The organism is Pseudonocardia sp. (assembly GCF_025965585.1).
Classification (GTDB): domain Bacteria; phylum Actinomycetota; class Actinomycetes; order Mycobacteriales; family Pseudonocardiaceae; genus Pseudonocardia.
Window position 1 is genome coordinate 1 of record NZ_JAOPWR010000408.1, and the last position, 54,987, is coordinate 54,987.

The window sequence follows — 54,987 nt, forward strand, 5'->3', positions numbered from 1 at the left end:
CGGCCTCGGCGGCGCGCCTGCGGCGGCGCTGCTCGTCGACGTGGGCGTCGGGGTGCGTGCGCGGGCCGGGCGCCCACGCCGCGTCGTCCCGGAGTCCCCGCGGTCCCTCCTCGGGCAGCATTCCCGACGGCCCTCGTGGCGCCATGCGCCGGACGTTCATCGACTCAGCGACCATCGCGCGCTCCCCCGTTCGTGCAGACCCTCGTCGGCCGTTCCCTCCACACCCAACGAGCGACCTGCGGTCCAGGCGCGGGTACGGGAACGACAAGCACCAAAAGTGTGATGTCGCTCACCGGCCATCTGCCGGTCTGTGTCGGCGTGTCGGCGACAGAGGACCGAGCGTCACGTACTGTGCCGCCACTCGGAGCAACGCCTCCTTGGGCGCGGTGCCGCGTCCGAGACCCAGGTCGACGGCCGCGTCGAACACCTGCTGGTGCCGTGCCGCCGCCGCGACGGCCGCATCGAGGAACCGGCTGTGCGGCACCAGCCGCGCCAGCACACCGAGGTGGTCCTGGTGCCGCCCGAACGTCCGCCGCATCGCGGCGCGGTGGCCGGCCCCGGCCGCCTCCCCGAGGAGCGCGGCCCGCCCGGCCAGCACTCCGGAGGCCACCGCGTCGAAGATGCCCTCACCGGTCAGCGGGTTGACCATCGACGCGGCGTCGCCCGCGAGCAGCACGCGGCCGTCGGGATGCAGGCGTGGCGCGGTGGACAGCGGCAGGTGGTGGCCCCGCACGGTCGCAGGGTCGGGCTCCTCCCCCGGGAGCAGCGCCCGGAGCGCACCGAGGAGCTCCTGGCGGGTGCCGCCGCCCCGGCGGTCGAACACCCCGTAGCCGACGTTGGACCCGCCGCCGAGCAGCGGGAACGACCACGCGTACGCCGGGTACCGCCCGCGCGCGAACTCGATCATGAGGGCGTCCGGCTCGAGCGACGTCGGGGCGTAGCCGCGGACGGCCACCGCCGTGCCCGACGGCGGGGTGCGTGGCGCACCGAGCTGCCTGCGGACCGTGGAGTTGGCACCGTCGGCCCCGATGACCGCACGGGCGGCGATCGCACCGTCCAGCACGACGTGACCGGGGCGCACGGCGATCCGCCGGACGCGATGGCGCACCAACCGCGCCCCGCGTGCCACTGCGGCGGCCACGAGCTGCGCGTCGAACACCTTGCGCGGGATCACGCGGTTGGGCCGCGCACACGTGCGGGCCACCACCTGCCCGCCAGGGCTGCGCAACCGCAGCCGGGGCACCTCCGGGCCGAGGTGCGACAGGTCGGGGACGCCCAGCGCGGCGAGCAGGTCGAGCACGTGGGCGGCGATCCCGTCGCCACACGTCTTGTCGCGGGGGAAGTCGGCCGCGTCGAGCAGCAGCACCGAGGCGTCGGGGCGCAGCTGCAGCGCGCGCAGCGCGGCTGCGCTGCCGGCAGGCCCCGCTCCGACGACGGCGATGTCGACCAGGTCCTCCGGCACGTCGTTCACCCCATGGGTCTACCCCACGCGCTGCGGGCCGGCCGCGACCGGGGGGCCGTCACACGATCACCCCCGTCCGCAGCGCCAGCACGAGCAGCGCGTCGCGGTCGGGCTCGCCGAGCTTGCGCGCGATGCGCCGGATCGTGGTGCGCACCGTCAGCTCGGGCACGTCGAGCTGCGCGGCGATCTCCGCGTCGGTGCAGCCCTCGGCGGCCATCTGCAGGAACTCGCGCTCCCGCGGCGTCACCGCGCACGAGGTGCCCTGCGCGCCGTAGAGGCTGCGGCGGCCGCGGGTGCTGCGCTCACCCCAGCGGTCGGCGTGCTGCCGCCGGGCGAGCTCCGCGAGGGTGCGCAGGGAGCACGGCCACGGGGTGCTGCGGGCTCCCGTGCCGGCGCTGGTGCAGGTGCGGCAGCGCAGCTCCGCGTCGGGGGCGTGGTCGGCGAGGATGCGGAACCAGACGTCGACCATCGGGGCGAGGGCCGCGGCGGCACCGGGCGGGTCGTCGGCGGTCCGGGGGCGGGGGATGCCGGGGGTCGGGAGCGGGCGGTCGGCACGGGGCAGCGTGGCGGGCACGCGGGTCTCCTGGGGTGTGACGGGGAGCGGGGAGGGAGTGGCTCAGCCGATGGTGATGCGGACCGAGTCGACGGCCGGCGTCTGGTTGGCGCGCCGCATCATCGGGATCCGGTGCGAGCCATCACCGGCCCAGACGGTGCACTGCGCCTCGCCCTTCGGCAGGCCGGTCACGTTCACCGTGACGGTGTCGGGCTTCCTGCCACCGCCGCCGTCCTGCGTGGCCACGAAGAACGCCGGCACGGGCGCGGACTCGGGAGCCTCGTCGAGGCTCGGGAGCATGCGGCACGCGGTGTGGAAGTGACCGCGCTGCAGGCCGTTCGGGTCGAGGAACGAGCTCTCCAGGTAGTAGCCGCCCGCCGCAGCACCGAGGAACCGGTCGCGCACGAGGTTGCGGGTGCTCACCGAGATCGCGAACGGGGCGTCGGCCGCCACCTCCTTCGGGAACCTGGTGATGAGCAGCTCCGGGTCCTTGTCCTCCGCCGCGACCTCGCCGAACGCCGTCGAGACGCACGCGGGCGCGATCTGGAAGCCGGTGTGCGGCTGGAGCTTGCTGGTGCTGCAGTCGCGGCCCAGGACGTCGAGGCCGTTGTTCGCGGGCGGGTTCGCCGCCGCGGTCGCACCCGACGTCGGCGCCGCGCTCGCGTCGACGGTGGGGTCCGCGGTGGGGTCGGCCGTGGCGTCGGCGCTCTCGGTGGGATCGGCCCCGTTCGTCGGGTCCTCGGGGGGGTCGGGGGTCTCGGTGGAGTCGCCCGTCGTGTCGTCGGCCGGGACGACCGCGGACGACGTCGTCCCCGTGCTGTGGCCGGAGTGGCTGCCGGGCCGGCCTCCGTGCTGACCGGAGTGACCGGCGGCCGCGCCCGCACTGCTGGTCGGCCGCACCACCGTGCTGGCGGCGGCGTAGTCGCAGGCGGCGGGCGCGACACACGCGACGAACGCGAAGGCGGCGATCGCGATGCGCCTGCCCACGGCCGGATCGCGAAGCGGCAGCTCCGGCGTCAGCGGATCGGCGGAAGATGTCGGGGCGGGTTCCGAGGTCGGCATGGTCGAGCTCCGTTCGGGGGATCGACGGGCCCTGGGGAGGCCCGTCGGCGGTGTCCGGCTGGGATAGCGCGGAGCTGTTGCCGGACCTGGACGCGAGCTGGCTAACGGCGGACGGAGTGGCGCGGACCCGTCGTGTCGACCGGGGTGCCGCGGGGCGTGACGGGGGTGCGGTGCGAGCCGGTGTTCTCCCCGGGGGCGGGTTCGACCCGGCGGAACAGGGGGCCGGTGCTCTCGCCGGGGGCCGGCACGGTGCGCCGGGTCGAGCGGCCGGTGGGAGCGTCGACGAGGTGGGAGTCGACCCGGTGGGAGTCGACGCGGTGGGAGTCGACCCGGTGGGAACCGGTGGTCTCGCCGTTGGGGAGCAGCCGGTGCGGGCCGGTGAATTCGCCGGGAGCCAGCCGCCGCCGCGGGGCGTCCGCCGCCGGGGGCGCGAACCCGTGCGGCCCGGAGACCTCCTCCGGCGACGCGCGCGGAGCGGGGATCGCCAGCGCTGGCACGGCGGCGGGCTCCACCGGGGGTGTCGGCCGTGCCATGGGCACCGCCTGCCGGGCCACCGTCACGCGGCGCGGCCGGGACGCCGTGCGGCGCCGCAAGGCGAGCACCAGCCCGACCGCGGCCAGCAGGGCCGCGATGAACACCAGCAGGGGCACGATCAGGTCGGTCCAGCTCGTTGCGCCCGACAGCAGCCCGGGCGACGGTGGCGCGGGCAGCGCCGAGTAGTCCACGAGCCCGGTGCTCTCGAGATAGGCCAGGTGCCTGCTGACGAACTCGTTCGCGGTGGTGGCGAAGTCGCGGATGAGCGAGTTGCGGGTGCCGGCGCGGACCTGTGCGACGAGGGCCAGCACGGTCCCGTGCGCCTGCCGCAGCCGCTGGACGAACGTGCGGTCGTAGTCCGAGCCGGTCTGCGCGGAGATCTCCTGCATCCAGGCCTGCTGCTGGGCGCTGGGGCTGGTGGGGAGCAGCACGCCGAGCTTGTCCGCGACGGAGCGGACGTCGGCGTCGAGGGTGGCGTGCTCGGAGGCGATGTGCTGGCCGACCTCGCGCACCGCGGGCGACGTTGCCTGCTGCGCGGCCTGCTGGCCCGTGGGCACCTCCCAGAGGTCGGCCATGCGCACCTTCGCGAGCAGGTCGCGGTCGGCCGGGCCGAGCGGGCCCCACTGGGTCTGTGTCCAGCCGCCGGTGCCCGGGGTGTCCGAGGACCACGACTGGAACACCGACACGGCCGCGGCCAGCACCACCGCGACGAGCACGGAGACGCGCAGGAACCGGGGTATCCGGCGGAGCATGGGGAGCCTTTCTGGCAGTGCAGGTACGACAGTGCGGGTACGCGGGTGGGTCAGACGAAGTCGAAGAGCTCGGTGCGGATCCGCGACGCCGGCACGTCCATGACGTCGAGGACGTCCAGCGCGTCGTCCACGAGGCCGGGCGGTCCGCAGAGGAAGTAGTCGAGGGCCTCGGGACGCTCGACGGTGCCGAGCACCATCGCGAACAGGCCCACGCCGAGGTCGCCGGTGTGTCCCTCCCACCCGTCGGGCGGGCGGCGCAGCACCTCGGTGACCTCGAGGTCGAGGCTGTGACACAGGAAGCCGAGCTCCTCGCGGAACAGCAGGTCCTCGGGCGACCCCGCGACCACGACGAGCCGGTACGGGCGGGGGTCGCCGCGGTCGGCGGCGGTGCGCAGCATGCTCATCATCGGCGTGATCCCGACCCCGCCAGCGATGAGCACGAAGCCGTCGCAGACGCCGATGTCGGAGGTGAACGCGCCGTGCGGGCCGTCGACCCACACCGGGCTGCCCGGTCGCAGTGTGCGCAGCGCGCGGGTGAAGTCCCCCGTGTGCCGGACGGTGAACTCGGTGTGGTCGAGGTGCGCGCTCGACGCGATCGTGAACGGGTGCTCCTCGGCCGCGGGAGAGCGCCTCAGCCGGATCCAGGCGAACTGGCCCGGCGCGAACGCCCAGTCGGCGGCGGCGGACGCGTGGCTGTGCCTGCGCCTTCGGCGCGGCCCGAGCACGACGGTGCTGACCGTCGGGCTCTCGGCGCGGACCTCCATCACCATGAACTCGGTGGACGGGTCGAGCAGCCCGCGCCAGACCCACCGGTAGGCCGCGACCGCCAGCAGGACGAGCACCAGCACCGTCAGCGTCACGAGCATCGCGGCCTGCTGCACCACGTGGTCGAGCCACCAGACGTGCAGGGCGGAGAAGAGCACCGCCGCCGAGCCGAGCCCGATGTGCGTCCAGCGCCAGAACTCGTAGGACAGCCGCAGGTGCCGGCGCATCAGCGCGCTGACGACGAGCGCGCCGAGGGCCGTGGTCGCCGCCACCGCGGCCTGGGCCCGGTGGGGAGCGGTGGGCACGTCGAGCAGCGCCACGGCGGACGGGTCGGCCGCGACGACGCATGCGAGGTGCAGCATCACCAGCACCGCGGCGCCGACGCCGAGGAACCGGTGCACCTCGATGACGCCCTCGATGCCGAACGCGCGGTTGACCGACCGCAGCCTGCTGGGCAGCACGGCCGCGCAGACCATCGCCGACAGCGCGAACAGGCCCGTGAGCACCGACAGCCGCGACCACGTCGGCTCATCCGGCGCCGTCGCCAGCCACAGCAGCGCCGGCACCACCATGATGGCGCCGAGGGCCGCGAGCCACGCGGTGCGGAAGTTCCTGTCGGTCATGGCGGCAGACCGTATGCAGGGGTCACGGGCGCGGGTTGCGAAGCTGAGAGCGTCGTGGGCCGGGAGTGAGGTCAGCCGCGACGAGCGGCGACAGGTTGCTCCGGACGCTGCACGGGTTGCGCCGATCGCCGAGCAACCACTTTCAGGGAGTAACGGAACGGCAACGGTCGGCCGGAGGATCGGGCCGCTCGGCGTTCCGCGGACCCGCCGCGACCGGTCGTCGCGGACCGGCCGCCGCCACCGTGCCGGACCGGAGGGTGAACGGTCAAGCGGGTCCCCCGAGCCGTCACCGGCCGACCCGTCCGGCAGCGGCTACTGACCGGGCTGGGGGTTGCGCGCCCGGCTCGGTTGCACCCGCATCGGCTCCCCCGCCATCTTCGGGTACTCCGGCGGGTAGGGCATCTCCCCGCGCGGGTCGGCGGCGTACCACTCCAGCGCCGTCTCGATGCCGCCCGCGTGGGCGTCCATCTCGGCGTGCGGGTCGCCGCGCTCCGCGTAGATGCCGGGCACGGTGCGCACGTCGAAGTCCTCGGGCTCGACGTCGGGCAGGTCGTCCCAGGTCACCGGCATCGACACGGTGGCCCGCGGGCGCCCGCGCACCGACCACGCCGACGCGATCGTCCGGTCGCGGGCGGCCTGGTTGTAGTCGAGGAAGATCCGCTCGCCGCGCTCCTCCTTCCACCAGTCGACGGTGGCGGCGTCCGGCAGGCGCTCGCACACCCTGCGGGCGAGGGCGATGACGGCGTGCCGCACGTCCACGAAGTCCCACTCGGGCCGGATCCGGCAGAACACGTGGATACCCCGCCCGCCCGAGGTCTTGGGCCAGCCCACGAGCCCGGCCTCGTCGAGCACCTCGCGCAGCACCGCGGCCACGGCCCTGGCGTCGGCGAAGTCGGTGCCGGGCTGCGGATCGAGGTCGATGCGCAGCTCGTCGGGACGGTCGGTGTCGGCGCGGCGCACCGGCCAGGGATGGAAGTCGAAGGTGCCCATGTTGGCCGCCCACAACAGCACCGCGGGCTCGGTGGGGCACAACGAGTCGGCCGTGCGCCCGCTCGGGAACGTGACCCGGGCCGTCTCGGTGTAGGCGGGCGCGCCCTTGGGCAGGCGCTTGGAGTAGAACGGCTCGCCCTCGACGCCGTCCGGGTAACGCTTGAGGTTGGTGGGGCGCTCGCGCAGCACGCGCAGCAGCGGGTCGACCACCGCGAGGTAGTACTCCACCACCTCGCGCTTGGTGATGCCCGGCTCCGGGAAGTAGATCTTGTCCGGGCTGGTCAGGCGCACCTCGCGGTCGCCGTCCGGGCCCGGGACGGTGAGCAGCACCGCCGCCGCCTTGGTCGCCACGGGGGCGCACGCTACCGGCTACGCTGGGTTCCGTGCCCGAACCGGACAGATCTCGTCAGTTCGACGACGAGCTGCTCGGCCTCGATCCCGACGATCCCGAGGCGCGGGCCTTCGCCGCCCACCTCGACCGCATGCAGCGCGAGCGCCCCGCGTTCACCGTCGAGGGATACCTGGCCGGGGTCAGCGAGTTCGCCGACTCCGCCAACCGCGCCGAGGGCGAACGGCGCTGGGGCGCCGTGCTGATCGTGCTGCTCCTGCTCGCCGTCTCCGCCTACCTGGTGTGGGACGTCCTCCACTTCGTGGCGACCACGTGGCTGTAAGAGCGTGTCGTTCGTAAGAAATGGGATGGACCGCATCACGAGCGCGCCGGCGGGGCGCGGACATAGTGTGGAACGCATGGACAAGACCACCCAACCGGCCGCGAAGGTCGTCAAGACCGACGCCGAGTGGCACGAGCAGCTCACCCCCGCCGAGTACCAGGTGCTGCGCCAGGCGGGCACCGAGCGCCCGTTCGTCGGCGAGTACACCGACACGAAGACCACGGGCGTCTACGAGTGCCGCGCGTGCGGCGCCGAACTCTTCCGCAGCGACACCAAGTTCGAGTCGCACTGCGGGTGGCCATCGTTCTTCACCCCTCTCGCGGGCGACACCGTCATCGAGCGCACCGACTACTCGATGGGTGTGAAGCGCGTCGAGGTTGTCTGCGCCACGTGCCACAGCCACCTCGGCCACGTGTTCGCGGGCGAGGGCTACGGCACCCCGACCGACCTCCGCTACTGCATCAACAGCATCTCGCTGAAGCTCGTGCCGGACGCCTGAGCATGATCGCGCCGAGATGGGCGGATCCGCGGATCGACCAGCGGAAACGCCCACCTCGCGGTGATCAGGGCAAGGTGATCAGGGCAGGGTGGCCACCAGGTCGCCGGGCTGCACGCGCGGGCCGGTGAAGAACGGCACCTCCTCGCGCACGTGGCGGCGGGCCTCGGTTGCGCGCAGATCGCGCATGAGGTCGACGATGCGGTCGAGCTTGTCGGCCTCGAACGCGAGGATCCACTCGTAGTCGCCCAGCGCGAACGCGGGCACGGTGTTGGCGCGCACGTCGGCGTAGCCGCGAGCGGCCTTGCCGTGGTCGGCCAGCATCGTGCGGCGCTCCTCGTCGGGGAGCAGGTACCAGTCCAGCGACCGGACGAACGGGTACACGCACACGTAGTTCTTGGGCGCCTCGCCCGCGAGGAACGCCGGCACGTGGCTCTTGTTGAACTCCGCGGGGCGGTGCAGCGCCACCTGGCTCCACACCGGCACGCTGGCACGGCCGACCGCGGTGGAGCGGCGCAGCGAGGCGTAGGCGGCCTGCAGCGCCTCGAGGTTGTCGGCGTGCCACCAGACCATGAAGTCGGCGTCGGCGCGGACGCCCGCGAGGTCGTACACACCGCGCACGACCACGCCCTTGCCTTCCAGCGCGTCGAGGAACTCGGTGAACTGCGTGGCGGCCTCGGTGCGGTCGTCACCCAGCTTCCCCGGCTCGACGCGGAACACCGACCACATCGTGTAGCGGATGGTGCTGTTGAGCTCGGCGTAGTCGAGGCGTGCCATGCGATCCATCGTGCCACTCCCCCCGCCGCCCCGCGCACGCGCGTCAGGCCGGCCCCACCCGCGAGCCGGCCCTGGGGAGCGCGCGATTCGGACGGGAATGCGCGCGAGCCGCGATCAGCGCGCCGCGGGCACCAGACCGGCTGCCACGCGCTCGGCCGCGGCCCGGGCGGTGGCCACACACGCCGGCACCCCGACCCCGTGCAGCGCCGACCCGGCCACCGCGAGCCCCGCGGGCAGGCCCACCTCGATCGTCCGGACGCGGTCGAGGTGCCCCACCCCGTACTGCGGCAGCCCCCCGCCCCACCGCTGCACGTGTACGGCGACGGGCGCTGCCCTCAGCCCGGCCACCTCGGCGAGATCCGCGCGGGTGCGGGCGACGAGCTCGGCGTCGTCCACCTGCAGCGACGCGGCCTCCCCGAACCGTCCGATGGACGTACGCAGGCGCACCAGCCCGTCGGGCGCGAGGTGGGACCACTTGTTCGTCGAGTGCGTGACGCCCTTGACCGCGAGGGGCTCCCCCGCCGCCACCAGCATCCCGGATGTCGGGGGCAGGGCCGCGGCGTCCTCGGGCCGGTACGCCAGCGCCACCACCGCCGACGACGCGAGCTCGATCCCCGATGCGGCCGTCGCCGCTCCCGTTGCGGCGTCGGCCAGCAGGCGGGCCGCGGCCGGCGCGGGGACGGCCAGCACCACGGCGTCGACGTCGAGCGCCTCGGGGGCGGTGGTGGGGCCGAGCGTGAGCCGCCAGCCCGCCTCCGTGCGCTCCAGGACCCGGACCGTCGTCCCCAGCCGGACGTCCGCCCCCGCGGCGGCGGCCAGCGCGTCGAGGAGCACCCCGTAGCCGCCGCGGACGGCTCCGAAGACCGGCGCGGGCGGACCCGTGCGCCGATCCGTGTCGACTCGCGCACCGGATCGTGTCGACTCACGCGCGACGTCATGTCGACTCGCGGGGGGCGGGGTGGTGGCCCGGTCCGCCGCCGCGGTCAGGGACGGGGCGCCCGAGTCCAGGACCGCAGCCAGCGCGGGGATCGTGGCCCGGACGCCCAGGCTGTCGACACGGCCCGCGTAGACGCCGCCGAGCAGCGGGTCGGCGAGGCGGTCGGCCAGCTCGTCGCCGAACCGCTCCCGGAGGAGGCCTCCCAGGGCGACGTCGGCCGTGGGGTCCCAGCACAGCGGGCGCTCCGGCTCCGCGGCGACGGCCGCCAGCCCCTCGGCCGACAGCAGCCCGTCGAGGCGGGTGCTGCTCGTGGGCACCCCGAGCAGCGTGCCCCCGGGGAGCGGTCCCGTGCGCCCTGCCGCGCGGACGGACGGCGCCGCGGACGTGGGGTGGACGAGGAGGTCGCTGAGCCCGAGCTCGGCCAGCAGCGCGGGGACCTCGGGCCGCCGGGCCAGGAAGGCCTCGGCGCCGACGTCGTAGGGCACCCCCGCGAGGTCGACGGTGCGCAGCACGCCGCCGATGCGGTCGCGCTGCTCCAGCACCGTGATCACCGCGGACGGACCGAGCAGGGTGCGCAGCCGGTGCGCCGCGGCCAGGCCGGACACCCCGCCGCCGACGACGGCGACACGGGGCACGGCACCCGGAGGGCGGGTCACACCTGCTGGGCGTGGACGAACTCGACGAGCCGCGTGAGGACGTCCGGGTCGGTCTCGGGCAGGACGCCGTGACCGAGGTTGAACACGTGCCCGGGGGCGCGGCGCCCCTCGCCGAGGATGCGGAGCACCTCCGCCTCGATCGATGCGCGGTCGGCGAAGAGCACCGCGGGGTCGAGGTTGCCCTGCACGGGATGGGTGCCACCGGTGCGGCGGGAGGCGTCGTCGAGCGGGATGCGCCAGTCGACGCCCACGACGTCGGCCCCCGCCTCGGCCATGGCGCCGAGCAGCTCGCCGGTGCCGACGCCGAAGTGGATGCGGGGCACACCGGCCGCCGACAAGGCGCCGAGGACACGGGAGGAGTACGGCAGCACGTACTGGCGGTAGTCGCGCAGGGACAGCACACCGGCCCACGAGTCGAACAGCTGCACCGCGTCGACCCCGGCCCCGACCTGCGCCCGCAGGAACGCCGACGTGATGGCGACGAGGCGCTCCATCAGGCCGTGCCACACGTCGGGGGCCGACCGCATGAGGGCCTTCGTCCGCTCGTGGTTGCGGCTGGGACCGCCCTCGATCATGTACGAGGCGAGCGTGAAGGGGGCACCGGCGAAGCCGATGAGCGGGGTGTCGCCCAGCTCACGCAGCAGCAGGCCGATGGCGTCGGTGACGGGTGCGACCTGCTCCGCGTCGAGGTCGGGCAGCTGCGCGACGTCGGCGGCCGTGCGGATCGGGTGGGCCACGACGGGCCCGGTGCCGGGGACGATGTCGACGCCGACGCCCGCGGCGTAGAGCGGCACGACGATGTCGCTGAAGAGGATCGCGGCGTCCACGCCGTGCCTGCGCACCGGCTGGAGGGTGATCTCGCAGGTCAGGTCCGGGGTCAGGCAGGACTCCAGCATCCCGGTGCCGGTCCGCAGGGCGCGGTACTCCGGCAGCGACCGGCCGGCCTGTCGCATGAACCAGACGGGCACGCGGGACGGTGTGCCGCCGCGCGCGACCGCCAGCAACGGGGCGCTCTCCAGATCGCGGCGGCGACCCAGGACGGCGGGTACGGAGTTCGTGGCCATGGCCCGGCCATCCTCCCACGGGAGCGACGCCGGACGCGCGCCGGTGGTGGTGCCCCGATCGGGTACCGGCGCGCCTGCCGGTGACGACACGGAGAGCGACCTAAAGTTTCTCCTCGTGCCCGACGCGACAGCCCCACCACCACCGGCGTTCCGCCGGGCCGTGGCCTCGCTCAGCTCGACGCGTCCCCGCCCGGAGCTCCTCGTCTCCGCACTCGGCGCCCCACCGCGGCTCGCCCCCTACACGTGGGCGTTCAGCGTGGAAGCCGACGCAGGAGCCGGGCGTGCCGGCGAGCCGCTCGACGACCTCGACGAGCCCGACACATCGGGGCGGCTGATCCTGCTGCACGACCCGGCCGGGCAGGACGCCTGGGAGGGCGTCTTCCGACTGGTCTGCTTCGTCCAGGCCCGCCTGGAGCCCGAGCAGCTGGGCGACGAGATGTTCCCCGTCGTGGGGTGGTCGTGGCTCACCGAGGCGTTGGAGCACAACGGCGCGGGCTACACGGCGCTCGGCGGCACGGTCACGCAGACGTCGTCGGTGCGCTTCGGCGACATCGCCGGCCCCCGCCGCGACGACGACGTCGAGCTGCGCGCGTCGTGGACGCCGACCGACACGAACCTCGCCGCGCACGCGGAGGCGTTCTGCCAGCTCGTCGCATCGGCCGCAGGACTGCCTCCGGTCGGAGCAGTTTCTCTCGTCCATCGAACGGTCTGATCACGGTGCCCACCTGCATCGACGGCGCGGTTCGTGATCGCCGACGTCACCCGGTCGAGTGGACCGTCTACGACAACGCTGTAACTTTCCTTCGGCAAAGTTCGATCCGATACACGACGTTAGACCGCTTGGGGGGCTACGCTTCCTCCACGACACCTCCTCGGGCGGTCGGGCGAACGCTCTACGCGACCGGGGTTCTGGTGCCGGTCGGGGGGCAACGACCGACTCCAGGGAGGTAGTGACGTGGCCGTAGTGGGCCAGGGCGCACAAGTACGTGGCACGGCGGGTCATCCGTCCAACCCCGTGCTGTCGCCCGCGATGGTCCCGCATCCGCGGGAGGAGCTGTTCTCGGTGCTGGTGGTCGACGACCATCCACTGCTGCGCGAGGCGATCGCCGCGCGTTTGCGCTCCATGGGAGCGGGAACGGTGTACGAGGCCGCGTCGGTCGCGGAAGCACGGGCCCGGGCACACGCCAACGGTCCCTGCGACCTGGCGATCCTGGATCTCGGACTTCCCGATGGCAGCGGGCTCGATCTGGTGACCGAGCTGCGGTCGCTGGGCTGGAACCGGCTGGTGGTGCTGGCGTCCTCGGACGACCCGTACGCCGTCCGGTCCGCATTCCAGGCCGGCGCGCAGGCGTATCTGCTCAAGTCGGCGTCGGCGGCGATCGTCACCGACGGCGTCAAGCGAGTCCTGGACGGCGGCGTGTACGCCGACCCGACGGTCGCTCCCCTACTGGCGACGGGCACTCGTGTCCCGGGCACCGACAACACCCCGCGCGAGCTGTCGGCGCGCGAGGTGGAGGTGCTGCAGCTGGTGGCCGACGGGCAGTCCAACAAGGAGATCGGCGAGGCGCTGAGCCTCTCCGCGCTCACCGTGAAGAGCCATCTGTCCCGGATCGGGCGCAAGCTCGGCACCGGCGACCGCGCCCAGATGGTGGCGCTGGCCATGAGGGCCGGGGTCATCCGCTGACCGAGGAGCCAGCCGATCCACTCGAGGACGCCGGCCCGTCGGCGGTGCCGCTGCTGCGGCCCGCCGACGGGCTGCCGCCCGTGGTCGAGGACCGCTCCGCGCTCGTCCGCACGGCGGAGACCTTCGCCGCGGGCCGCGGGCCCGTCGCGGTCGACGCCGAGCGAGCCTCCGGCTTTCGTTACTCCCAGCGCGCCTACCTCGTGCAGCTCCGGCGCGCGGGATCCGGCACCGCGCTGGTCGACCCCATCCCGCTCGGCAGCGACCTGTCCGAGCTCGCCCCGGCGCTGACCGGGCCCGAGTGGGTGCTGCACGCCGCCAACCAGGACCTCGCCTGCCTCGCCGAGGTGGGCATCGCGCCGTCCAAGCTCTTCGACACCGAGCTCGCCGGACGGCTGGCGGGGCTCCCCCGCGTCGGGCTCGGGCCTATGGTCGAGCAGCTCCTGGGTCTCGCGCTGGAGAAGGGCCACGGAGCCGCCGACTGGTCGCGCCGCCCGCTGCCCGAGGACTGGCTCGTCTACGCCGCGCTGGACGTCGAGGTGCTCGTCGAGCTGCGTGACGTCCTCGCCGGGATGCTCAGCGACCAGGGCAAGTACGAGTGGGCGATGCAGGAGTTCGAGGCCGTCCGCACCGCCGGGCCGCCCGCTCCGCGCGCCGAGCCGTGGCGCCGCACCTCCGGCATCCACAGGATCCGCAAGCCCCGCCCGCTCGCGGCCGTCAGGGCGCTCTGGGAGGCCCGCGACAGGCTCGCCGCCGAGCGCGACATCGCCCCGGGGCGTGTGCTGCCCGACGCGGCCGTCATCGACGCCGCCGTCACCGCGCCCACGTCGCCGCAGGCCCTGGCGTCCATGGCGGTGTTCCGCGGACGCTCCCAGCGCCGCCTGACGAACTACTGGTACGCCGCCCTGAAGGAGGCTGCCGCGCTGCCGCAGGAGGAGCTGCCCCGGACCTCTCCCCCCGCCGACGGGCCGCCTCCCGTCGCGCGCTGGGCCGACCGCGACCCCGACGCCGCCGCCCGCCTCGTCGCCGCCCGCGCCGCGCTGGCGCAGACCGGTGAGGAGTGGACCGTGCCGGTGGAGAACCTGCTGCAGCCCGACCTGCTCCGCCGCCTCTGCTGGACGCCCCCCTCCGACGGCGACGTCGCGGCGGCGATGCGCAAGGGCGGCGCCCGCGACTGGCAGGTGGAGCTGCTCGCCCCGGCCCTGGAAGCGGCACTGGCCACCCGCGCGTCCTGACGCCGCATCGGGCAGTCGCGCACAGCCGCCGGGCAAGGCGGTGTGATCAACGCCGAGCGGGCCCGTTCACCGGGGCTCCGACGACGCGAGCATCCGCAGGCGCCGCAGCGGCGGTGAGTGGTCCCGGATCCGCCGCGGGGCCGGCGCACGGCTCGTGCTCGGCTGCTGCGCGGCCGTCGGGTCCCGCCTCGGCGCTGGTGGCTGCAACTGGTTCCAGAAGTCGTCCCGGTGGTCGCTGCTGGAAGCCGGGCTCCCGCGCCCGGAGCTGCAGGTGTGCTTCGCGGGCCTGTTCGCCTGTCTGAAGCAGCTCAGCCCGGGGCGAGCGGCAGCTGCACCGTCACCGTCAGGCCGCCCCCGGGCACCGGGGACGCGGTCGCGGTGCCGCCGTGCGCCGTCACCACCGCGCGGACGATGGACAGGCCCAGCCCGGACCCACGGGCGGCCCCGGTGCGCTCCACGGGGCCGCGGCGGAAGGGCTCGAACAGCTCCGCCACCTTCTCCCCCGCGATCTCCGGCCCGCTGGACGACACGCGCAGCTCCGCGAGCCCGTCGTGGACGCCGGTGGCGATCTCCACCCAGCCCGCCGTGACGTTGTGGCGCACCGCGTTCTCCAGGAGGTTGCCCGCCACGCGTTCGAGCAGGACGGGGTCGCCGCCGGCCGGGGCGGGCGCGGTGGTGACGGTGATGCGCAGGCCGCGCCGGCCTGCCTCCACGCGGACGGCGGCCAGCGCGGGCACGACGAGCTCCGCGAGGTCGACGGGCCGCAGCTCGCCCAGCTCCGCGCCCTCGGTGCGGGCCAGCAGCAGCAGGCCTGCCACCAGCTCGTCGGCGCGGAAGGTGGCTGCGCGCACCACCGCCCCCATGCGGCGCAGCTCGGCGACGTCGGCGGCCGGGTCGGACAGCGTCACGTCCACCTCGGTGCGCAGCACGGCCAGCGGCGTGCGCAGCTCGTGGCTGGCGTTGGCGACGAAGCGCCGCTGCGCGTTGAACGCGGCCTGCAGACGGTCGAGCATCGCGTCGAAGCCCGCGGCCAGCTCGGCCACCTCGCCGCGGGCGTCGCGCACGCCGGTGCGGGTGTCGAGCGACTCCACCGACAGTCGTCGCGCCGTGGCCGTGACGACGTGCAGCGGCGACAGCACGCGCCCCACCAGCCACCACGACACGATCGCCACCGCGATCACCACCAGCGGGAACGCCATCAGTCCCGCCGTCAGCACCGTTCCCTGCGCTGCCTGGCCGATGGCCTCGGACAGCTGCTCGGCCGGCACGATGCGGTCACCGACCCGCACGGTGCTGCCCGGGGGGAGCGCCGGTACGGCACGGACGACACCGCCGACGAGCCACCACCCGAGCCACAGCAGCAGTGCGCTGACCAGCGCCACCAGCGCGGTGCTGACGAGAGTCAGCCGCGGCCGCAGCCCCGCCATCGGGCCCAGCCCCGCCATCTGTCTCAGCCCGCGGCCGGAACCCGGTACCCGGCGCCCACCACGGTCTCGATCACGCCTGGGTCGCCGAGCTTCTTGCGCAGCGTCATGACCGTGACGCGCACCGTGGTGGTGAACGGGTCGGCGTTCTCGTCCCACACGCGCTCGAGCAGCTCCTCGCTGCTGACGACGGCGCCACCGGCCGCCAGCAGCACCTCCAGCACGCCGAACTCCTTGCGCGTCAGGTCCACGGGACGGGCGGCGCGCAGCACGGTGCGCTTGGCCGGGTCGAGCGCGACGTCCCCCGCCACGAGCATCGGCGGCACCGCGGGCGTCGCGCGGCGGCCGAGCGCCCGGCAGCGGGCCACCAGCTCGGGGAAGTCGAACGGCTTGGCCAGGTAGTCGTCCGCGCCGCGGGACAGGCCGTCGATCTTGTCGGCGAGGGTGCCGCTGGCGGTCAGCATCAGCACCCGCGTGGTGGCCCCGGAGGCGACGATCTCCGCGCACAGGTCGTCGCCACCCATGCCGGGGAGGTCGCGGTCGAGGACCACCACGTCGTAGCGGGTGACGGCGGACTTCTCGTGCCCGGTGTCGCCGTCGTAGGCGACGTCGACGGCCATGCCCTCCCGCCGCAGCCCGCGGGCCACGGCTTCGGCCAGCGGCTGCTCGTCCTCCACGACCAGGACGCGCATCAGCGGGCCTGCTCGTCGGAGGAGGACGCCGCGGACGCCGCCGCGGACGGGACGAGAGCGCCGGGCAACGCCGACGCCCACTCCGTGACACGCCGGGCCACGTCCTGGGCGGTGAGCCCGGCCTTGGCGAGCACGTCGCCGCGGCTGCCGTGGTCGAGGAACTCCTGTGGGATCGACAGGTCGCGCAGCGGCACGTCGCACTCGGCGGCACGCAGCACGTCCGACAGCGCCGAGCCGAACCCGCCGTGCCTACCGCTGTCGCTGACAGTGACGACGAGCCGGTGCGCCCTCGCCATGCCGACGAGCGCGCCGGGCACCGGGAGCACCCAGCGGGGGTCGACGACGGTGACCGGTACGCCCTGCTGGGCGAGCTTCAGCGCGGCCGCCACCCCGAGCTCGCCGAAGACCCCGGCACAGACCATGAGCACCGACGACTCCTCGCCGGGCGGCGGCTCGTGCAGGACGTCCACCCCGTCGACGCGACGCAGCGCGGGCACGGATTCGATCACCGATCCCTTGGGGAACCGGAGAGCGGTGGGCCCGTCGTCGACGGCGACGGCTTCGGCGAGCTCCTCACGGAGCGTGGCGGCGTCGCGCGGAGCGGCCACGCGCATGCCGGGCACGACCCCGAGGAGGGACAGGTCCCACATGCCGTTGTGCGACGGCCCGTCGCTACCGGTGACGCCAGCGCGGTCGAGCACGAGCGTGACCGCCTGGCGGTGCATCGCGACGTCCATCAGCAGCTGGTCGAACGCGCGGTTGAGGAACGTGGAGTACAGCGCGACAACGGGGTGCAGCCCACCCCGGGCGAGCCCGGCCGCGGAGGTGAGGGCGTGCTGTTCGGCGATGCCGACGTCGATGCAGCGCTCGGGGTAGGCCTCGGCGAACGGCACGAGCCCGGTGGGGCCGAGCATCGCCGCGGTGATCGCGACGACGTCGTCCCGGCTCGCGCCGATCTTCACGATCTCCTCGGCGAAGACGCTGGTCCACCCGGTCGACGGCGGCCCGGTGGGGAGACCGGTCTCGGGGTCGAACGCGGCCGGGCTGTGCATCTGCTCGGCCTCGTCGTTCTCGGCGGGCGGATAGCCGTTGCCCTTGCGGGTGACGGCGTGCACGATCACCGGCCCGCCGAAGTGCCGTGCCCGGCGCAGGGCGGACTCCATGGCGCCGATGTCGTGGCCGTCGACGGGCCCGAAGTACTTGAGGCCGAGATCGGAGAACAGCTCCTGCGGACTCAGGGCGTCCTTGACGCCGGCCTTGAGCGCGTGCAGGCCCGCGTAGAGCGTGGAACCGACAACAGGCGTGCGGGCCAGGGCGTTCTTGCCGGCCTCGAGCATGCGCTCGTAGCCGGGCTGCAGCCGCAGCGACGCGAGCCGGTCGGCGAGGCCGCCGATGGTCGGGGCGTAGGAGCGCCCGTTGTCGTTGACGACGATCACGACGTTGCGGTCAGGGCACGCGGCGATGTTGTTGAGCGCCTCCCAGGCCATGCCGCCGGTGAGCGCGCCGTCACCGATCACGGCGATGACGTGCCGCTGCTGGCCGGTGAGGGAGTAGGCGTGCGCGATGCCGTCGGCCCAGGACAGCGACGTGGACGCGTGGCTGTTCTCGACGTGGTCGTGGTCGCTCTCGGCGCGGTTCGGGTACCCGGAGAGCCCGCCGGTCTTCTTGAGCATGTCCCAGCCGTCCTGACGGCCGGTGAGCAGCTTGTGGACGTAGGCCTGGTGGCCGGTGTCCCAGATGAGCGTGTCGCGCGGCGAGTCGAACACGCGGTGCAGCGCGATGGTCAGCTCGACGACGCCGAGGTTGGGCCCGAGGTGACCGCCGGTGCGCGACACCGTGTTCACCAGTTCCTTGCGGATCTCCGCGGCCAGCGCGACGAGCTGGTCGTTCTCGAGCCGCTTCAGGTCGGCCGGGCCCCGGACGGACCGCAGGACACTCATCGCACTCCTCGCAGTTGCCGGATCACCGGGTCAGCTTACGGAAAGGGTGCTCGCTCGGCCCGGCCCCGCGTGTCACCGAGCAGTACGGACGCTCTCCGTGTCGCCACGGCGGGGTGACGGGATCTCGGCAGGCCCGGCGATGCGGACCAGGTTGCGGCCGCTGCGCTTGGCCGCATAGAGCGACGCGTCGGCCGCCTTGAGCACCTGTTCCAGGGTGGCGCCGTCGGCCGGGACGCACGCGCCGCCGACCGAGATCGACAGCCCGGTGATCGTCACGAGGCCCTCGGTGGTCTCCACCGGCACGTCCAGCTGTGACACGCGTCGCCGCAGGCGCTCGGCCACCGCGTGGAGCTCGTCGCGGGCGCCCGCACCGGGCGGCAGGTCGGGCAGCAGCACCACGAACTCCTCGCCGCCGAACCGGCCGACGAGGTCGTGCTCGCGCACCCCCGCCTGCAGCTCGGCGGCCACGGCGGCGAGCACGTCGTCGCCCGCGAGGTGGCCGTGGACGTCGTTGACGGTCTTGAAGTGGTCGAGGTCGAGGATCATCACGGCGGCGCCCGAGCCCACGCGCTGCGCCCGGCGCACTGTCCGTGCGGCCTGCGTCTGCCAGGCGGCGGCGTTGAGCAGGCCGGTCTTGCCGTCGGTGCTCGCCACCTCCTCGAGCTGGCGGACGAGCACGGCTCGGTGCAGGACGAGGATCGGCGGCAGCGCGAGTGCCACCAGGCCGGGGGCGGCACCGAGCGCGACGGCGGCCAGCGCCCCCATGCAGAGCGTGGCGACCTCGAGCGCGTTGTCGTCCCAGCGGCCGAACAGGTCGCGGGCGGTCGACCCGGCCCCGCTCAGCGCGATGGCGGCCGCGACGAGCACGGTGTTCACCGCGACGTAGGCGAGCACGGCCGCGACGATGCCCACGACCCCAGCGACATCCGAGGGCCCCGAGGGCAGACCGCCCGCCTGCCGCACCACCGTGTGCGCGGCTGTGGCGGCGAGCACGACGGTTGCGGTCGTGTAGACGTGGCGGTACAGCGGCACGTCGGCGGGCCGCCAGACCCGCTGCCAGAGGTGGGCGTAGACGGCCACCACCACGGCCGCGGCCAGCAGCGGCGGCAGCAGCAGGGCGGCGGCGAACGTCCACACGGAGCTCAGGTCGAAGTACGACGTCTGGGCGGTGCGGCGGCGGATGCGCTCGATGCCGGTGGCGAGCTCGGTGTGCACCACGGAGAGCACCGCGAGGAACGCCCCGAGCAGCATGTCCGGCAGCCGCGGGGCCGACGTCACGGTGGACGCGACGATGCCGACGGCGGCGACCTCCACGACCACGACGCCCACCAGCGCGGGCACCGGCAGCGTGCGCAGCGAGCCGCGGGCGGACGAGACGATGCCGTCCGGTCCGGCGGGGACGGGCAGGGCCGAAACATCCACGATCGCGGCCCCCTCCCCTGACACGACTGTGTCCCCGAGCGAGGCTAGTGAGGCCGGGACGGCGTGTCAGGGGGGCGGAGGTCCCTCATCGGGGTGGACTCGGCGGCCGGTCGCTCACTGTGCGTCAACGGCGGGAAGCGGGATCTCGCCGTCCAGCGGCGCCGGGAGATCGGCGGGCGCCGGCCCCATCCGCACGGCGTTGCGCCCGGCACGCTTCGCGGCGTACAGCGCCGTGTCGGCGATCTGCAGCAGCGAGCGCAGCTCACCCCCGGCCCCGGGCTGCACGGCGACGCCCACCGAGACGCTCAGGCCCGCGATGGTCAGCGGGCCGTCCGGCGTCGGGAGCTCCACGCGCAGCGCGGCGACGCGGCGACGGATCCGGTCGGCGACGGCCTCCAGGTCGGCCGCACAGCCACCCTGCAGGCCCGCGAGGAGGACCACGAACTCCTCACCCCCGAAACGGCCGACGAGGTCACGGTCGCGCACCTCGGAACGCAACGCGTCCGCGACCGCCGCGAGCACCTGATCCCCCGCGAGATGACCATGGGTGTCGTTGACGACCTTGAAATGGTCCAGATCGAGCACCAACACAGCCCGCGGACCCTCACCCCGCACCACCCGCTGCAGCGCCCGCTCCGCCTTCGTATGCCAGGCCGCAGCGTTCAGCAGACCCGTCTTACCGTCGATCGACGCCGCCTCCTGCAGATGGCGCACCAGCACCGCCCGGTGCAGGACGAGCAGCGGCGGCAGCACCAGCAGCACCAGCCACGGGTTCACCAGCACCACGAGCCCCGTGAGGCCTCCGAGGCTCAGCGCGGCGAGCTCCAGGAGGTTCTCGTCCCACTCGCCGAGCAGGTCGCCGGGGGTGCCGCCGCCCGTGCTCACCGCGATGGCCCCCGCCACGAGGGCACTGTTCACGGTGATGAAGACCAGGATCGCGACGACGATGGCGATCAGCTCGACACCTCGCACGGGCAGCGCCCCGACCACGGTCTCGACCTGCGTCATCACCGACGAGGCGGCGAGGCAGGACAGGGTGATCGTCGCGGTGCTGAACAGCTGCCGGTGCAGGGGCGCCCGGGTGCGGGCCGAGCGCAACCACAGGTAGCTGTGCACCAGCAACGCCACGAGCGCGGCGTAGCCGGCCGGCAGGACCACCACGGCAGCGAAGATCCACACCGAGGTCAGGTCGACGTGCAGGTTGCCGGTGATGCGCCACCGGACGCGTTCGACGTCCCTGGCCAGCTCCGTGTGGACGATGCCGAGGACCGAAAGGACCACCGCGTAGGTGAGCTCGCTGTCCGTGAGCACCGGCCGCGCGATCAGGCCCAGCGTCACGAGGAGCACCATCGTCAGCTCGACGACCACCACGGACCCGAGCAGGCGGCCGGGCATCTGCCAGACCGGCCACGCCGCCACAGCGGACCGCGGCGACCACCGGCCGCGCTCGCGTCCGTCCACTGTGTCGATCGTCATTCATACTCTCGTCATAGGCGCCGCTACTCCGTGTGGAGCCTAGTGGCCATCCCGGAGCACTGCCACCCGTTCGGGCGGCGAGATCGGACACTTCGGGTGCCGACGGCACGCTGACCCGTCGCCCGCTCCAGCGTGCGACAGAGCTGGAGGTCCCGCGCGGAGCTCGCCCGGTCCGCACCTCCTTGACCCGGGCCCGGCGATCCGTGGTCACCCGGCCTCCGACGCAGAGAGAGGACCACCCGTGCGCGGCAAGAACTGGACCTGACCGGCCAGCCCATCCCCAGCCCCCGGAAGGAGAACGACGTGCGCGGCAAGAACTGGACCTGACGGGGTGGACCCGGTCAGGGGTGCACGGGCGACATCCCGCCCGCCCGCTCGGCCGCACGGTCCCGACCCTGCGCACGGCGCCACGCCACCACCCCCACGGCGGCGAGCACGACGCCGGCACACACCCGCCGTCGCGACGCGACAGACGGGCTGCTCCACGCGCCGGCGGCACAGCGCCGGCGGTTACGGCGACACCACGTCCGGCGACGCCGGACGCGGCCACGCCGACCGCCTGACCGAGAAGGGCATCGGGCGCGGACGAGGCCGGAGCGATCCGGACCGGCGGGAACGCCGGGCGCGGGAACGCCCGTGGTCCGGCCCGCCGACCCGGGCTCAAGCGGGCGAACCATGGGGGTGGAAAGTGACGATCAGTCGGTCGCCGTCGACGAACCCTCGCCGACGTCCCCGTGGCACCGGAACCATGTCGTTGACGACCTTGAAATGGTCCACAGCCCGCGGACCCTCACCCCGCACCACCCGCTCCGCCTTCGTATGCCGGACCGCACCGTTCGGTTCCCACATGCACGGAAACCGCACGCCCGGGGAGCACCGGACCGCAGCGGGCCTCCTCGTATCAGCCGTTCCGGGGTGCCAGCAGCACCTCGGACGGCCGCCCCCGGCGCTCCGAGCCGGCGCGGTACCACGCCATCGCGCCGGCGGCGGCGAGCACCATGCCGGAGGCCGCGCATACGGTGATGGCGGTCGACGGGCTCCACAGGTCGGCCAGCAGTCCGCCGACCAACACCGCGATCCCCTGCCCCGCCACGATCCCGGAGGCGACCACGCCGATGGCAGCCCCGCGAGACTCGTCGGGGGTCGTCCGCACGAAGGACGCCTGCGCCTGCATCAGGTAGGCCGTGGAGAGCAGGCCCGCGAGGCTCCACAGCACCACCGTCACCAGCACGCCGGGGCGTAGGCCGACGAACAGCAGCGGCACCCCGGCCAGCACCGCGATCACGCCGATGAGCCCGGGCCGCCGATCGGGCGGGACGAACCGCACGAACAGCCATGCGCCCAGCACGCTGCCCAGCGGATCGGCGGCCATCAGCAGCCCGACGAGGGAATCGTCCATACCCAGTTCGGCCGCATACGGGACGGCCAGCGCCTCGGGCACGACGTAGCAACCGATCATCCAGACCAGTGCGACGAGCGCCCGGCGCCGAGGGTCCGTCGCGATCTCGACGATGCCCGTCACCATGTCCCGCCAGTGACCCCCGCCCTCGCCGGCCGCGACGGACGGGCGCGGCCGGGCGGTCAGCCCGAACCGGATCACCAGCCCGGACACGAGGAAGGTGGCGGCGTCGAGCAGCAGCGCGGTTCCCGGGTTCAGAGCGGCGACGAGCAGACCGCCGGTGGCGAAACCGACGAGCTGCGCGGTCTGGCTCGACATCTGCGCGACGGCCAGGCCGCGCTCGTAGAGGTCGCCGGGCAGCAGGTCCGGCAGCAGGGCCCCCCGGGCGGCGGTGTGCGGCGCGGCCAGCAGCGCCACGACCACCAGCAGCACCAGCAGCACCGGCAGGGGGACGCCGGGGATCGCCATCACCACGAGCGGGACGGCGCGCAGCAGGTCACAGGCGAGCATGACCTCCCGCCTGCGGAAGCGGTCGGCGATGCCCGAGAGCAGCAACCCGCCGAAGATCGCGGGCAGGAAGCTCAGCGCGTACGTGCCCGCCGCCCACGCCGCCGAGCCGGTGCGGTCGAACACCAGCACCGCCAGCGCGACCCTGGCCAGCTGGTCACCCATGATCGAGAGGAGGTCCGCGGCCCAGATCGCGCGGTACTCCGGCGTACGGAAGACACGTGACAGCCCACCGTCGTCCGTCGTCATCCGGCCGTTCCCCCCTACCCGGTCGACCGAGGGTAGGCATACGTGCGCCGCGCGTCACCCGGACCTCACCTCGACCGCCCGAACGACGTACGGAGGGGACAATCCGCTTCGGCCGAACGGCCTAACCAGCACCTGCGGTGACGGTCAACAGGTCCGCGACGTGGGCGATCTCGTTGACGGTCCGCACCACGCGCCGGCCGTCGCGACCGGCCAGCACCCTCGTGATGCCGGCGTAGTCCAGCGGGAACGCGAGCGGCCGGCCGATCCCGAGCAGGTGCGCGAGCCAGGAGTTGACCACGCCGGCGTGCGCGACGACGACCGCCGTGCTGCGGCCGGGGTGCGCGGCCACGATCCGCTCCAGCGCCGCGTCCACCCGGGCGGTGAACGCCGCAACGTCCACGTACGCGGGTAGCTGCCCGTCGAGCATCCGTTGCCAGGCGGCCGGGTCGATCCGGGCCATCTCGTGCACGGGGACGTAGTGGGCGGCGTCGGAGTCGTACTCGCGCAGATCCGGGTCGATCACCGGTTCGACCCCCAGCCCCGCGGCCAGCGGGGCCGCGGTGCCGCGGGCGCGGGCGAGGGGGCTGGCGTAGAGCGCCGCCACGTCCTTCCCCAGCGCGTCGACGAGCCGGTGGGCCTGCCGCTCCCCCAGCTCGGTGAGCGGCGGGTCGGCCGGGCCGTCGGAGCCCTGGACGAGCGCGGGCAGAGCGTGCCGGACGAGAACGAGCTGCACGTCAGGAGGGGACGGACGCGCCGTGGCCGCCTTCGCGCAGGGCCGTCCGGATGGCGTCGCGGTGCGCGTCCTGTTCCGCTGCGTCGACGCTGGTGGCGGCGTTGGCGAAGTCGAAGGCGGCCATGTCCCACGCGGGGAAGACGTGCAGGTGCAGGTGCGGCACCTCGAACCCGGCCACCAGCCAGCCGACGCGCGGCGGATTCCAGATCGTGCGGACGGCGTCGCCTATGGCGTGCGACACCGCTGTGAGGTGCGCAAGCAGGTCCGGGTCGGCGTCGAGCCACTGGTCGACCTCCACCCGGGGCACGACCAGCGTGTGGCCCGGCCCGAGCGGGTTGACCGACAGGAAGCCGACGGCGCGCTCGTCCGACCAGACGAAGCGTCCGGGCAGTTCGCCGTCGATGATCTTGCTGAACACGGTGCTCATCAATCCGAGACACTACTGTGCCGATCATGGCTCGCACCATCGCGACGAACACGACCGTCGGCCGCGAGGAGCTCACCGAGTTCCTCCGCCCCCGCCACCACGTGATCCTGCTGACATCGCGCAACGACGGCGGGTGGCAGGGATCGCCCGTCACCTCCGGCGTCGACGCCGAGGGCCGGATCGTCATCTCCACCTATCCCGAGCGCGCCAAGTCGGCCAACGTGGCCCGCCACGGCAGGGCCGCCGTGATCGTCCTGTCCGAGGACTTCAACGGGCCGTGGGTGCAGGTGGAGGGCGACGCCGAGCTGCTCACGCTGCCCGACGCGCTCGATCCGCTGGTCGAGTACTTCCGGTCGATCTCCGGCGAGCACCCCGACTGGGACGAGTACAAGCAGGCGATGAGCGATCAGGGCAAGGCCCTGATCCGGATCACCCCGACGCGCTGGGGCCCGATCGCGACCGGCGGGTTCCCGGCCCGCCTGGCGTAGCCGCAACGCCCCATGGCACCGGCTCGTCCGGCAGACCGTCGGTGCCCCCCGGTAGCCTCGTCAGGCCGGGCCGAGGGCGACCCGCCCTGGTTCGAGCACTCTGCGAAGCGAGGAATTCATGCGGCCGTGGCCGGGTCACGCCTATCCCCTGGGCGCCACCTACGACGGGTCGGGAACGAACTTCGCCCTCTTCTCGGAGGCCGCGGACAAGGTCGAGCTCTGCCTCTTCACCGCCCGCAACAAGGAGACGCGCATCGCGCTGACGGAGGTCGACGGCTTCGTCTGGCACGGCTACCTGCCCAACGTGGAGCCCGGCCAGCGCTACGGCTACCGCGTCACCGGGCCCAACGACCCGGGCCAGGGCCTGCGGTGCAACCCGGCCAAGCTCCTCATCGACCCCTATGCCAAGGCCGTCGACGGCCCCGTGCAGTGGGACGAGGCCGTGTTCGGCTACCCGTTCGCCGCGCCCGAGGCGCGCAGCGACTCCGACTCGGCGCCGTTCGTGCCGAAGTCGGTGGTGGTCAACCCGTTCTTCGACTGGGGCACCGACCGCGCGCCGCGCATCCCGTATCACGAGACCGTGATCTACGAGGCGCACGTCCGGGGCCTCACCATCCAGCACCCGGAGATCCCCGAGCAGCTGCGCGGCACGTACACGGGCCTGGCGCACCCGGTGATGATCGATCACTTCAAGAGCCTCGGCGTCACGGCGGTCGAGCTCATGCCGTGCCACGAGTTCCTCGACGACCACCACCTGCAGGAGAAGGGCCTGTCCAACTACTGGGGCTACAACACGGTGGCCTTCCTCGCCCCGCACCACGGCTACGCGATGCCCGGCAACCGCCCGGGCAACCAGGTGCAGGAGTTCAAGGCGATGGTCCGCGACCTGCACGACGCGGGCATCGAAGTGATCATGGACGTGGTCTACAACCACACCGCCGAGGGCAACCAGATGGGCCCCACGCTGTCCATGCGCGGCATCGACAACGCCGCCTACTACCGCCTGGTCGAGGACGACCCGCAGTACTACATGGACTACACCGGCACCGGCAACTCGCTCAACGTGCGCAACCCGCACACGTTGCAGCTGATCATGGACTCCCTGCGCTACTGGGTCACCGAGATGCACGTCGACGGCTTCCGCTTCGACCTCGCCTCCACCCTCGCCCGCGAGTTCTACGACGTCGACCGGCTGAGCGTGTTCTTCGACCTGGTGCAGCAGGACCCGGTGATCAGCCAGGTCAAGCTCATCGCCGAGCCGTGGGACGTCGGCCCCGGCGGCTACCAGGTGGGCAACTTCCCGCCGCTGTGGACGGAGTGGAACGGCAAGTACCGCGACACCGTCCGCGACTTCTGGCGCGGCGAGCCCGGCACGCTGGGTGAGTTCGCCTCCCGCATCACCGGCAGCTCCGACCTCTACCAGGACGACGGCCGCCGCCCGTTCGCGTCCATCAACTTCGTCACCGCGCACGACGGGTTCACCCTCGCCGACCTGGTGAGCTACAACGAGAAGCACAACGACGCCAACGGCGAGGGCGGCAACGACGGCGAGAGCCACAACCGCGCCTGGAACTGCGGCGTCGAGGGGCCCACCGACGACGCCACGGTGCTCGACCTGCGGGCCCGGCAGCAGCGCAACTTCATCACCACGGTGATGCTCAGCCAGGGCGTGCCGATGCTGCTGCACGGCGACGAGCTGGGGCGCACCCAGGGCGGCAACAACAACGTCTACTGCCAGGACAACGAGACGGCCTGGGTCGACTGGTCGCTGGCCGGCAAGAACGCCGGCCTCATCGGGTTCACCGCGGGCGTCACGGCGCTGCGCCACGCCCACCCCGTGTTCCGGCGCCGCCGTTTCTTCGCGGGCAAGCCCATCGCGCGCCAGCGGCGCTCCGCCCCCCAGAGCGCCCTGCCCGACATCGGCTGGTTCCAGCCGTCGGGCGAGGAGATGACCGAGCAGGACTGGGACTCCGGCTTCGGCAAGTGCGTGGTGGCCTTCCTCAACGGCGACGGGATCACCGAGGCCGACACCCGTGGGGAGCGGGTGCAGGACGACTCGTTCCTGCTCTGCTTCAACGCTCACCACGAGGACATCGAGGTCACCCTCCCGGGCCCCGAGTACGGCTCGCGCTGGGCGGTGGTCGTCGACACGGCGGCGGGCGAGGTGATCACCCTGGCCACTGCGCCGGGGGTGGTGGCGGCGGATCCGCCCACCGTCGCGGGCGGGGCGCAGCACGTCGTGCCCGCCCGTTCGGTACTGGTGCTGCAGCGCACGGAAATGGCCGCACCGTGACACGACGACTCCCCAGCTCCACCTACCGCATCCAGTTCTCGAAGGACGCCACCCTCACCGACGCCGTGGGGCTCGTGCCCTACCTCGACGCGCTCGGCGTCGGCGGGCTCTACGCGTCGCCGCTGCTGCAGTCGGGCGCCGGGTCCAACCACGGCTACGACGTGGTCGACCCCACCCGCGTGTCCGACGAACGCGGCGGCGAGGAGGGCCGCAAGGCCCTGGTGGCGGCCGTGCGCGAGCACGGGCTGCAGTTCGTGCTCGACATCGTGCCCAACCACGTCGGCGTCGAGGTGCCCAAGGCCAACCCGTGGTGGTGGGACGTGCTGCGCCTCGGGCAGGCGTCCCCCTACGCGTCCTACTTCGACATCGACTGGGCGGCGGGCCCGATCCTGCTCCCGATCCTCGACGCCGACGAGGAGAAGGCGCTCTCCGAACTCGCGGTCGAGGGGGACGAGCTGCGCTACTACGAGCACGCCGTCCCGGTCGCCCCCGGCACCGGCGAGGGCACGGCGCAGGAGGTGCACGAGCGGCAGCACTACCGGCTCGTGTCGTGGAAGCGCGGGGCGGCCGAGCTGACCTACCGCCGCTTCTTCGACGTCTCCACGCTGGCCGCGGTGCGCGTCGAGGTCCCGGAGGTCTTCGAGGCCACCCACCGCGAGGTGCTGCGCTGGGTCGAGGCGGGCGACGTCGACGGCATCCGCGTCGACCACCCCGACGGCCTGTCCGACCCCGGCGCCTACGCCCGGCGGCTGCGCGCGGCCATCGGGCCGGATCGCTGGCTGCTCGTGGAGAAGATCCTCGGCGTCGGCGAGGAGCTGCCACCGTCATGGCCGGTGGACGGCACGTCGGGCTACGAGGCGCTGCGCGAGCTGCAGGGCGTCTTCGTCGACCCGGACGGCGCCGGCCTGCTCACCCAGCTCGCCGCCGAGCACACCGGCGGCAGGCAGGCGCTGCACGCGGCCGAGCACGACGCCCGTCGCGAGGTGGCCGACACCATCCTGGCGGCCGAGGTCCGCCGGATCGCCGCACTGGTGCCCGTGCCCGAGGCGGCGCCGTCCACGGACCCGGATCCGGGCCCCGCGGCCGACCGCGTGCGCACCGCCGTGGCCGAGCTGCTGTGCGGTTTCCCCGTCTACCGCTCCTACCTGCCCGAGGGCCGGGCCGCCCTCGACACCGCCGTGTCCGTGGCTCGCACCCACCGCCCCGATCTCGCCGACGTCCTCGAGGTGATCCACAGCACGATGCTGGCCGAGCCGCACGGCGAGCTGGCCACCCGCGTGCAGCAGACGTCGGGCATGGTCATGGCGAAGGGCGTGGAGGACACCGCGTTCTACCGTTGGAACCGGTTCGTCGCGCTCAACGAGGTGGGCGGTGATCCGTCGCGCTTCGGGGTCTCCCCCACCGAGTTCCACATGGCCATGGCCGCCCGTGAGGCGTCGTGGCCGGTCACGATGACCACGCTGTCCACCCACGACACCAAGCGCTCCGAGGACGTCCGCGCGCGCCTGGCCGTGCTCGCGGAGATCCCCGGCGAGTGGGCGGAACGGCTGCGCCGCTGGTCGGCGCGCCACCCGCTGCCCGAGCGGTCGATGGAGCTGATGGCCTGGCAGAACCTCGTGGGTGCGTGGCCGATCTCCGTCGAGCGGATGGCGTCCTACCTGGGCAAGGCCACGAAGGAGGCCAAGCTCGCCACCAGCCACGTCGAGGCGGTGCCCGAGGTCGACGAGGCCGTCGCCGCGTGGCCCGCTGCCGTCATGGCCGACGCAGAGCTGGTGGCCGAGATCGAGGAGTTCGTGCAGCGTCTCGCCCTGCCGGGCCGGGTCAACTCGTTGGGGCAGAAGCTGCTCCAGCTCGCCGGGCCGGGCGTGCCCGACGTCTACCAGGGCACGGAGCTGTTCGAGTACTCGCTGGTCGACCCCGACAACCGCAGGCCTGTGGACTGGGAGGCCCGCCGCTCGCTGCTGGCCCGGCTGGACGAGGGCTGGCTGCCCGACATCGACGCCGACGGCGCGGCCAAGCTGCTGGTCACGCTCAGCGGGCTGCGGCTGCGGCGGTACCGGCCGGAGCTGTTCCGCGGCTACCGCCCGGTCCCGGCCGAGGGCCCGGCGGCGGCGCACGCGGTGGCGTTCGCGCGATCGTCGTCGCTGGTGGCGGTGGCCACCCGGCTGCCGGTGGGGCTCGAGGCCAGGGGCGGCTGGGGCGACACCGTGCTCCCGCTCCCGGGGGCGGCCGGCGACTGGCACGACATCGTCACCGACACCCCGGTCGACGGCTCCGCACCGGCACTGGGCACGCTGCTCGCCCGCTACCCCGTGGCGCTGCTGGTCCGCCCGGCCTGATCGGCTCCGGCGTCGGGTCAGCCCCGGCGCCGGACCCCGCTCGTCACCCGGTCCCGGTCCCGGTCCCGACTCCGCTCCCGGGAACCGATCCCGGCGTGCTGCAGGGACAGGCACAGCAGCGCCGCGGCGATGAACACGCCCGACGTCAGTGGTCCTGCCCTGATGTTCATGACGATGAAGACCATCGCGATCGCGCTGAGCACGGCGGAGGCGTAGGCGAGCACGGCGGGTTCTCCTGACTTCGCGTCCCGGACCTGCCGAGACTCCACCCTCCGACGTTCGGCCGGCTCCCCCTGCGGGGGGCCTCCCCCTCCCCAAAATGGGCGGTGCGCCCGGCGTCTCGGTCGCCCCCCCAAGTGAAGGGTGCGGCGCACCCCTACGGATGGGTGCGCTCCTTCCCACGCCGCATCCACAGTTGCGCTGCCCCGTTCGCCGGGTGCGCCGGAACCCGGCCCGACTGACGGCGGTGGCCTCTGCCCGCCCCTCACCGACCTCCTTCGAGCCGGGCGGACGGGCATGTCCCGAGCACGCCCGACGAGGACCGCCGACCCGACGGGACCGGCAGGAAGCAGCAGACCATGTCGAGATCGAGCCTCATGCAGTTCCGGGTGCATCGCCGCCCACCAGGCGCGTCGGAGCCGCCGATCGGCGTTTTCCGTCGCCGTTCCCCCGCACGCCACCGCACCTCCGCGGCGGTGGCGCGCCGGTCGTTGGCGGTCCTCACGGCTGCCGTCCTGCCGATCGGCGTGATGACGACCCCCGCGTCCGCGCAGGCACCGGTGGGGCAGGGCTTCACCGTCACCGCGTCCGACCTGTCGTTCATCCTGGACCAGATCAAGATCGCCGAGCACCACGTCGCGAACACGACGCCGGCGACCGGCATCTGCGGAGCGCTCGTGGGCCCCGGCCCGTTCCAGATCCCGAGCCCGCTCATCTCGAAGGGCCTCCGGACGGTGGACGGGTCCTGCAACAACCTGACCGCCGGGAAGGAGCGCGTCGCCGCGGCCGGTGAGGTCTTCCCGCGGCTGACGGCCCCGCAGTTCCAGCCCGCCGGTCCGGTCCCGCCCGGCTTCGGTCCTCCCGGAAACACCAGCTACGCCCAGACGAAGGGCAACGTCTTCGACACCGAGCCCCGGGTGGTCAGCAACCTGATCGTCGACCAGACCTCCACGAACCCGGCCGCGGTCGCGGCCGCCGGCTTCCCGGTGCGCACCCAGGGCAACGAGGGCGTCATGCCGTGCACCACCGACCCCGACCCGCTGGCGAACCCCCCCGTGGCCGCGGTCCCGGCGGACTGCACCCCGTCGCACCAGACCCTGTTCATCCCGAACGTGACCACCGACGTCGGTCTCTCGCCGCCGTTCAACTCGCTTTTCACGATCTTCGGCCAGTTCTTCGACCACGGTGTGGACCAGACCGTGAAGGGCGGCGGCGGCACCGTCTTCGTTCCGCTCAAGAACGACGACCCGCTCATCGCGGGCCCGGACCACATCGTCGGCAACGCCGACGACCTGCCGGCGAGCCTGCGGTTCATGGTGCTGTCGCGCGGCCGCAACCAGCCCGGTCCCGACGGTGTCGCCGGTGACAACCCGGCGACTCCCGCGGACGAGAGCGCCGACGACGTCCACGACGCCGACAACACCGACTCGCCGTGGGTCGACCAGAGCCAGACCTACACCTCGAACGCGTCCCACCAGGTGTACCTGCGCGAGTACGTGAAGGACGCTGTGTCCGGCAAGCCGGTCGCGACCGGCAAGCTGATCCACCAGCCCGACGGCGGCATGGGCACCTGGGCCCTGGTCAAGAAGCAGGCCGCGGAGGTCCTCGGCCTGAAGCTGACCGACCCCGACGTGTTCGACATCCCGATGGTCGCGGCCGACGCCTACGGCAACCTCATCCCCGGCCCGAACGGGTTCCCCCAGTTCGTGACGGCCACGGGCACGGTCGAGGGCAACCCTGCGGGCGGTGGCGTCGCGGTCCCGGCCGGCGTCAAGCACTTCGACGTCCCGTTCCTGACCGACATCGCCCACAACGCCGAGCCCCTGCCCGGCCTGGTCCCCGACGGTGACACCACCGCGTCGGCCGACTTCGCCCATCAGCCCGCCGGCACCTACGACGACGAGATGCTCAACGCGCACTACATCGCCGGCGACGGCCGGGTCAACGAGAACATCGGCCTGACCGCGGTGCACCAGATCTTCCACTCCGAGCACGACCGGCTGGTGGACGCCGTCAAGGCGACCGTCAACGCCGACCCCGCCCTGAAGGCGGCGTACGAGGCGGTCAACACCACCGCACCCGGTGACGCCCGCACCTTCGCTGTGGGCGAGCGCTTCTTCCAGGCGGCCCGCTTCGTCACCGAGATGGAGTACCAGCACCTGGTGTTCGAGGAGTTCGCCCGGAAGGTGCAGCCGGCGATCAACCCGTTCGAGCCGTTCGCCTTCACCCAGACCGACCTCAACCCGGCGGTCCGGGCGGAGTTCGCCCACGCGGTGTACCGCTTCGGCCACTCGATGCTGACCGAGACGATCCCCCGCAGGAACGAGGACAAGCCCGGACCCGACGGCGTCTTCGGCACCTCGGACGACATCGTCGGGAGCTCGAACGACATCGACCTGCTCGCCGCGTTCCTGAACCCGCCGGAGTACAACAACGGCGGTCCCGACGGCCACCTGACCTCGCAGCAGGCCGGTGGCGCCATCCTCATGGGCCTGTCGGACCAGGTCGGCAACGAGATCGACGAGTTCGTGACCGACACCCTGCGCAACAACCTGCTGGGCCTGCCCCTGGACCTGCCGACGATCAACATGACGCGGGCCCGCTCCGAGGGCGTCCCCACGCTGAACGTGGTGCGGCGCCAGCTCTTCGCGTCCACGAACGACGGCCAGCTGAAGCCCTACATCAGCTGGGTGGACTTCGGGGAGAACATCAAGCATCCCGAGTCGCTGGTCAACTTCGTGGCCGCGTACGGCCGGCACCCGTCGATCCTGACGGGCGCCGGCCCGGACGGCATCGTCGGCGACCTGCCGAGCACGCCCGTTGACGAGTCCGCCGACAACGCCGGTGAGCCGACGCTCACCTCGCGGCGGGAGGCGGCGCGGCTGATCGTCAGCCCGGACACGCTCAACGGTGAGGTCGGCCCGGCCGATGCCGCGGCGTTCATGAACAGCACCGGCGCGTGGGCCGACACGGCGGGCGGCGCGAACTCCGTCACCGGTCTGGACAAGGTCGACCTGTGGATGGGTGGCCTCGCGGAGACCACCTTCCCGTTCGGTGGCCTACTGGGCAGCACGTTCAACTTCATCTTCGAGAACCAGCTCACCGACCTGCAGAACGGCGACCGGCTCTACTACCTGGCGCGCACGCCCGGCATGAACCTGCGCCAGCAGCTCGAGGGCAACTCGTTCGCCGAGCTGATCATGCGCAACACCCCCGCGCACACGCTCAAGGCCGACGCGTTCGCGACGGCCGACTGCAAGTTCGAGCTGAAGAACCTCGCGGGCACCCCCGCGGGCTTCGCGGCCTCGGGCAATGCGGTCGCCAACGACCCGGCGTCCGAGTGCGACGAGACCAAGCTGCTCATCCGGATGCCCGACGGCACGATCCAGTACCGCGCGCGGAACACGGTCGACCCTTCCGGCATCAACGGCCAGAGCGTCTACAACGGCACCGCGAACGTGGACCGCATCGTCGGAGGCAATGACAACGACACCTTCTGGGGCAACGAGAACAACGACCGCATCGAGGGCGGCAGCGGCTCGGACGTCGCGCTCGGCGGTGACGGCAACGACATCCTCACCGACCTCGGCGGCGACGACGTGTCCAAGGGAGGTCCCGGCAACGACGCCATCGACGCCGGTCCGGGCCTGGACATCATCATCGCCGGCGCGGGCAAGGACTTCACCAACGGTGGGGCCAACGCCAACGAGACCTTCGGTGGGGAGGGCGACGACTTCATCATGCTGGGTCAGAGCCTCGACTCCGCCTTCGGTGACAGCGGCGACGACTGGCAGGAGGGCGGCGACCAGCCCGACCTCCTGCAGGGGGACAGCGGCAACCTGTTCTTCCTCGACGACTCCCAGAAGCCCGGCAACGACATCCTGATCGGGCAGGGCGGTGACGACGACTACGACCACGAGGGCGGTGACGACATCGGCCTCGCCGGTGACGGCATCGAGAAGGTCGCCGGGGCGTCCGGGTTCGACTGGCAGATCGGCCAGGGCGAGACCAGGACGCTGCCGGACGGGTCCGTGGTGGTGGTCCCCCAGGACCTCGACCTGAACCTGGCCATCCCCGCGGACATCCTGACGGCCGACGTCCGCGACAAGTTCAACGAGGTCGAGGCGCTGTCCGGGTACGGCGCCGCCGACAAGATCCGGGGCGACGACGTCGTCCCCGCCACCGCGGGTGGCGGCGGGTTCATCGGGTGCGACGTGCTCGACCAGGCCGGTCTCGACCGCATCGCGGGTCTGGACCCCCTGATCCCACCGCTGACCACCCCGCTCGCGGACGTGATCGCCAACTCGCCGCAGGGCCGGTGCCCGAACCTGTCCGGGCCCGTCTGGGGAGCGGGCAACGTGCTCCTCGGCGGCGACGGCGCGGACCTGTTCGAGGGTCGCGGCGCCGACGACGTCATCGACGGCGACCGGTACCTGAACGTGCGCCTGAGCGTCCGTTCCGGACCGACCGGCCCCGAGATCGGTTCCACCGAGCTCATGGAGAACCTGCCGAAGTCGGGCACCTTCGGCCCGGGAACGACGGGCATGACACTGCAGCAGGCCGTGTTCGCGGGTCTCGTCGACCCGGGCAACATCGTGGCCGTTCGCGAGATCCTGGCGCCGGCGACCCCGGTCGGGATCGACACCGCGGTCTTCAGCGGTCCGCGTGCGGACTACGACGTCACCCTGATCGAGAACAACACCGGCGTGACCGTTGCCCACACCCGTGGCGCCGCGACCGACGGTGTCGACACGCTCCGGAACGTCGAGAAGCTCCAGTTCTCCGACCAGACCGTCAACGCCCTGCCGAACCGGCCGGGCACGGCGGGCGCCACCCTGCTCAACCTCGGGACGAACGCGGCGGTGCCGGGCAATCCTGCGCGTCTGACACCGCAGGAGGCCGTGCCGGTCGCGGTGAACACTGCCGGGATCGTCGATCCCGACGGCACCACAGGCTCGACCTTCACGTTCCAGTGGCAGCAGCGGCTCGTCGGCGCGGCCGCCTTCGCGAACGTCGCCACGAACGGCGTCGCGGGCCGGGGCACCATGCAGGGCTTCACCCCGCTGCCGGCCGCCGGGGCCTTCCCGGGCGAGGTCGGACGAGAGCTGCGCGTGGTGATCACCTACACCGATGCGCTCGGCAACCCCGAGACGGTGACGTCCACGCCGGCGATCGTCGGCGACATGTTCCAGGGCGGCGCCGGCAACGACACCTTCACCGGGACGGCGAGCGAGGACACGGCCCGGGGTGCGGGTGGAAACGACACCCTCACCACGAACGACGGCAACGACGTCGTGTCCGGCGACGCCGGCGACGACACCCTCAGCACCGGCAACGGGGACGACGTCATCGACGTCACCGGCGCCGGTGACGGGTTCGACGCCGTCAGTGGCGGGGCGGGCACCGACAAGATCGTGGCCAGGGCCAACGACACGGTCATCGGGCTGCGGGGGGCCACCGCGCTCCAGACCGTCGAGCAGGTGACCGCCAACGGCTTCACCGGTGTGACGATCCGGGGTTCGGCCGCGGCCGACACGCTGAGCTTCACGACCGTGACCCTCACCGGCATCGTCGGCATCGACGGTGGCGCGGGTGACGACGTGATGAACAGCAGCGCCGGGAACGACATCGTCAAGTTCTCGACGGGAATGGGCAACGACCGGATCAACGGGTTCGACGCCAACCCGGCCGGTGACCAGGACCTGCTCGACGTGTCCGGGCTCGGGGTCACCACGGCGAACTTCACCCAGCGGGTGACGATCGCGGCCTCGGGCGCCAACACCCTGATCACGGTGCGGAGCGCGCCGGGCGGCACCGTCCTCGGCACGATCACCCTGCTCGCCGTGACACCCGGATCGGGGGTGAACCAGATCAGCCAGACCGACTTCGTCCCGGTCCCGTAGTACCGGAGCAGGTCCACCCCGTGGGGGTCGCGGTACGCCGCGACCCCCACAGGCGTGTCCCGGTGGAGCGCCGGTGATCGGCGTCAGCCGCACATGAAGGCCCCTCGAACGGCGCTCACGTACGGCCGGTCGCGGTCATGGTGGCCGCCGCCGATAGATGATCGGGCTCGACCGCACCGGAGTGACCGGTCGAGGGCGGCGACGCCCGACCGGCAGCAATCACGAGTTCGGCCGGTGAGGGGTGGGCGGCGTGGGTCAGGCGCCCGCGGCGCGGCTCGTGCCGAACATCTCGTCGAGGGTGACCGGCTCCAGGCGGCGCTCCCGCACCAGGTCCAGGACCTCGTCGAGCAGGCCCAGCACCGTCGGGCGGTTCGCGTGGCCGAGCATGATCACCCCGGGCTGCAGGAAGGTCCGCGCCCGGTCCATGAGGATCTCCGGTGTCACCTCGGCGGAGTCCCCGTAGGAGCCGCTCCACTGCACCGACCGTGTGTAGCCCAGGCTCCCCGCCACCGCGTCGACCCGGGCGTCGTGCGCGCCGAAGGGTGGCCGGCAGTAGGGCCGGGTCGTGATCCCGAAGAGCCGCGCGACCCACGCGTCGTTGCGCTCGAGCTCCTCGCGGATCCGCCCGTCGGGCAGCTCGGTCAGTTGCCGATGGCTCCACGTGTGGTTGATCATCTGGACCTGGCCGGCCGCGATCAGCGGCGCCAGCGCCCGGGCCTGCGGGCGCCAGGCGCCGTCGAGGACCCCGTTCGGGCTGAACGTGAGGTGGACCCCCGACCGGCGGGCGAAGTCGACGTACCCCGCGACGCAGTCGGCGCATGTCCCGTCGTCGACGGTCAGCGCGATCCCTCTTCCGTCCCCGACCGGGCCGCGCCGGAGCTCCCGCGACGGCCCGGGGTGCGGGGCCGGCACGGCTGGCAGGGACGGGGGCGGCGGGGACACGGCGGCGACGCAGCCGGTCAGCAGTGCGGCGGTCCCGAGCCCGAGCAGGCCGAGGAACTCCCGTCGCGACCGGGACACCCCGGCCGCGCAGCGGTGGGCCGGGCTCAGGGCGGGTCCTCGAAGAACGGGGCCATCATCGGGGCGAGCCAGGCGCTGTAGGGCGTCGAGACGTGGCTCTCGTCCCGGTAGACCAGCATGCCGTTCACGATGGCCGGGCAGTCCTTGAGCGTGCAGAACCAGGAGATCGGCTCCACCGCCGTGACCCCGGCGGCCGCCAGCGTCCGCGCCATCTCCTCGTGCCGGCCGTGGTAGGGCCACACCTCGTCCCGCCCGGAGGTGCACGCTCCGACGTCGCGGAGGTGGTTCGCGACGCACTCGGGCATGCTCCGGCCGGGGTAGGGCGTGTCGAGGAGGAAGCCCACCGGGATGGCCGCGGCCTGCAGCCGGCGGATCGTCGCCACCGTGCCCTCGGCCCAGCCCACGTTGCTGACCTCGCCGCGCGGGACGGTGTCGCTCTGTCCGATCACGACGACGTCGGGATGCAGATCCACGATCGCGCCGACGGTCGCCTCCCGCCACGTCGCGCACTCGCCGTAGACCCGGCGGAGGTTCGCGTTGTAGACCTCGTGGGCCGCGATCGGACAGGCCACCTTGGTCCACGTGACCAGCCGCCAGTGGTGCTGCCGGGCCGCGACGTCGAGCGCGGGGAACCACTGCTGTGCGTGGGAGTCACCGGTCAGCACCATCGTCCGGCTCCCCGTGGGATCACCGTGCACGCAGGGCTTCAGCTGGGTGGCGAGGTAGCCGAGGTGGCAGCCGTCCCCGCTGGTCGCGGGCTGGTCCAGGGAGACGTCGGAGAGCCTCGGGACCAGGTTGCTGGGCGCGCTGGTCGTGCGGGTGGCCTCGCCCACCGCCGCCTGCACGGCGCTGACGTCGGCCTGCGTCAGGGGCAGGGGGGTGGTCGCGACACCGGTGCCGACCAGCGTCGGAACGGTGACGATGAGAACCGTCGCGATCCCGATCACCGTGCCGTTGAGCGCGATGCCGGTGTCGAACCAGCGCCCGGGGCGGAGCCGGGTGTGGCGGGTCGGGGACTCGAGCGCCCAGTACGTCAGCACCGCCAGCCACAGGGCCAGCACCATGACCTGGGCGCTCTCCCACCACTCGAAGGTGCGCCCGTACATCAGCGGGACGAGCACCACCATCGGCCAGTGCCACAGGTACCAGGCGTAGGAGACGCTGCCGACGCCCTGCATCGGACGACGGCGCAGCAGGACCTCGGCGGTCCCTTGCGACGTGGCGCAACCGGCCGCGACGACCGCGGCCGCACCGAGCACTGGCACGAGTGCGGCGCTACCGGGGAACGGAGTCTCGTCGGTGAAGACGGTGCCGGACCAGAGGATCGCCGCAAGCCCCGCCCACGACAGGACGGCCGCGGCCCGGGCCGGGAGCGCGGCGAGACGCGGGCCGGCAACGGCCAGGAGCGCCCCGGCCCCGAGCTCCCACGCCCGCGTGTGGAGGGAGAAGTAGGCGAGCGGGGCGTCGGTACCGGTCACGGTGACCGACGCCAGCAGCGACGCCCCGCAGACCCCCGCGAGCACCACGGCGAGCAGCCATCTCCGTCGGCGGCAGCCGAGGACGCAGAGCACGACGAGAGCGGGCCAGAGCAGGTAGAACTGCTCCTCGACGGCCAGGCTCCAGAAGTGCTGCATCGGCGACTCCGGACCGCCGATCTGCTGGTAGTCCACGCCCTCGGCCGCGAGCCGGTAGTTGACCGCGTACAGCGCGGTGAAGACGGCCGCCCAGGCGGTGTCGACCAGCTGGAAGACCGACCCCCAGATCCGGGCCGCGAGAAGCGTGACCACCAGCACCAGCGCGGCCGGGGGCAGCAGGCGCCGGATGCGGCGGGCGTAGAACGCGGTCAGCGAGACCCGGCCCGACGCCGCCACCTCACGCAGCAGGCCACCCGTGATGAGGAACCCCGAGATCACGAAGAAGACGTCGACCCCGACGTAGCCGCCGGTCACCGCGGGCACGCCGGCGTGGTAGGCCACCACGAGGAGCACCGCCACCGCGCGCAGGCCCTGGATGTCGGGGCGGAAGTCGCGCGGGCCCAGCACGGCCGCGGGGCGCCTCGCCGGGCGCGGCACCGCCGGCAGCGCCACCGTGGGCAGCGCCACCGTCGAGAGGGCCACCGTCGAGAGGGCCACCGTGGGCAGCGGCGCCGTCACGGTGTCTCCTGCGCCGCCCCTCCCAGGGCTGCGCGCCGCGGCCCGGAACGCGGGCTGGATGCTCATGCGGCCACGGGACCGGAGGCCACCGGCGCCTCGCGGACGGTCCGCGTCAGCGGCATGACCAGCAGGGGCAGGTGGACGTACGCCCCGAGGACGGCGAGCCCGATCATGGCCCAGTAGGCGGCGAACCCGTAGGTGGCGGTACCGACGGCCAGCCCCACGTAGATCAGCAGCTGGGTCACCCCGACGTAGACCTTCACGATCCGGTTGACCGTCACCGCCACCGGGGTCGCCCGGCCCGCGGACGAACCGGTGGCCACCCACTCCTTCGTCCGGCCCGTGACGAGGTGGGCGATCGCCACCGCGTGGGCGTAGGAGTAGAGCAGCTGGACGCGCAGCACGTCGACGCGCCAGCGGCCCTTCATGAGCAGGGGCAGCACCACGAACCACATGCACAGGGCGCCGACCAGCCAGATGCTGTTCATCGGCTCGATCCAGGCCGGGAGGAGGTAGAGCATCGTCAGCGCGGGCAGCGGCGCGACGAAGGCGTTGAGGGCCGTGGAGATGTAGTAGAGGAACCCCGACCAGAAGCAGGCGCGCTGCCGGAAGCTGATCCGCTCCGCGGCGTGGAACGACGGGGTGGCCAGCAGGCTCATCGCGCCGGTGCACCACCGGTACTGCTGGTTGAGGAAGCCGCCGAGCGTGTCCGGGCACAGACCCTTGGAGACGAGGATCGGCACGTACCGCACGTGGTAGCCGGCCTTCATCATGTTGACGCCGGTGTGCACGTCCTCCGAGTGCCCGATCTGCGCGAAGCCACCGGACGCCACCAGCGCCGCGCGCCGGTAGAGCGCGCAGGTGCCCACGCAGATGGCGGCCCGCGAGCGGTCGCGCGCGGGCTGGATCCAGCGGTAGAACAGCTCCTGCGTCGCCCCGGCGCAGCGCCGGAACCAGTGCATGCCGCGCCCCGTGTCGAAGAACTGCGGCGACTGCACGATCCCGACGTCCGGGTCGTCGGTGTAGGGCACGAGCTCGAACAGGTAGTCCGGCCGGGGCACGAAGTCCGCGTCGAAGATCGCGATGAGCTCGCCGTCGCTGTTCTCGTAGCCGAACCGCAGGTTGCCGGCCTTCTTGAGCCGACCGGGGTTGTCGCGGGTGCGGTAGTCGAACCCGAACCCCCGGGCGAGGTCGCGGACCTCCGCGCGCACCCCGTCGTCGAGGACGAGCACCCGCAGCCCGCCGGGCCACTCGAGCCTGCTGACGTGGGTGTAGGTGTTGCGCAGGACCTCGATCGGCTCGCCCGCCGTCGGCAGGAAGACGTCGACGTCCGGGTACCGCTCGGGGCGGTACTCCAGGAGGCGCAGCTCGTGGTCGAGCCGCGACACCCGCTTGGTCCGGCTGTTGCTCGCCAGCGAGACGACGAGGGTGACGGTGTAGAGCGACATGGGGAGCAGGAAGAGCAGCAGCCGGGTGTCGGCGGTGGCGAACCGCGCGATGCTCCAGGCGATCAGGGCGAAGGACAGCGCCTGCACGAGGAGCAGCCAGCGGTGCTGGCGGCCCATGTACCAGTACTTCTCCTCGTCGGTGGGGGGTGCGGGCAGCGCCTGGTCGGGGAAGCCGGCGCGGCGGCGGGTCGGTGTGCTCATCGGGGGCCTCCGGGTCGCGGAGGCGGCAACCGGCCCGCGCGTCCTGCGCAGACCTCGGCCACGGCAGCCCCTCGCACGACACGGATCCTCACCGGGCCCGTACCGGCCGGACAGCCATACCTGGGGTGCGCCATCCCCCCAAAGTGGAGGGAAGCGCTCGAACCACATATCGGTAACCTCTGGGACGAACAGCCCGACTCACCTCCCGCCGAGGGGTGCGTGCCGCGACCACGGACCACGAACCAGGGACGAGGGAGACGATGCCGACATCCACCGATGACCGAGTGCTGACCGAGGCCGTGCGGATCGCGGTGGTCGACGACCACCGCGTGTTCACCGACCTCCTGTCCTATGCGCTCTCGACCCAGCCCTGGCTCACCTGCGTGGGCACCGCGTCGACGGCCGCGGCAGGCGTCGCGATGGTGGCGGACCTGCGTCCCGACGTCGTCGTGATGGACATCGAGATGCCTCGGCAGGACGGGCTCGCGGCCACCCGCAGGATCCGGGAGATCGCGCCCGACGTCGTGATCGTCATCGTCTCGGCCCACCGGGACCCGGAATGGGTCGGCAAGGCCGCGCGGGCCGGCGCGTCGGCGTTCGTCGCGAAGAACGGCCCCTTCGAGGAGTTGCTCGACGTTCTGCAGCGGGTCCGGCAGGGGTCCATGCTCGTGGCCCCGTCCACATACCGCGGCGCCACGGCCGACAGCGACGCGTCGATGATCGTCCCGGTGCTCACCCAGCGCGAGCACGACGTGCTGGCCGGCCTCAACCGCGGCCTGACGCCGACGGCGATCGCGGTGGAGCTGGGGATCCGTCTGGAGACCTGTCGCGGGTACGTCAAGGCGCTGCACGCGAAGCTGGGCGCCCACTCCCAGCTGGAGGCCCTGGTCCGGGCGCAGCGGCTCGGCCTCGTCGATGCCGCCGACGAGTAGCCCGGGGGCACCGAGCCGCAGCCGGGTGCGCCGCGACCTCCTGACCTCCGTCGGTGTGGGGCTGCTGGTCACGATCGTCATCTCGATCGGGGCGCTGATCGTCATCGGGCACGTCGCCCGGCAGCAGGCCATGCACGAGGACGAGCGGATCACCCGGCGGCTGGCCGACATGGTCATGGCCGCCCCTCTGGACGCGGCGCTGGCCGGGGATGCGGAGCAGCGCTCCCACCTGGACCGGCTGGTGCAGGCACGGCTGCGCGACGGCACGATCTCGCGTATCGACGTGTGGGCGATCGACGGCCTCGTGGTCTACGCCGACGACGCCACGAAGATCGGCCAGCGCTTCCCCGTGCCCGATGAGGCCGTCGACGCGATCGAGCGCGGCATCACGAGCTCCGGGGTCGAGCTGCACCCGGAGACCGGCCCCACGCCGGAGCCCGTTCAGGTCGACGTCTACGTCCCCCTGCGCCTCCCCGGTGGCCGCGTGCTCGCGTTCGAGGCCTACTTCGGCTACCGCGCGGTCGAGCGCCACACCGCGGCGCTCACCGCACAGCTGGTCGTGCCGGTCATCGGGGCGCTCGCGCTCCTGCAGCTCGTACAGATCCCCATCGCCGTGTCGCTCGCCCGCCGGGTCCGCCGCCACGAGGCCGACCGCGCCCGCCTCCTGGAACAGGCGCTGTCCGCGTCCGAACAGGAACGGGCGGAGATCGCCTCGGCCCTGCACGACGGCGTGGTGCAGGACCTCGCCGGCATCGGGTACGCGCTCGGGGCCATGAGCCTGTCGGAGGCGCCCGAGCGCCGCGACATCACCCGTCATCTGGCCAGAGCGGTCCGGGACGCCGCCGAGGCGCTGCGCAAGCTCGTCGTCAGCATCTACCCGCCCGACCTGAGCGGCGCCGGGCTCGCCGCCGCCGTCACCGGGCTCGTGACGCCGATGCGCGACGCCGGCATCGTCGCGCGGGTCGAGACGGAGCCCCTGCCGCCACTGGACCCGGACGTCGCCGCGACGCTCTACCGCGCGGCCCGCGAGGCCCTCGCCAACGTCGCGAAGCACGCGCAGGCCGGAGCCGTCGACGTCCGGCTCGCCCCCGACCACGATGCACGGTGGGAGGGGCGCGACGCCGTCCTGCTGCGGGTGTCCGACGACGGCGTCGGCCCCCCGGAGCACGCTCTCGCGCGCCGCACGGACGGCCATCTGGGGCTGACGATGCTGGCCGACCGGCTCGCCGCGATCGGCGGCGAGCTGACCGTCGTCCCGGGTCAGCGGTGCGGCACCGTGGCCGAGGCCCGGATGCCGGCCCGCGTCGCCACGGCCGTGCCGACGCCACGGCGGCGGGCGACCCGCAGGCGCCCACCGCTCACCGTCGACGCGACCGGCTGACGCGCGGGTCACACCGCGCCGGCTCGGCGGAACGGGGCCGCACCCGGCAGGATCCCCCGGTGACCGATTTCGCCGTATGGGCGCCAGAGCGTGACCATGTCCGGGTGCTGGTCGACGGGTCGCCGCACCCCATGACCCGCAACGGGGCCGGCTGGTGGCGGGCCACCGTCGACGCGGGCCCCGGCACCGCCTACGCCTACCTCCTCGACGACGACGAGACCCCGCTCCCCGACCCGCGTTCCCGCTGGCAGCCCGCCGGCGTGCACGGCGCCAGCCGTGTCTACGACGAGCAGGGCTTCTTCTGGACCGACCGCTCCTGGACCGGCAGGCAGCTCCCCGGCAGCGTGCTCTACGAGCTCCACATCGGCACGTTCACCCCGGCCGGCACGTTCGACTCGGCGATCGAGCGGCTCGACCACCTCGCGCAGCTCGGCGTCGACCTCGTCGAGGTGCTGCCCGTCAACGCCGTGGACGGGCCGCGCAACTGGGGCTACGACGGCGTCGGCTGGTACGCGGTCACCGAGAACTACGGCGGCCCGGACGGCTTCAAGCGCTTCGTCGACGCCTGCCACGCCCGCGACATGGGCGTGGTGCTCGACGTCGTCTACAACCACCTGGGCCCGTCGGGCGCCTACCTGGACCGGTTCGGCCCCTACTTCGCCGGCTCGAACATCTGGGGCCCGACGGTCAACCTCGACGGCGCGCAGTCCGAGCCGGTGCGCCGCTACATCATCGACAACGCGCTGATGTGGCTGCGCGACTTCCACGTCGACGGGCTGCGCCTCGACGCCGTGCACGCGCTGCGCGACACCCGCGCCACCCACGTGCTGGAGCAGCTGGCCGTCGAGGTGGAGTCGCTGTCCACGCACGTGGGACGGCCGCTGTCGCTCATCGCGGAGTCCGACCTCAACGACCCGAAGCTCGTCACGGCCCGCGAGGGTGGCGGCTACGGCCTGCACGCCCAGTGGACCGACGACATCCACCACAGCCTGCACTCCACGCTCACGGGCGAGGGACAGGGCTACTACGCCGACTTCGCCGCAGCCGGGCTCACCGGCCTCGCGCATGTGTTCACGCGCGCGTTCCTGCACGAGGGCACGTGGTCGAGCTTCCGGCAGCGCAACCACGGCGCGCCCGTCGACACGCGGCGAATCCCGGGCCACCGGTTCCTGGCCTACCTGCAGAACCACGACCAGATCGGCAACCGCGCCACCGGCGACCGGCTCACCCGGACCCTCTCGCCCGGTCTCCTCGCGTGCGGGGCCGCGCTGGTGCTCTGCTCGCCGTTCACGCCGATGCTGTTCATGGGCGAGGAGTGGGGTGCACGCACCCCGTGGCAGTTCTTCTCCTACTTCCCCGATCCCGACCTGCGCGAGGCCGTCCGCAAGGGCCGCACCGCCGAGTTCGCCGAGCACGGCTGGGGCGACGTCGAGGTGCCCGATCCCAACGCCGAGAGCACCTTCGAGGACTCCAAGCTCGACTGGGACGAGCCCAGCCAGGAGCCGCACGCCACGCTGCTGGCGGTGTACCGCGAGCTGATCGCGCTGCGGAAGGCGTGGCCGGAGCTGTCCGACCCGTGGCTGGACGAGGTGGAGATCGACATCGACGACGAGGCCCGCACCGTGGTGCTGCACCGCGGGCGGCTGCGGGTCGCGGTCAACCTCGGCACCGAGACCGCGGCGCTGACCGTCGGCCCGATCAGCCGGATCCTGCTGGCCACCGAGCCGGTCGTGGGCGAGGACGACGCGCTCGCGCTGCCGGCGGAGTCGTTCGCGATCGTGCAGCTGGCCTGACGCCACCCCGATCCGCGCGCCGTTTCGCGTCCTCGCACCGTCCACGGAGGGTGCGAGGACGCGAAATCGCGCGCAGATCGGGGGTGTGGCCCGGTACGCCAGTCCATGATGCGGGCGGCGGTGCTGCAGGGCCAGGACGCGAAGGCGGCGCTGACCGCGGCGCCGACGAAGGCGGACGGCGAGATCGCGGCGTACGACCAGGCACTGGGTACAACCAGGCACTGGGCAGCTGATCCCACGAACGACGAAGGGCCGCTCCCCCGTGCGGGAAGCGGCCCTTGTCGTGTGCTCGGAGGTCAGAGCAGTCCGAGGCCCTTCACGGCCTCGCGCTCCTCGGTGAGCTCCTTGACCGACGCGTCGATGCGCTCACGCGAGAACTCGTTGATGTCCAGTCCCTGGACGATCTTCCACTCGCCGTTCTCGGACGTGACCGGGAAGCTGGAGATGATGCCCTCGGGCACGCCGTACGAGCCATCGGAGGGGATGGCCGCGGAGACCCACTCGCCCTCGGGGGTGCCGTTGAACCAGTCGTAGACGTGGTCGATGGCCGCGTTGGCCGCCGACGCGACCGACGAGCCGCCGCGCACCTCGATGATCTCGGCGCCGCGCTTGGCCACGCGCGGGATGAACTCGTCGCGCAGCCAGGACTCCTCGACCTGCTCGGCGGCGATCTTGCCGTTGACCTCGGCGTGGTAGAGGTCCGGGTACTGGGTGGCGGAGTGGTTGCCCCAGATCGTCAGCTTGTGGATCTCGGTGACCGGCACCGACAGCTTCTCGGCGAGCTGGCCGACCGCGCGGTTGTGGTCGAGGCGGGTCATCGCGGTGAAGCGCTCGGCCGGCACGTCGGGCGCGGCGGACGAGGCGATCAGCGCGTTGGTGTTGGCCGGGTTGCCGACCACCAGCACGCGGATGTCGTCGGCGGCACCGGCGTTGATCGCGCGGCCCTGCGGGGCGAAGATGCCGCCGTTGGCCTCGAGGAGGTCGCCGCGCTCCATGCCCTTCGTGCGCGGGCGGGCGCCGACGAGCAGGCCGACGTTCGCACCGTCGAAGGCCTTGGTGGCGTCGTCGGTGATGTCGACGCCCGTGAGCAGCGGGAACGCGGAGTCCTGGAGCTCCAGCGCGACGCCCTCGGCGGCCTTCACCGCCTGCGGGATCTCCAGCAGGCGCAGGCGGACGGGGGTGTCCTTCCCGAGCAGCTGGCCGGATGCGATCCGGAAGAGCAGCGCGTAGCCGATCTGGCCCGCTGCTCCGGTGACGGTGACGGTTACAGGTGTGGTCGACGCAGACACAAGGCGGAGGCTAGCCCTAGCGCGCGACGGATGCCGCGATGGGGAGCACACTGAACCGTGGGAGTGCCCAGCGCCACAGTGCTCGCCGGTGGTGCGGCAGCTCGGTCGCTACCGTGCGACCGTGGGGAACCCGGACGAGCGCGAGCCCGACCCGCCGTCGTGGGCCGGTGCCCCCGCCTATATGCCGCATCCCGAGCTGCCGCCGCACGCCCCGATGCCGGGCGCGCCGCCGTATCCCGCGAACACCGACCACCCGCCGCCCCCGGTGAACGGGGCGCCCGCCCGCACCGGGTTCCTGTCGACGCTGGCCGCTGCGGCGGCCTGGGCCCTGGTCGACCTGCTGCTGGTGCTGCTGGTGCTCGGCCTGCCGACGGGGGCCACGGCTGTCCGGCTCGCGGCCGGACTGGTGGTGACGGTGCTGGTCACGGCCGTGGGCGTGTGGCTGGTCGCCCGCCGGCGGGCGTGGGGGTTCGGGTTGCTGCTGCTGGCCACCGCGCCGGTGTTCTGGATCCTCCGCGCGATCGTGACTGCACTGCTGGGCTGAGCTCCCGGCGACGACCACAGCGCAGGCGGCGGCCCGGCTGCGGCGGCCCGGCGGCGGCGCTACCGGGCCGGTTCTGGCGCTCCGGCAGGTATTCGGCCGTCGCGGCGCCCGCGATTGCTGCCGGACCGGCAGACGGGCCGGGCGCTACTCCGCGAGCGCGCGCCTCAGCACCGCCCCGACCTGTTCGGTCTCCACCAGGAAGCCGTCATGGCCGCGGTCGCTCGTCACCACGTCCAGCTCCACGCCGAGGGCGTCGGCCAGCTCCCGCTGCTGGTGCAGGGGGTAGAGCCGGTCGGTGTCGACGCCGACGACGGTGGCCCGGGCGGTGACGCCCGCCAGAGCCGCCGCCGTACCGCCGCGACCGCGGCCGACCTCGTGGCTGTTCATCGCAAGGTTCAGGGCCACGTAGCTGCCGGCGTCGAAGCGGGCGATGAGGCCGTCCGCGGCGTGCTCGAGGTAGCTCTCGACGGCGAACAGGCCGCCGCGCAGCGGGTCCGACCCGTCCTGAGGGGCGCGCCCGAACCGGTCGTCCACCTCGCTGGCGGTGCGGTAGCTCAGGTGTGCGATCCGCCGTCCGATGCTCAGGCCGGTGTCGGGGCTGACGCCGTGGACCGCGTAGTCGCCGCCGTGCCAGAGCGGGTCGGCGCGCACGGCGTCGACCTGGATGCGGCACAGCCCCACCTGGTCGGCGCTGGCCTCGGCCGCGGACGCCAGCACGATCATGCGTTCCACGCGTTCGGGCCTCGCCACCGCCCACTCCAGCGCCCGCATCCCGCCCATCGAGCCGCCGACGACCGCGGCCCAGCGGTCGACGCCGAGCGCGTCGGCCAGCGGGATCTCGGCGGCGACCTGGTCGCGGATGGTGGTCAGCGGCCAGCGGCTCCCCCACGCCCGGCCGTCCTCGGCGAGCGACGAGGGGCCGGTGCTGCCCTGGCAGCCGCCGATCACGTTGGTGCAGACGACGAACCAGCGGTCGGTGTCGATGGCGCCGCCCGGCCCGACGACGTCCGCCCACCATCCCGCGGTCAGGTGCCCGTCGCCCTCGGGGCCGACGACGTGGCTGTCGCCCGAGAGCGCGTGCTGGATCAGCACGGCGTTGTCACCGGTGAACGTGCCCCACGTCTCGTAGGCGATGCGGACGGCAGGCAGGTGGCCGCCCAGCTCGAGGTCGAGCGGACCGATGTCGAGAAAGCGCCGGTTCCCGGCGGGGTCACCCTCGTGCCACGCCCCCCGCCGCGTGACGACCGCGGTCACCGCTCCCGCCTGCGCGAGCTGATCACACCCGTGTCGAAACCCGCCAGGTGCAGGCCGCCGTGGAAGCGGGCGTGCTCGACCTTGAGGCAGCGGTCCATCACGACCTGCAGCCCGGCCGCCTCCGCGCGCCGGGCGACGACCTCGTCGACGAGACCGAACTGGAGCCAGAAGGTCTGCACCCCCGCCGGGAGGGCCAGCACGTCGTCGAGGACGGCGGGCAGGTCCTCCTTGCGGCGGAACACGTCGACGAGATCGGGGACGACGGGCAGGTCGGCCAGCGACTTGTACACCGGCCGGCCGAGGATCTCGGTGGCGTTGGGGTTGACGAAGTACACGTCGTAGCTCGTGCTCGCCAGCAGGTAGGTGCCGACGAAGTTGCTGGCCCGCGCCGGGTTGGGCGAGGCGCCGACCATCGCGACCGTGCGCGTCTCCCGGAGGATCTTCTGCCGCGCCGTCGCGGACGGGTTCTCCCAGCTGCTCATGAGCCGGTCTTCGACGCCGCGGCGAGCGCCTGGTCGAGGTCCCACAGGATGTCGTCCACGTCCTCGAGCCCGACGCTGATGCGCACGAGGTCCTCCGGCACGCCGGCGTCGCGCAGCTGCTCGGTGGTGAGCTGCTGGTGGGTGGTGGAGCCGGGGTGCAGCACGAGCGTGCGGACGTCGCCGATGTTGGCGAGGTGGCTGCACAGCTGCACCGACTCGATGAACCTCTGCCCGGCCTCGCGGCCGCCCTTCACCCCGAACGAGAAGACGGCACCGGGGCCCTGCGGCAGGTACTTCTGGGCGAGTGCGTGGTCGGGGTGGTCGGGCAGGCCCGCCCACCGCACGTAGGAGACCCGGGAGTCGGCGTGCAGCCATTCGGCGACGGCGCGGGCGTTCGCCACGTGGGCCTCCATCCGCTGCGGCAGCGTCTCCACGCCCTGCAGCAGCAGGAACGCGCTGTGCGCCGACAGCGACGCGCCCACATCGCGCAGCTGCTCGGCGCGGAGCTTGGTGAGGAAGCCGAACTCCTGGAAGTTGCCCCACCAGTTGAGGCCGCCGTAGGACGGGATCGGCTCGGTCATCTGCGGGAAGTGGCCGTTGCCCCAGTCGAAGCGCCCAGACTCGATCACCACACCACCGAGCGTGGTGCCGTGGCCGCCGAGGAACTTGGTGGCGGAGTGGATCACGATGTCGGCGCCGTGCTCGATGGGGCGGCACAGGTACGGAGTGGCCATCGTGGCGTCGACGATCAGCGGGAGCCCCGCGGCGTGCGCGACGTCGGCGAGCCCGCTGATGTCGGCCACCGCGCCGGACGGGTTGGACACGACCTCGGCGAACACGAGCTTCGTGGCCGGTGTGATGGCCGCGGCGAAGTCGGCGGGGTTCCCACCCGGGACGAACGAGGTGTCCACACCGAACCGGCGCAGCGTGACGTCGAGCTGGGTGATGGTGCCGCCGTAGAGGCCGGCCGCGGCGACGATGTGGTCGCCGGCACCCGCGAGGCAGGCGAACGTGAGGAACTCCGCGGCCTGGCCGCTGCTCGTGGCGACCGCGCCGATGCCGCCCTCGAGGCTCGCGAGCCGCTCCTCCAGCACCGAGACCGTCGGGTTGGCGATCCGGCTGTAGATCAGCCCGTACTTCTGCAGTGCGAACAGGCTCGCGGCGTCGGTGGTGTCCTCGAACACGAAGCTCGTGGACTGGTAGATCGGGGTGGCTCGGGCGCCGGTGGCCGCGTCGGGCACCGCCCCCGCGTGCACGGCGCGCGTGCGGAATCCCCAGCTGCGGTCGGACATGCGCTCCATCCTGCCTCGTCGTGATCCGCCGGGCCCGCCCGGCTCAGCCCGTCACGAGCGTGGTGGTCACCGGTGTGGTGTTGCGGAGGAGGTCGAGCACCGGGCAGTGGGCGTCCACCGCTGCGGCGAGCTCCTCGTACCGCTCCGGGTCGGCCGGGCCCGACAGCGTCACCCGCACGCGGACCTCGCCGAAGCCCGGGCGCACGGCGTCGTCCAACCCGTAGAAGCCGCGGACGTCGAGGTCGCCCTCGACGTCGACGGCGATGTCGTCGAGCGGGACGCCGAGCTTGGCCGCCCAGATCCGATAGGTCACGACCTGGCAGGACAGCAGCCCGGCGAGCGCGTTCTCGACGGGGTTGGGTGCCTCGTCGGCACCGCCGAGAGCGGGCGGCTCGTCGACGACGACGGTGTGGCGGCCGATCCGGATCTCCGAGCGGACGCCGTCACCACCGGTGCCGGTGGCGCTGAACACCACGCCGGCGAGGTCGGGATCGTCGGCCACCTTCGCCTCCGCGGCGTCGACGATGGCGCGCAGGGCGTCGTTGCGGGTGGTGGTGGAGGTGGACACGGGAGAGCTCCGGGGTCTGCTGGGGTCAGGGCCGGCGGGGGCCCGGACAGGCGCCGCTGCAGACGACGAGGAAGTCGACGTGCCGGCGGCGCACGAGGATCGGCAGCACCGGCATGCGTTCCTTCCTACGCGCCCGGGACCCCCGCGTCGAGTGTGGATCATCTCACCGGGGCAGGCGCACGAGCCCCTCCTGGACCGTGGTGGCGATGAGCGTGCCGTCCGCGGTGGTGAACGTGCCCGTGGCGAGCCCGCGCGACCCCGACGCCGTGGGCGAGTAGCAGGTGTAGAGCAGCCACTCGTCGGCGCGGAAGGGGCGGTGGAACCACATCGCGTGGTCCAGGCTCGCCATCTGCACCTGCGCGGTGGCCAGGTCGTGGCGGGCGATCACCGAGCCCAGGAGCGTCAGGTCGCTGGCGTAGGTGAGCATGCAGACGTGCAGCAGCCGGTCGTCGGGCAAGGTGCCGTCGGCCCGCATCCACACCCGCGTCGGTCCGTCGGAGGCCCTGCGCGTCGACGACCACACGGGCTCGTCGACGAACCGCATGTCGATGGGACGCGGGACGCGGTCGAGCCACCCGGACTCGCCACCGGCCGCCATCCGCTCCGTGAAGCTCGGCAGGGACTCCGGATCGGGGACGTCGACAGGCCCGGGCTCGGAGTGCTCGATCCCGTCCTGACGCTGCTGGAACGACGCCGACAGCGAGAAGATCGCCTCGCCGTGCTGGATCGCCATCACCCGCCGCGTGGTGAACGAGCGCCCGTCGCGCACGCGCTCGGCCTCGTAGACGATCGGCACCCGCGGGTCACCCGGGCGGATGAAGTAGGCGTGCAGCGAGTGGACCTCGCGGTCGTCCGGCACCGTCCGGCCGGCGGCGACCAGCGCCTGCCCCGCCACCTGGCCGCCGAAGACCCGCGTGGGGCTGTGCGGCGGGCTGACCCCGCGGAACAGGTTGACCTCGAGCTGCTCGAGGTCCAGCAGCGTCACCAGCTCGTCGAGGGCGACCTGCCCGTGCGGCTGGTCGTCGGCGGCGGCGTCGGTCGACGCGGGGGTGCTCACGCCGTGCATCCTGTCAAACCCCGGTGAGGGAACGGCAGCGAACCGCCGCCCCGTGAGATGTCACTCAGGCCTGTACGGGGCCCGCCCACTCGCGGTCACGCTCCCCGAGCCGGAGCAGCCACAGCTCCTCCTCCACCGCCGGGTTGCTCGGCAGCCGCTGGCGGCGGCCCGTCGGAGCGAAGCCGGCCCGCGTGTACGCCCGGGCGGCGGGATCGTTGCCGTCGACCACCCAGAGCGTGATCTCACGCGCCCCGTCGGCGACGGCCCACTCCCGGACTGCGCCGATCAGCTCCCCTGCCGCCCCGCGGCCGCGCAGCGAGGGGTGCACCCACATGGAGATCAGGTCGCGGCGGTCGGGGAGCCCGTCGAACGAGGTGGCCCCGGCGACGAGCCCGTGGCGGTCCACGGCGAACCAGGCGAACCGCCCGACGCGCGCCTCCCACTGCTCCGCGGTGTCGTCGCGCTCGCGCTCATGGGTGGACGCGAACGCGTGCGGCGCCTCGAGCAGCGCGGCCAGCCGGACGTCGCGGAGCAGCTCCCCGTCGCCCGGCCCGAGCCTGCGGACCGGGCCCGGTGCGGATCCGCTCAGTGCAGGTCCCTCGACCCTGCGGGCAGGTCTCAGTCCTCCTCACCCAGGCGGTGCACCCGGATGAGGTTGGTGGAGCCGGCGGTGCCGGGGGGCGAGCCCGCGACGACGACCACGAGGTCGCCGGGCTGGAAGCGCTCGATGGAGAGCATCGCGTGGTCGACCTGGCGGACCATGGCGTCGGTGGACTCCACGAAGTCCACCAGGAACGTCTCGACGCCCCAGCTCATCGCGAGCTGGCTGCGCACCTCGGGCGTGGGCGTGAACGCCAGCAGCGGCAGGCGCGTGTGCAGTCGGGCGAGGCGGCGGACCGTGTCGCCGGACTGCGTGAACGCCACGATCGCGCGTGCCGAGAGCCGCTCGCCGATGTCGCGGGCGGCATAGGAGAGCACCCCGCGCTTGGTGCGGGGCACGTGGTTGAGCGGCGGGACGTTGACCGGCCCGTCCTCGACGGCCTCGATGATCTGCGCCATCGTGCGGACGGTCTTGATCGGGTAGCGGCCGACGCCCGTCTCGCCCGACAGCATCACGGCGTCGGCGCCGTCGAGCACGGCGTTGGCGACGTCGGAGGCCTCCGCGCGCGTCGGGCGCGAGTTGGTGATCATCGACTCGAGCATCTGCGTGGCCACGATGACCGGCTTGGCGTTCTCGCGCGCGATCTGGATGGCGCGCTTCTGCACCAGCGGCACGTGCTCCAGCGGCAGCTCGACGCCCAGGTCGCCGCGGGCGACCATCACGCCGTCGAACGCCAGGACGATGGCCTCGAGGTTGTCGACCGCCTCGGGCTTCTCCAGCTTCGCGACGACGGGCAGCCGCGCGCCCTTGCCGTCCATGATCTTGTGGACGAGGTCGATGTCCGCGGGGCTGCGCACGAACGACAGCGCCACGACGTCGACACGCAGGTCGAGCGCGAACTCCAGGTCGGCGATGTCCTTCTCGCTCATCGCCGGCACCGAGACGTTCATGCCGGGCAGCGAGAGGCCCTTGTTGTCGCTGACCGGGCCGCCCTCGGTGACGCGGCAGACCACGTCCAGACCGTCGACCGAGGTGACGCGCAGGCCGACCTTGCCGTCGTCGACGAGCAGCCGGTCGTCCGGACGGGCGTCGACGGCGAGGCCCTTGTACGTGGTGGAGACGCGGTCGTGGGTGCCCGCCACGTCCTCGACGGTGATGCGCACCTCCTCGCCGGTGCGCCACTCGACGGGCCCGGTGGCGAAGCGACCGAGGCGGATCTTGGGGCCCTGCAGGTCGGCGAGGATGCCGACGGCACGGCCCTCGACGTCGGCGGCCTGGCGGACCATCTCGTAGACGCGCTTGTGGTCGTCGCGGTTGCCGTGGCTGAAGTTCAGCCGCGCGACGTCCATGCCGGCCTGCACCAGCTCGCGGATGCGATCCGGAGTGGCTGTTGCCGGCCCGATGGTGCAGACGATCTTGGTACGACGGCTCACGAGGACGAGTCTAGCGCGGCTTCTGGAACGATCAGGAAGCAGATGGGCGAACGTTCAGCGACGGGGCTGGTCGCTCGGGCCGACGTGATCGGACAACCACTCGACAACCGGTCCGAGCGCCCGCCATGCCGCGACCACGCGGTCGACGCAGCCCGGCTCGTGCAGCGTGTCGTCGGGCGGCCAGGTGCGCGAGCCGAACAGGGACTTGTGGCGCAGCAGGTCGATCCGCGGGTGCTCGGGATCGAATCCCCGCGGCCGGGTCTTGAGCATCTCGCCCCGGACCACGACGTCGTCACCGATCGCGGCGAGCCGTTTCTGCAGGTCGACGCCACGGCGGTCGTCGTCGACGGCGGTGCGGAAGCGCGCCACCTGGTCCGACGCCATCCGGTAGTAGCCGCCGGCGGCCATCAGGCCCTCCGCGCCGACCTGCACATAGAACGGACCGACGGTGGCGCCGCAGTGGGTCTTGTACGGGGTCTTGTCCTTCGAGAAGCGCACGTCACGGTAGGGCCGGAAGATCTTGCCCCGGCCGAACTCAGGCTCGAGCGCCGCGAGCAGCGCCTCCATGGGCTCGCGGACGTCGGCCTCGTAGACGGCACGTTGATCGGTCCAGTACGCCTTGGAGTTGTCGACCTCGAGGCCGTCGTAGAACTCGACGGCGCCCTCGCCGAACCCCCTGAAGCCGGTCACAGCGGAGCCCGTCACGGGGTGCGGTCGCCCGCGGTGCCCGCCGTCTCCTCCGGCGCCTGCTGCTCCAGGTCGACGGGCTCGGCGGCGGCCGGGGTGTCCTCGGTGGCGGTGGGAGCGGCATCAGCGTCCGCGTCCGCGTCGGCGTCGGCGTCGGCGTCGGCGGGACCGTCCATCGGGGCCGCGGCGGGGCCCGTCAGCACCTCGCGGGGCTTGCGCACCACCGCGATGTAGACGACCGCGCCGATGAACACGACGGCCGCGACCAGCACGTTGATCCGGACGCCGAACACGTGCGTGGCGTAGTCCGAGCGCATCTGCTCGATGAAGAAGCGGCCGAACGTGTAGCCGGCCACGTAGAGGGCGAAGGCGCGGCCGTGGCCGAGCTTGAAGCGCCGGTCGGCCCAGACGACCAGGCCCGCGACCAGCAGGTTCCAGATCAGCTCGTACAGGAACGTGGGCTGCACGATCGCGATCGGTGTCCTGTCCAGCGCGATGCCCCCGAGGGAGTCGGGGACGCCGGTGGTGGGATCGACCCTGCGGTAGATCTCCAGGCCCCACGGCAACGTCGTGGGGTCGCCGTAGAGCTCCTGGTTGAAGTAGTTGCCCAGGCGCCCGACGGCCTGCGCCACGACGATGCCGGGCGCCACGGCGTCGGCGAAGAATGTCAGAGGCACGCCCCGGCGGCGGCAGCCGATCCAAGCGCCGACCCCGCCGAGCGCGACGGCGCCCCAGATCCCGAGGCCGCCCTGCCAGATCTTCAGCGCGCCGATCGGGTCGCCGCCGGGGCCGAAGTAGGTCTGCCAGTCGGTGGCGACGTGGTAGAGGCGGCCGCCGACCAGGCCGAACGGCACCGCGAACACCGCGATGTCGGTGACCGTGCCCTGCTGGCCACCGCGCGCGACGAACCGTCGCTCGCCCCACACCACGGCGATGACGATGCCCAGGATGATGAAGAGCGCGTAGGCGCGGATCGGGATCGGGCCGAGGTACCACACCCCCCGGTCCGGGCTCGGGATGTAGGCCAGCAGGGAGGTGACGACGGCGGAGCTCACGCCGCCACGGTAGCGCCACGGCCGTGGG

At 73.0% G+C, this 54,987-nt stretch carries 44 protein-coding genes; 13 read left to right on the forward strand and 31 right to left on the reverse strand.

Annotation, left to right across the window (positions count from 1 at the left end):
* Positions 1-289 precede the first annotated feature (289 nt).
* The 6 genes from JWR81_RS25145 to ligD all read right to left on the reverse strand — a co-directional run bounded on the left by JWR81_RS25145 (position 290) and on the right by ligD (position 7,092).
* Positions 290-1,471: a geranylgeranyl reductase family protein gene (locus JWR81_RS25145; RefSeq protein WP_297658156.1), complete on the reverse strand. Its 1,182-nt coding sequence runs from the start codon at positions 1,469-1,471 to the stop codon at positions 290-292.
* Between the two features lie 49 nt (positions 1,472-1,520).
* Complete coding sequence (locus JWR81_RS25150; protein WP_297658159.1) at positions 1,521-2,036, reverse strand: helix-turn-helix transcriptional regulator; 516 nt, start codon at positions 2,034-2,036, stop codon at positions 1,521-1,523.
* Between the two features lie 42 nt (positions 2,037-2,078).
* Positions 2,079-3,077 carry a hypothetical protein gene (locus tag JWR81_RS25155; protein ID WP_297658162.1) on the reverse strand — a complete coding sequence of 333 codons (999 nt, stop codon included), beginning with the start codon at positions 3,075-3,077 and terminating at the stop codon, positions 2,079-2,081.
* A gap of 101 nt (positions 3,078-3,178) precedes the next feature.
* Positions 3,179-4,363 (reverse strand): DUF4142 domain-containing protein, encoded by a 1,185-nt coding sequence (locus JWR81_RS25160; RefSeq protein ID WP_297658165.1) that lies wholly within the window; start codon positions 4,361-4,363, stop codon positions 3,179-3,181.
* A gap of 50 nt (positions 4,364-4,413) precedes the next feature.
* The gene (locus JWR81_RS25165) at positions 4,414-5,751 is read right to left on the reverse strand and encodes a ferric reductase-like transmembrane domain-containing protein (protein ID WP_297658168.1); all 1,338 of its coding nucleotides are present in this window, start codon (positions 5,749-5,751) and stop codon (positions 4,414-4,416) included.
* A 312-nt stretch (positions 5,752-6,063) separates the two neighbouring features.
* Positions 6,064-7,092 carry a non-homologous end-joining DNA ligase gene (ligD, locus tag JWR81_RS25170; RefSeq protein ID WP_297658171.1) on the reverse strand — a complete coding sequence of 343 codons (1,029 nt, stop codon included), beginning with the start codon at positions 7,090-7,092 and terminating at the stop codon, positions 6,064-6,066.
* Positions 7,093-7,124: 32 nt separating this feature from the next.
* Here ligD and JWR81_RS25175 point away from each other — a divergent pair, with 32 nt between their 5' ends.
* Entirely contained in the window at positions 7,125-7,412 is a 288-nt protein-coding gene (locus JWR81_RS25175; RefSeq protein ID WP_297658174.1) for a hypothetical protein, read from the forward strand.
* Between the two features lie 76 nt (positions 7,413-7,488).
* A complete protein-coding gene (gene msrB, locus JWR81_RS25180; RefSeq protein WP_297658176.1) occupies positions 7,489-7,911 on the forward strand; it encodes a peptide-methionine (R)-S-oxide reductase MsrB in 423 nt (140 codons plus the stop codon).
* A 78-nt stretch (positions 7,912-7,989) separates the two neighbouring features.
* Here the strand turns inward: msrB and hemQ are convergent, their stop codons facing one another.
* The 3 genes from hemQ to hemE form a co-directional block, all read right to left on the reverse strand.
* Entirely contained in the window at positions 7,990-8,685 is a 696-nt protein-coding gene (gene hemQ / locus JWR81_RS25185; protein ID WP_297658179.1) for a hydrogen peroxide-dependent heme synthase, read from the reverse strand.
* Positions 8,686-8,799: 114 nt separating this feature from the next.
* Positions 8,800-10,278: a protoporphyrinogen oxidase gene (gene hemG, locus JWR81_RS25190; protein WP_297658181.1), complete on the reverse strand. Its 1,479-nt coding sequence runs from the start codon at positions 10,276-10,278 to the stop codon at positions 8,800-8,802.
* Positions 10,275-11,342 carry a uroporphyrinogen decarboxylase gene (gene hemE / locus JWR81_RS25195; RefSeq protein WP_297658183.1) on the reverse strand — a complete coding sequence of 356 codons (1,068 nt, stop codon included), beginning with the start codon at positions 11,340-11,342 and terminating at the stop codon, positions 10,275-10,277. The genes hemG and hemE overlap by 4 nt, the downstream gene beginning before the upstream one ends.
* A 115-nt stretch (positions 11,343-11,457) precedes the next feature.
* On the opposite strand from hemE, the gene JWR81_RS25200 reads away from it, so the two are divergent.
* The 3 genes from JWR81_RS25200 to JWR81_RS25210 all read left to right on the forward strand — a co-directional run bounded on the left by JWR81_RS25200 (position 11,458) and on the right by JWR81_RS25210 (position 14,258).
* Positions 11,458-12,054 carry a DUF3000 domain-containing protein gene (locus JWR81_RS25200; protein WP_297658185.1) on the forward strand — a complete coding sequence of 199 codons (597 nt, stop codon included), beginning with the start codon at positions 11,458-11,460 and terminating at the stop codon, positions 12,052-12,054.
* A gap of 318 nt (positions 12,055-12,372) precedes the next feature.
* A complete protein-coding gene (locus tag JWR81_RS25205; protein ID WP_075949948.1) occupies positions 12,373-13,026 on the forward strand; it encodes a response regulator transcription factor in 654 nt (217 codons plus the stop codon).
* Positions 13,027-13,070: 44 nt separating this feature from the next.
* Positions 13,071-14,258, forward strand: coding sequence for a ribonuclease D (locus JWR81_RS25210; protein WP_297658187.1), 1,188 nt, complete (start codon positions 13,071-13,073; stop codon positions 14,256-14,258).
* Between the two features lie 308 nt (positions 14,259-14,566).
* Here JWR81_RS25210 and JWR81_RS25215 read toward each other — a convergent pair whose 3' ends face one another.
* The 8 genes from JWR81_RS25215 to JWR81_RS25250 all read right to left on the reverse strand — a co-directional run bounded on the left by JWR81_RS25215 (position 14,567) and on the right by JWR81_RS25250 (position 24,527).
* A complete protein-coding gene (locus JWR81_RS25215; RefSeq protein WP_297658189.1) occupies positions 14,567-15,703 on the reverse strand; it encodes a cell wall metabolism sensor histidine kinase WalK in 1,137 nt (378 codons plus the stop codon).
* Between the two features lie 5 nt (positions 15,704-15,708).
* Positions 15,709-16,374: a response regulator transcription factor gene (locus JWR81_RS25220; protein WP_297658190.1), complete on the reverse strand. Its 666-nt coding sequence runs from the start codon at positions 16,372-16,374 to the stop codon at positions 15,709-15,711.
* The gene (gene dxs, locus JWR81_RS25225) at positions 16,374-18,314 is read right to left on the reverse strand and encodes a 1-deoxy-D-xylulose-5-phosphate synthase (RefSeq protein ID WP_297658192.1); all 1,941 of its coding nucleotides are present in this window, start codon (positions 18,312-18,314) and stop codon (positions 16,374-16,376) included. Before dxs ends, JWR81_RS25220 begins: the two co-directional genes overlap by 1 nt.
* A 72-nt stretch (positions 18,315-18,386) precedes the next feature.
* On the reverse strand, positions 18,387-19,736 hold the full coding sequence (locus JWR81_RS25230; RefSeq protein ID WP_297658195.1) for a GGDEF domain-containing protein: 1,350 nt from the start codon (positions 19,734-19,736) through the stop codon (positions 18,387-18,389).
* A gap of 114 nt (positions 19,737-19,850) precedes the next feature.
* Entirely contained in the window at positions 19,851-21,212 is a 1,362-nt protein-coding gene (locus JWR81_RS25235) for a diguanylate cyclase (protein ID WP_297658197.1), read from the reverse strand.
* A gap of 901 nt (positions 21,213-22,113) precedes the next feature.
* Positions 22,114-23,367: an MFS transporter gene (locus tag JWR81_RS25240; RefSeq protein ID WP_297658199.1), complete on the reverse strand. Its 1,254-nt coding sequence runs from the start codon at positions 23,365-23,367 to the stop codon at positions 22,114-22,116.
* A gap of 121 nt (positions 23,368-23,488) precedes the next feature.
* Positions 23,489-24,100, reverse strand: coding sequence for a histidine phosphatase family protein (locus JWR81_RS25245; protein WP_297658201.1), 612 nt, complete (start codon positions 24,098-24,100; stop codon positions 23,489-23,491).
* A gap of 1 nt (position 24,101) precedes the next feature.
* Entirely contained in the window at positions 24,102-24,527 is a 426-nt protein-coding gene (locus tag JWR81_RS25250) for an HIT family protein (protein ID WP_297658204.1), read from the reverse strand.
* A 26-nt stretch (positions 24,528-24,553) separates the two neighbouring features.
* On the opposite strand from JWR81_RS25250, the gene JWR81_RS25255 reads away from it, so the two are divergent.
* The 3 genes from JWR81_RS25255 to treY all read left to right on the forward strand — a co-directional run bounded on the left by JWR81_RS25255 (position 24,554) and on the right by treY (position 29,647).
* Positions 24,554-25,015: a PPOX class F420-dependent oxidoreductase gene (locus JWR81_RS25255; protein ID WP_297658210.1), complete on the forward strand. Its 462-nt coding sequence runs from the start codon at positions 24,554-24,556 to the stop codon at positions 25,013-25,015.
* 118 nt (positions 25,016-25,133) lie between these two features.
* Entirely contained in the window at positions 25,134-27,308 is a 2,175-nt protein-coding gene (gene glgX, locus JWR81_RS25260) for a glycogen debranching protein GlgX (RefSeq protein ID WP_297658213.1), read from the forward strand.
* Complete coding sequence (gene treY, locus JWR81_RS25265; protein WP_297658216.1) at positions 27,305-29,647, forward strand: malto-oligosyltrehalose synthase; 2,343 nt, start codon at positions 27,305-27,307, stop codon at positions 29,645-29,647. The genes glgX and treY overlap by 4 nt, the downstream gene beginning before the upstream one ends.
* A 17-nt stretch (positions 29,648-29,664) precedes the next feature.
* Here the strand turns inward: treY and JWR81_RS25270 are convergent, their stop codons facing one another.
* Positions 29,665-29,916: a hypothetical protein gene (locus JWR81_RS25270; RefSeq protein WP_297658219.1), complete on the reverse strand. Its 252-nt coding sequence runs from the start codon at positions 29,914-29,916 to the stop codon at positions 29,665-29,667.
* A gap of 480 nt (positions 29,917-30,396) precedes the next feature.
* Between JWR81_RS25270 and JWR81_RS25275 the strand changes: the two genes are divergently transcribed.
* A complete protein-coding gene (locus tag JWR81_RS25275; protein WP_297658222.1) occupies positions 30,397-35,769 on the forward strand; it encodes a peroxidase family protein in 5,373 nt (1,790 codons plus the stop codon).
* A gap of 255 nt (positions 35,770-36,024) precedes the next feature.
* On the opposite strand, the gene JWR81_RS25280 is transcribed toward JWR81_RS25275, so the two are convergent.
* The 3 genes from JWR81_RS25280 to JWR81_RS25290 are packed head-to-tail and all read right to left on the reverse strand — an operon-like array spanning position 36,025 to position 40,591.
* The gene (locus tag JWR81_RS25280) at positions 36,025-36,789 is read right to left on the reverse strand and encodes a polysaccharide deacetylase family protein (protein ID WP_297658226.1); all 765 of its coding nucleotides are present in this window, start codon (positions 36,787-36,789) and stop codon (positions 36,025-36,027) included.
* 26 nt (positions 36,790-36,815) lie between these two features.
* The gene (locus JWR81_RS25285; protein ID WP_297658229.1) at positions 36,816-39,008 is read right to left on the reverse strand and encodes an acyltransferase family protein; all 2,193 of its coding nucleotides are present in this window, start codon (positions 39,006-39,008) and stop codon (positions 36,816-36,818) included.
* Positions 39,005-40,591 carry a glycosyltransferase family 2 protein gene (locus JWR81_RS25290; RefSeq protein ID WP_297658232.1) on the reverse strand — a complete coding sequence of 529 codons (1,587 nt, stop codon included), beginning with the start codon at positions 40,589-40,591 and terminating at the stop codon, positions 39,005-39,007. The genes JWR81_RS25285 and JWR81_RS25290 overlap by 4 nt, the downstream gene beginning before the upstream one ends.
* Positions 40,592-40,851: 260 nt before the next feature.
* Between JWR81_RS25290 and JWR81_RS25295 the strand changes: the two genes are divergently transcribed.
* From JWR81_RS25295 to treZ, 3 genes are read left to right on the forward strand one after another with little or no spacing between them, the layout of a single operon-like run.
* Positions 40,852-41,523: a response regulator transcription factor gene (locus JWR81_RS25295; RefSeq protein WP_297658234.1), complete on the forward strand. Its 672-nt coding sequence runs from the start codon at positions 40,852-40,854 to the stop codon at positions 41,521-41,523.
* Between the two features lie 25 nt (positions 41,524-41,548).
* Positions 41,549-42,904, forward strand: coding sequence for an ATP-binding protein (locus JWR81_RS25300; RefSeq protein WP_297658236.1), 1,356 nt, complete (start codon positions 41,549-41,551; stop codon positions 42,902-42,904).
* 59 nt (positions 42,905-42,963) lie between these two features.
* The gene (gene treZ / locus JWR81_RS25305; RefSeq protein WP_297658238.1) at positions 42,964-44,697 is read left to right on the forward strand and encodes a malto-oligosyltrehalose trehalohydrolase; all 1,734 of its coding nucleotides are present in this window, start codon (positions 42,964-42,966) and stop codon (positions 44,695-44,697) included.
* A gap of 296 nt (positions 44,698-44,993) precedes the next feature.
* Here treZ and JWR81_RS25310 read toward each other — a convergent pair whose 3' ends face one another.
* On the reverse strand, positions 44,994-45,986 hold the full coding sequence (locus JWR81_RS25310) for a malate dehydrogenase (protein WP_297658240.1): 993 nt from the start codon (positions 45,984-45,986) through the stop codon (positions 44,994-44,996).
* 121 nt (positions 45,987-46,107) lie between these two features.
* Between JWR81_RS25310 and JWR81_RS25315 the strand changes: the two genes are divergently transcribed.
* Positions 46,108-46,530 (forward strand): hypothetical protein, encoded by a 423-nt coding sequence (locus tag JWR81_RS25315; RefSeq protein WP_297658242.1) that lies wholly within the window; start codon positions 46,108-46,110, stop codon positions 46,528-46,530.
* Positions 46,531-46,674: 144 nt separating this feature from the next.
* Here the strand turns inward: JWR81_RS25315 and JWR81_RS25320 are convergent, their stop codons facing one another.
* The 9 genes from JWR81_RS25320 to lgt form a co-directional block, all read right to left on the reverse strand.
* Positions 46,675-47,784 (reverse strand): homoserine O-acetyltransferase, encoded by a 1,110-nt coding sequence (locus JWR81_RS25320; RefSeq protein ID WP_297658244.1) that lies wholly within the window; start codon positions 47,782-47,784, stop codon positions 46,675-46,677.
* The gene (locus JWR81_RS25325; protein WP_297658246.1) at positions 47,781-48,266 is read right to left on the reverse strand and encodes a CoA-binding protein; all 486 of its coding nucleotides are present in this window, start codon (positions 48,264-48,266) and stop codon (positions 47,781-47,783) included. Before JWR81_RS25325 ends, JWR81_RS25320 begins: the two co-directional genes overlap by 4 nt.
* Positions 48,263-49,558 carry an O-acetylhomoserine aminocarboxypropyltransferase/cysteine synthase family protein gene (locus JWR81_RS25330; protein ID WP_297658248.1) on the reverse strand — a complete coding sequence of 432 codons (1,296 nt, stop codon included), beginning with the start codon at positions 49,556-49,558 and terminating at the stop codon, positions 48,263-48,265. The genes JWR81_RS25325 and JWR81_RS25330 overlap by 4 nt, the downstream gene beginning before the upstream one ends.
* 43 nt (positions 49,559-49,601) lie before the next feature.
* Positions 49,602-50,126, reverse strand: coding sequence for an OsmC family protein (locus JWR81_RS25335; RefSeq protein ID WP_297658251.1), 525 nt, complete (start codon positions 50,124-50,126; stop codon positions 49,602-49,604).
* A gap of 163 nt (positions 50,127-50,289) precedes the next feature.
* On the reverse strand, positions 50,290-51,192 hold the full coding sequence (locus JWR81_RS25340; RefSeq protein ID WP_297658257.1) for an acyl-CoA thioesterase II: 903 nt from the start codon (positions 51,190-51,192) through the stop codon (positions 50,290-50,292).
* A 55-nt stretch (positions 51,193-51,247) separates the two neighbouring features.
* Positions 51,248-51,805: an N-acetyltransferase family protein gene (locus JWR81_RS25345; protein WP_367278849.1), complete on the reverse strand. Its 558-nt coding sequence runs from the start codon at positions 51,803-51,805 to the stop codon at positions 51,248-51,250.
* The gene (pyk, locus tag JWR81_RS25350; protein ID WP_297658260.1) at positions 51,802-53,217 is read right to left on the reverse strand and encodes a pyruvate kinase; all 1,416 of its coding nucleotides are present in this window, start codon (positions 53,215-53,217) and stop codon (positions 51,802-51,804) included. The genes JWR81_RS25345 and pyk overlap by 4 nt, the downstream gene beginning before the upstream one ends.
* A gap of 54 nt (positions 53,218-53,271) precedes the next feature.
* Entirely contained in the window at positions 53,272-53,907 is a 636-nt protein-coding gene (locus JWR81_RS25355; RefSeq protein WP_297658272.1) for a DUF2461 domain-containing protein, read from the reverse strand.
* An 11-nt stretch (positions 53,908-53,918) separates the two neighbouring features.
* A complete protein-coding gene (gene lgt, locus JWR81_RS25360; RefSeq protein ID WP_297658279.1) occupies positions 53,919-54,959 on the reverse strand; it encodes a prolipoprotein diacylglyceryl transferase in 1,041 nt (346 codons plus the stop codon).
* Between the last annotated feature and the right edge of the window lie 28 nt (positions 54,960-54,987).

What these genes read in the sequence shown, in the direction of transcription:
- JWR81_RS25155 (WP_297658162.1), bottom strand. Translation starts at nt 3,077, where the DNA reads ATGCCGACCTCGGAACCCGCCCCGACATCTTCCGCCGATCCGCTGACG.
- JWR81_RS25160 (WP_297658165.1), bottom strand. Translation starts at nt 4,363, where the DNA reads ATGCTCCGCCGGATACCCCGGTTCCTGCGCGTCTCCGTGCTCGTCGCG.
- JWR81_RS25165 (WP_297658168.1), bottom strand. Translation starts at nt 5,751, where the DNA reads ATGACCGACAGGAACTTCCGCACCGCGTGGCTCGCGGCCCTCGGCGCC.
- msrB (WP_297658176.1), top strand. Translation starts at nt 7,489, where the DNA reads ATGGACAAGACCACCCAACCGGCCGCGAAGGTCGTCAAGACCGACGCC.
- hemQ (WP_297658179.1), bottom strand. Translation starts at nt 8,685, where the DNA reads ATGGCACGCCTCGACTACGCCGAGCTCAACAGCACCATCCGCTACACG.
- hemE (WP_297658183.1), bottom strand. Translation starts at nt 11,342, where the DNA reads ATGGCCACGAACTCCGTACCCGCCGTCCTGGGTCGCCGCCGCGATCTG.
- JWR81_RS25205 (WP_075949948.1), top strand. Translation starts at nt 12,373, where the DNA reads ATGGTCCCGCATCCGCGGGAGGAGCTGTTCTCGGTGCTGGTGGTCGAC.
- JWR81_RS25215 (WP_297658189.1), bottom strand. Translation starts at nt 15,703, where the DNA reads ATGGCGGGGCTGGGCCCGATGGCGGGGCTGCGGCCGCGGCTGACTCTC.
- JWR81_RS25220 (WP_297658190.1), bottom strand. Translation starts at nt 16,374, where the DNA reads ATGCGCGTCCTGGTCGTGGAGGACGAGCAGCCGCTGGCCGAAGCCGTG.
- dxs (WP_297658192.1), bottom strand. Translation starts at nt 18,314, where the DNA reads ATGAGTGTCCTGCGGTCCGTCCGGGGCCCGGCCGACCTGAAGCGGCTC.
- JWR81_RS25235 (WP_297658197.1), bottom strand. Translation starts at nt 21,212, where the DNA reads ATGACGATCGACACAGTGGACGGACGCGAGCGCGGCCGGTGGTCGCCG.
- JWR81_RS25240 (WP_297658199.1), bottom strand. Translation starts at nt 23,367, where the DNA reads ATGACGACGGACGACGGTGGGCTGTCACGTGTCTTCCGTACGCCGGAG.
- JWR81_RS25250 (WP_297658204.1), bottom strand. Translation starts at nt 24,527, where the DNA reads ATGAGCACCGTGTTCAGCAAGATCATCGACGGCGAACTGCCCGGACGC.
- JWR81_RS25255 (WP_297658210.1), top strand. Translation starts at nt 24,554, where the DNA reads ATGGCTCGCACCATCGCGACGAACACGACCGTCGGCCGCGAGGAGCTC.
- glgX (WP_297658213.1), top strand. Translation starts at nt 25,134, where the DNA reads ATGCGGCCGTGGCCGGGTCACGCCTATCCCCTGGGCGCCACCTACGAC.
- JWR81_RS25275 (WP_297658222.1), top strand. Translation starts at nt 30,397, where the DNA reads ATGACGACCCCCGCGTCCGCGCAGGCACCGGTGGGGCAGGGCTTCACC.
- JWR81_RS25285 (WP_297658229.1), bottom strand. Translation starts at nt 39,008, where the DNA reads ATGAGCATCCAGCCCGCGTTCCGGGCCGCGGCGCGCAGCCCTGGGAGG.
- JWR81_RS25290 (WP_297658232.1), bottom strand. Translation starts at nt 40,591, where the DNA reads ATGAGCACACCGACCCGCCGCCGCGCCGGCTTCCCCGACCAGGCGCTG.
- JWR81_RS25295 (WP_297658234.1), top strand. Translation starts at nt 40,852, where the DNA reads ATGCCGACATCCACCGATGACCGAGTGCTGACCGAGGCCGTGCGGATC.
- JWR81_RS25325 (WP_297658246.1), bottom strand. Translation starts at nt 48,266, where the DNA reads ATGAGCAGCTGGGAGAACCCGTCCGCGACGGCGCGGCAGAAGATCCTC.
- JWR81_RS25330 (WP_297658248.1), bottom strand. Translation starts at nt 49,558, where the DNA reads ATGTCCGACCGCAGCTGGGGATTCCGCACGCGCGCCGTGCACGCGGGG.
- JWR81_RS25340 (WP_297658257.1), bottom strand. Translation starts at nt 51,192, where the DNA reads ATGCACGGCGTGAGCACCCCCGCGTCGACCGACGCCGCCGCCGACGAC.